The 57,671-nt window shown below is 66.8% G+C and carries 41 protein-coding genes and 1 pseudogene (2 of these 42 cut by a window edge); 28 read left to right on the top strand and 14 right to left on the bottom strand.

The features are described from left to right. The 5 genes and pseudogenes from WS92_RS25435 to WS92_RS25420 all read right to left on the bottom strand — a co-directional run. Positions 1–767, bottom strand: partial view of a mechanosensitive ion channel family protein gene (locus WS92_RS25435; protein WP_006025381.1) — the 5' portion only. 61 nt of this gene lie to the left of the window's left edge; the window shows 767 of its 828 coding nt (coding positions 1–767); the start codon lies at positions 765–767; the stop codon falls past the left edge of the window. A 107-nt stretch (positions 768–874) separates the two neighbouring features. Next, positions 875–1,298: pseudogene (locus tag WS92_RS33335) on the bottom strand (class II glutamine amidotransferase); the annotation flags it as partial. A 44-nt stretch (positions 1,299–1,342) separates the two neighbouring features. Next, complete coding sequence (locus WS92_RS25430; RefSeq protein WP_015600992.1) at positions 1,343–2,773, bottom strand: mannose-1-phosphate guanylyltransferase/mannose-6-phosphate isomerase; 1,431 nt, start codon at positions 2,771–2,773, stop codon at positions 1,343–1,345. A gap of 101 nt (positions 2,774–2,874) precedes the next feature. After that, entirely contained in the window at positions 2,875–4,905 is a 2,031-nt protein-coding gene (locus WS92_RS25425) for a capsular polysaccharide export protein, LipB/KpsS family (RefSeq protein WP_006025384.1), read from the bottom strand. Further along, complete coding sequence (locus WS92_RS25420) at positions 4,906–6,057, bottom strand: glycosyltransferase family 4 protein (protein WP_059930950.1); 1,152 nt, start codon at positions 6,055–6,057, stop codon at positions 4,906–4,908. 195 nt (positions 6,058–6,252) lie between these two features. Between WS92_RS25420 and WS92_RS25415 the strand changes: the two genes are divergently transcribed. From WS92_RS25415 to WS92_RS25385, 7 genes are all read left to right on the top strand, one after another. Then, positions 6,253–7,446, top strand: a complete 1,194-nt coding sequence (locus WS92_RS25415; RefSeq protein ID WP_015601843.1) for a polysaccharide biosynthesis/export family protein — start codon at positions 6,253–6,255, stop codon at positions 7,444–7,446. A gap of 154 nt (positions 7,447–7,600) precedes the next feature. After that, positions 7,601–9,904, top strand: coding sequence for an FkbM family methyltransferase (locus tag WS92_RS25410; RefSeq protein WP_059930948.1), 2,304 nt, complete (start codon positions 7,601–7,603; stop codon positions 9,902–9,904). Further along, the gene (locus WS92_RS25405) at positions 9,901–11,142 is read left to right on the top strand and encodes a glycosyltransferase family protein (protein WP_059930946.1); all 1,242 of its coding nucleotides are present in this window, start codon (positions 9,901–9,903) and stop codon (positions 11,140–11,142) included. The genes WS92_RS25410 and WS92_RS25405 overlap by 4 nt, the downstream gene beginning before the upstream one ends. A 110-nt stretch (positions 11,143–11,252) precedes the next feature. Next, a complete protein-coding gene (locus WS92_RS25400; protein ID WP_242425365.1) occupies positions 11,253–12,902 on the top strand; it encodes a glycosyltransferase family 4 protein in 1,650 nt (549 codons plus the stop codon). Positions 12,903–12,981: 79 nt separating this feature from the next. After that, the gene (gene gmd / locus WS92_RS25395; protein WP_059930942.1) at positions 12,982–14,019 is read left to right on the top strand and encodes a GDP-mannose 4,6-dehydratase; all 1,038 of its coding nucleotides are present in this window, start codon (positions 12,982–12,984) and stop codon (positions 14,017–14,019) included. A gap of 3 nt (positions 14,020–14,022) precedes the next feature. Continuing rightward, positions 14,023–14,916, top strand: coding sequence for a GDP-mannose 4,6-dehydratase (locus tag WS92_RS25390; protein WP_059930940.1), 894 nt, complete (start codon positions 14,023–14,025; stop codon positions 14,914–14,916). Then, positions 14,913–16,031: a glycosyltransferase family 4 protein gene (locus WS92_RS25385; protein WP_059930938.1), complete on the top strand. Its 1,119-nt coding sequence runs from the start codon at positions 14,913–14,915 to the stop codon at positions 16,029–16,031. Before WS92_RS25390 ends, WS92_RS25385 begins: the two co-directional genes overlap by 4 nt. A gap of 1 nt (position 16,032) precedes the next feature. Here WS92_RS25385 and WS92_RS25380 read toward each other — a convergent pair whose 3' ends face one another. The 4 genes from WS92_RS25380 to WS92_RS25365 are packed head-to-tail and all read right to left on the bottom strand — an operon-like array spanning position 16,033 to position 19,929. Then, entirely contained in the window at positions 16,033–17,328 is a 1,296-nt protein-coding gene (locus tag WS92_RS25380; protein ID WP_082743619.1) for a glycosyltransferase family 4 protein, read from the bottom strand. A 25-nt stretch (positions 17,329–17,353) separates the two neighbouring features. After that, on the bottom strand, positions 17,354–18,007 hold the full coding sequence (locus WS92_RS25375) for an ABC transporter ATP-binding protein (RefSeq protein ID WP_006025394.1): 654 nt from the start codon (positions 18,005–18,007) through the stop codon (positions 17,354–17,356). Continuing rightward, positions 18,004–18,798 carry an ABC transporter permease gene (locus WS92_RS25370; RefSeq protein WP_006025395.1) on the bottom strand — a complete coding sequence of 265 codons (795 nt, stop codon included), beginning with the start codon at positions 18,796–18,798 and terminating at the stop codon, positions 18,004–18,006. The genes WS92_RS25375 and WS92_RS25370 overlap by 4 nt, the downstream gene beginning before the upstream one ends. Before the next feature lie 12 nt (positions 18,799–18,810). Next, the gene (locus WS92_RS25365) at positions 18,811–19,929 is read right to left on the bottom strand and encodes a KpsE/RkpR family capsule polysaccharide export protein (protein WP_006025396.1); all 1,119 of its coding nucleotides are present in this window, start codon (positions 19,927–19,929) and stop codon (positions 18,811–18,813) included. A gap of 520 nt (positions 19,930–20,449) precedes the next feature. Here WS92_RS25365 and WS92_RS25360 point away from each other — a divergent pair. Genes WS92_RS25360 through WS92_RS25330 form a run of 7 tightly spaced genes read left to right on the top strand, consistent with a single transcriptional unit; the run spans position 20,450 to position 34,674 of the window. Beyond that, complete coding sequence (locus WS92_RS25360; protein ID WP_043282303.1) at positions 20,450–21,655, top strand: capsule biosynthesis protein; 1,206 nt, start codon at positions 20,450–20,452, stop codon at positions 21,653–21,655. Then, on the top strand, positions 21,648–22,433 hold the full coding sequence (locus WS92_RS25355; protein WP_059930937.1) for an SDR family NAD(P)-dependent oxidoreductase: 786 nt from the start codon (positions 21,648–21,650) through the stop codon (positions 22,431–22,433). Before WS92_RS25360 ends, WS92_RS25355 begins: the two co-directional genes overlap by 8 nt. Before the next feature lies 1 nt (position 22,434). Next, positions 22,435–23,976 carry an LTA synthase family protein gene (locus WS92_RS25350; protein WP_061083883.1) on the top strand — a complete coding sequence of 514 codons (1,542 nt, stop codon included), beginning with the start codon at positions 22,435–22,437 and terminating at the stop codon, positions 23,974–23,976. After that, on the top strand, positions 23,973–31,658 hold the full coding sequence (locus WS92_RS25345) for a type I polyketide synthase (protein ID WP_059930935.1): 7,686 nt from the start codon (positions 23,973–23,975) through the stop codon (positions 31,656–31,658). The genes WS92_RS25350 and WS92_RS25345 overlap by 4 nt, the downstream gene beginning before the upstream one ends. After that, positions 31,655–32,569 carry a UDP-3-O-acyl N-acetylglycosamine deacetylase gene (locus tag WS92_RS25340; protein WP_059930933.1) on the top strand — a complete coding sequence of 305 codons (915 nt, stop codon included), beginning with the start codon at positions 31,655–31,657 and terminating at the stop codon, positions 32,567–32,569. Before WS92_RS25345 ends, WS92_RS25340 begins: the two co-directional genes overlap by 4 nt. Positions 32,570–32,608: 39 nt before the next feature. After that, positions 32,609–33,931 carry an aminotransferase class I/II-fold pyridoxal phosphate-dependent enzyme gene (locus WS92_RS25335; RefSeq protein WP_059930931.1) on the top strand — a complete coding sequence of 441 codons (1,323 nt, stop codon included), beginning with the start codon at positions 32,609–32,611 and terminating at the stop codon, positions 33,929–33,931. A gap of 8 nt (positions 33,932–33,939) precedes the next feature. After that, positions 33,940–34,674, top strand: coding sequence for a GNAT family N-acetyltransferase (locus tag WS92_RS25330; protein ID WP_059930929.1), 735 nt, complete (start codon positions 33,940–33,942; stop codon positions 34,672–34,674). A 54-nt stretch (positions 34,675–34,728) separates the two neighbouring features. Here the strand turns inward: WS92_RS25330 and WS92_RS25325 are convergent, their stop codons facing one another. Then, positions 34,729–36,381, bottom strand: a complete 1,653-nt coding sequence (locus WS92_RS25325) for a hypothetical protein (protein WP_059931130.1) — start codon at positions 36,379–36,381, stop codon at positions 34,729–34,731. Between the two features lie 300 nt (positions 36,382–36,681). On the opposite strand from WS92_RS25325, the gene WS92_RS25320 reads away from it, so the two are divergent. Beyond that, positions 36,682–38,724, top strand: a complete 2,043-nt coding sequence (locus WS92_RS25320; RefSeq protein ID WP_059930927.1) for a hypothetical protein — start codon at positions 36,682–36,684, stop codon at positions 38,722–38,724. 15 nt (positions 38,725–38,739) lie between these two features. Here the strand turns inward: WS92_RS25320 and WS92_RS25315 are convergent, their stop codons facing one another. From WS92_RS25315 to WS92_RS25305, 3 genes are all read right to left on the bottom strand, one after another. Next, the gene (locus tag WS92_RS25315) at positions 38,740–39,921 is read right to left on the bottom strand and encodes a sialidase family protein (RefSeq protein WP_043282309.1); all 1,182 of its coding nucleotides are present in this window, start codon (positions 39,919–39,921) and stop codon (positions 38,740–38,742) included. Between the two features lie 45 nt (positions 39,922–39,966). Next, complete coding sequence (locus WS92_RS25310; RefSeq protein WP_059930925.1) at positions 39,967–41,178, bottom strand: hypothetical protein; 1,212 nt, start codon at positions 41,176–41,178, stop codon at positions 39,967–39,969. Positions 41,179–41,356: 178 nt separating this feature from the next. After that, positions 41,357–41,929 (bottom strand): phosphatase PAP2 family protein, encoded by a 573-nt coding sequence (locus WS92_RS25305; RefSeq protein ID WP_059930923.1) that lies wholly within the window; start codon positions 41,927–41,929, stop codon positions 41,357–41,359. 905 nt (positions 41,930–42,834) lie between these two features. Between WS92_RS25305 and WS92_RS25295 the strand changes: the two genes are divergently transcribed. The 13 genes from WS92_RS25295 (at position 42,835) to WS92_RS25235 (ending at position 56,720) form a co-directional block, all read left to right on the top strand. After that, complete coding sequence (locus WS92_RS25295; RefSeq protein ID WP_059930921.1) at positions 42,835–43,767, top strand: helix-turn-helix domain-containing protein; 933 nt, start codon at positions 42,835–42,837, stop codon at positions 43,765–43,767. A 234-nt stretch (positions 43,768–44,001) separates the two neighbouring features. Beyond that, positions 44,002–45,069 (top strand): sugar transferase, encoded by a 1,068-nt coding sequence (locus tag WS92_RS25290; RefSeq protein WP_009913452.1) that lies wholly within the window; start codon positions 44,002–44,004, stop codon positions 45,067–45,069. 63 nt (positions 45,070–45,132) lie between these two features. Further along, positions 45,133–46,335, top strand: coding sequence for a polysaccharide biosynthesis/export family protein (locus WS92_RS25285; protein WP_009913450.1), 1,203 nt, complete (start codon positions 45,133–45,135; stop codon positions 46,333–46,335). Then, the gene (locus tag WS92_RS25280) at positions 46,332–46,766 is read left to right on the top strand and encodes a low molecular weight protein-tyrosine-phosphatase (protein ID WP_059930919.1); all 435 of its coding nucleotides are present in this window, start codon (positions 46,332–46,334) and stop codon (positions 46,764–46,766) included. The genes WS92_RS25285 and WS92_RS25280 overlap by 4 nt, the downstream gene beginning before the upstream one ends. Before the next feature lie 42 nt (positions 46,767–46,808). Next, positions 46,809–49,049, top strand: coding sequence for a polysaccharide biosynthesis tyrosine autokinase (locus WS92_RS25275; protein ID WP_059930917.1), 2,241 nt, complete (start codon positions 46,809–46,811; stop codon positions 49,047–49,049). A gap of 90 nt (positions 49,050–49,139) precedes the next feature. Continuing rightward, positions 49,140–50,384 (top strand): lipopolysaccharide biosynthesis protein, encoded by a 1,245-nt coding sequence (locus tag WS92_RS25270; protein ID WP_059930915.1) that lies wholly within the window; start codon positions 49,140–49,142, stop codon positions 50,382–50,384. 32 nt (positions 50,385–50,416) lie between these two features. After that, entirely contained in the window at positions 50,417–51,613 is a 1,197-nt protein-coding gene (locus tag WS92_RS25265; RefSeq protein ID WP_059930913.1) for a capsular polysaccharide export protein, LipB/KpsS family, read from the top strand. 1 nt (position 51,614) lies between these two features. Then, positions 51,615–52,145, top strand: a complete 531-nt coding sequence (locus tag WS92_RS25260) for a serine O-acetyltransferase (RefSeq protein ID WP_015601554.1) — start codon at positions 51,615–51,617, stop codon at positions 52,143–52,145. Next, positions 52,142–53,086, top strand: a complete 945-nt coding sequence (locus WS92_RS25255; protein ID WP_059930911.1) for a glycosyltransferase — start codon at positions 52,142–52,144, stop codon at positions 53,084–53,086. The genes WS92_RS25260 and WS92_RS25255 overlap by 4 nt, the downstream gene beginning before the upstream one ends. Beyond that, positions 53,083–54,270, top strand: a complete 1,188-nt coding sequence (locus tag WS92_RS25250; protein ID WP_059930909.1) for a glycosyltransferase — start codon at positions 53,083–53,085, stop codon at positions 54,268–54,270. Before WS92_RS25255 ends, WS92_RS25250 begins: the two co-directional genes overlap by 4 nt. A gap of 82 nt (positions 54,271–54,352) precedes the next feature. Beyond that, a complete protein-coding gene (kdsA, locus tag WS92_RS25245) occupies positions 54,353–55,198 on the top strand; it encodes a 3-deoxy-8-phosphooctulonate synthase (RefSeq protein WP_059930907.1) in 846 nt (281 codons plus the stop codon). Next, complete coding sequence (locus WS92_RS25240) at positions 55,195–55,746, top strand: KdsC family phosphatase (RefSeq protein WP_015601800.1); 552 nt, start codon at positions 55,195–55,197, stop codon at positions 55,744–55,746. The genes kdsA and WS92_RS25240 overlap by 4 nt, the downstream gene beginning before the upstream one ends. Before the next feature lie 38 nt (positions 55,747–55,784). Next, entirely contained in the window at positions 55,785–56,720 is a 936-nt protein-coding gene (locus WS92_RS25235) for a KpsF/GutQ family sugar-phosphate isomerase (protein ID WP_059930905.1), read from the top strand. A gap of 182 nt (positions 56,721–56,902) precedes the next feature. Here WS92_RS25235 and galU read toward each other — a convergent pair whose 3' ends face one another. Continuing rightward, a protein-coding gene (gene galU / locus WS92_RS25230; protein ID WP_015600755.1) for a UTP--glucose-1-phosphate uridylyltransferase GalU crosses the window boundary here: on the bottom strand, positions 56,903–57,671 show its 3' portion. Its footprint extends 116 nt past the window's final position; the window shows 769 of its 885 coding nt (coding positions 117–885); the start codon falls outside the window, past its right edge — the gene reads right to left on this strand; its stop codon occupies positions 56,903–56,905.

Here is a 57,671-nt window from a genome sequence, read left to right as displayed (position 1 = left end):
CCGGCTTCGCGGAACGTGTCGAGAATCGCGCGATTGGTGTCGCAATACACTTGCCAGTAGTTCTCGGGCTGCGTCGACGGCCGCACGAACAGCAGCGGGCCCTCCGGCGTGAACGACAGCACGCCGACGTCGGGCGCCGGATGCTTGACGACGTTCGGAATCAGCTCGAGCGCCGCCTTCAGCCGCTTGATCGCATCGGCCGCGTCGACGCCGTTCGCGATCTTCGCCGTCAGATCGACGCGGCGCGTCGGCGTCGCGCTGTAGTTCGCGATGTTGTCGGAGAAGATCTTGTTGTTGCCGACGAGCGTGACGACGTTGTCGGCCGTGACGATCGTCGTGCCGAAGAGGCCCAGCTCCTTGACGGTGCCCGTCACGCCGCCCGCCGAGATCACGTCGCCGACCTTGAACGGCCGCAGCACCTGCATGAACACGCCGGCCGCGAAGTGCGCGAGCAGGCCGCCCCACGCGGTGCCGACGGCGAGGCCGAGGCCCGCGAGCAGCGCGGCGAACGAAGTCGTCTGCACGCCGAATACCTGCAGGATCGCGAGGATCAGCAGTACCGTGAGCAAGACGCTCACGACGGATTCCAGATAGTGCGACAGCGTCGAGTCGACTTTTCCGCTCCTGCGGATGAGCTTGCCCATCAGGTTCGTGACGATCCGGATCGCCCAGCGTCCGATGATCCAGAGCGCGATCGACGCGATGACCTGCAGGCCGAAGTCGATGCCGCGAGTGACGATGAAGGTTTGCACGGAAGCGAGATCCACGATGAGGTCTCCAAATGAATTGAACGGAGGCGGCCGTGAAGCCACGCGAAAGGGTTTTTTTATAACCGACTCGCGGCGATGGAGCAACCTTCGCCGCGCGCGGCGGGCTAGGTGATCGCGGTGCTTTCGGGGATGATTTCCCACGCGTCATGCAGGTCGACGAGCGGCTCGGACAGCACGAGGAACGCGTCGTCGCCGATCGCGCGGATGCGCGGGTCGTGAGGATGGCGCTCGTGCAGATGGCGAAACGACGTGCTGTGAAAGAGCGAGCGCGAGATGGAACATCACTTCGGAGTCCGTCGATCCTTCGATCGACGCGAAGAGCGCGGGATCGATGCGCATCATCAGGTCGCGCCGCAGCGTGTGATAGCGGCGGATCAGTCCGTTGTGAGCGAATAGCCAGCGGCCGCGGCGAAACGGATGGCAGTTGGTTTCCTGCACGGGCGTGCCGGTTGCCGAGCGAACGTGCGCGACGAACAGCGGCGAGCGGATCGCGCGCGCCGCGCGCAACGTGGAACGATCCGCAGGCGCGTGCGGATCGTCGTCGTGCGGCCTTTCCGTTGCGGCTCGTCGCGTCAGGTCGCGGACGTGCGTCCGTACGTGTCCTCGAAGCGGACGATGTCGTCTTCGCCGAGATACGAGCCGGACTGGACCTCGATCAGCTCGAGCGCAATCTTGCCGGGATTCTTCAGCCGGTGCGTTGCGCCGAGCGGAATGTAGGTCGACTGATTTTCGGTCAGGATGATTTCCTTGCCGTCGTTCGTGACGAGCGCGGTGCCCTTCACGACGATCCAGTGCTCGGCGCGATGATGGTGCATCTGCAGGCTCAGTTGCGCGCCCGGATTGACGACGATGCGCTTCACCTGGAAGCGCTCGCCTTGATCGATGCCTTCGTACGCGCCCCACGGCCGGATCACGCGGCGGTGCGTGACGGATTCGCGGCGGCCCGACGCGTTCAGCCATTCGACGACCTTCTTCACGTCCTGCGCGCGGTCGCGATGCGCGACGAGCACGGCGTCCGCGGTCTCGACGATCACGATGTTGTCGATGCCGATTGCGGCGACCATCCGGTGCTCGGCGCGGATATACGAGTTCTCGACCGTGTCGGTGTACACGTCGCCGATCAGCGCGTTGCGCTGCGCGTCGGTGGCCGCGATGTCGGCGAGCGCGCTCCACGAGCCGATGTCGTTCCAGCCGAGGTTCACGGCGGCAACGACGGCCGCGCGCTCCGTCTTCTCCATCACCGCGTAGTCGATCGACACGTTCGGGCTCGCGCCGAACGCTTCGGGGTCGAGCCGCAGGAAATCGCAGTCGCGCTTCGCCGCGTCGAGCGCGAGCCCGGCCTGGCGCGCGATGTCGGGCGCGTGGCGGCGCAGCTCGTCGAGATAGGTCGACGCCTTCAGCATGAACATCCCGCTGTTCCAGTAATAGCCGCCGTCCGCGACGAAGCGCCCGGCCGTCGGCGCGTCCGGCTTCTCGACGAACGCGTCGACGCGATAGACGTGCGCGCCGCCCGCGAGCGCCTCGCCGCGGCGAATGTAGCCGTAGCCCGTGTGCGCTTGCGTCGGCGTGACGCCGAACGTGACGAGATGCGCGTCGGACGCGACGCTTGCCGCCGTCTTCACGACATCGACGAACGCGGCTTCGTTGTCGATCACGTGATCGGACGGCAGCACGAGCAGCAGCGCATCGGGCGATTCGCGCAGCGCGAGGAGGGCGGCGATCGCGATCGCGGGCGCGGTGTTGCGGCCCATCGGCTCGAGCACGATCGACGACGGCGTGATGCCGACCTGGCGCAACTGCTCGGCGACGAGGAAGCGCTGCTCGTTGTTCGTGACGACGATCGGCGCGCTGACGCCCTCGACATCGCGCACGCGCAACGCGGTCTGCTGGACGAGCGTGTTGTCGCTCGTGAGCTTCAGATACTGTTTCGGATAGCCTCCGCGCGACATCGGCCAGAGGCGCGTGCCACTGCCGCCGCACAGGATCACTGGATAAATGTTCATGAATGACCTCGATTTGCAAAGCTGGGCTGGCTCGTTGCGCAAAAACCAGCGGGTTTCGATTCCGTCGATGCGCCGATTCGCTGCTGCGTGCCGGCCGATTTTCAACCGTCCGGGCGATCCTGTCGAACCGCGATCCGCTGCGTGATTCGCCATCCGGCATGCGATAGTACATTACGCGTCCAACGAACCGCCTTCAGAAAAGGCCGCGCGCGATTGCCGCGCACGCGCCCGAGCGGCCGCGCGGCCGGCGCCGCGAGCCGCTCGACGACGGCCTCCGGCGTCGTGAACATGCGCAGACGCCAATCCCAGTACAGCGGGTAGCGCAGCAGCGCGCCCGCCGTCAGCATGTCGAGCGTCAGCGCGCGCTCGCGCCACGGCAGCGGCGCGAGCGCGTCGCGCGTCAGGCCCCATCCCGCATAGAACGGCAATCCGTACGTGTAGACGGTCTTGCCGCGCAACAACGCGTCGAAGCCCGCCAGCGACGAAAGTGTATGAACTTCGTCGGCCGCCTCGATCAGCGACAGCAGATCGGACTCGGCGTCGACGACGTCGGCGAGCCGCAGCGCGTCGACGAGACCGTCGCGATTGCCCGACAGCACGTCCGGATGCGGCTTGTAGACGATGAACGCATCGGGGCGGCGCGCGCGGACTTCGCGCAGCAGCGCGTCGGCCGTGCCGAGCGCGCGGGTGCCGAGGCGGATCGACGCGTCGTCGGCGACCTGCCCGGGCACGAGCGCGACCGGCCGTCCCGCGGGCCGCGTCCACGCCGGCGCGCGGCGGCCGAGGTTGTACTTCGTGATACCGGCGCGTACGATGCGCTCGCGCAGCGCGGCCGCGCGCGCGAGCTCGGCGCCGGTGAAATCGGCTTCGTTGAAAAGCACCGTCAGATCGCTCGGCCGGCTCGCGTCGAAATAGAGCCCGCGCCGGTCGATCGCCTGGCTATACGGCGCGTTCATGTCGGAGCCGAGTCCGAGCGAATGGATGAAGCCGTCCTCGATGCGCACGTGCGCGACGCCGGGAGCGAGACCCTCCGCGCTGCGCGCGCCCCAGAACGCCGCGCATTCGTTCGCGCGCACGGCCGCGGGCGCATGCGCCCAGCGCAGCCGGCCCCCGCCTGCCGCGAGGAACGGCGTCGCGAACGGCCGTTTCCAGCGCTGGAAACGCACGCCGGCGACCCGCTCGAGATCCTTGAACCGCTCCGCGACCGCATGCTGCAGCTCGATGCCGTCGAGCGCGGCGGACAGGCTGCCCGGCGCGTGCGTCGCGGGATCGAGGTAGTGCGCGATGCGCACGAACACGGCATCGAACAGCGCGGCGAGCGTCGGGCGCGCGTCGCGGCCGGGCAGCGTGTGGCGATCGTCGGTGAGGCCCCAGCCCGCATAGTACGGTGTCCCGAATACGTGCGTGCGCACGCCGGCGAGGAGCGCGCTCATGCCTTCGGACGCGTCGACGACATACACGTGATCGACGTGCCGCAGCAGGTCGGCGAGCGAATACGGCGGCGCGAGGCGGTGCACGCCGTCCGGCAGCGCGTTCGAATCCGCGGACAGCCAGCGCCCCGTCGCGGCGTCGCCGCTTCGGATCATCCAGAACGCCGCATCCGGATGCGCGGCGCGCGCCGCTTGCATCATCGCTTCGAAATCGTTCGAACGGTCGCGCGCGCGCGCGTGCACGTTCGCCGAGGTTGCACGCCGCTCGTCGATCAGCAGCACGCGCGTGCGGCGCGCGGAAATATCGACCGCGATGGGCGCGCGTGCGGCGCGTCCGCACAGATGCAGCGCGTCGGCGAGCAGTACGCGCCGCATCAGCGCGGCGGTTTCGGGGCCGCTGCCGGCGCACGGATGGGCGGCGAGCGCATCGGCGATCGCGTCGGCGAACGCCTGGGGGCCGCTCGCATCGGCCGGCACGCAGAACCACGAGCGCAGCGGCGCGCCGCGCGCATCGGGCGCAGCGATCGGTCCGGGCCATGCGGCGCGCGCGCGGATGCCGGCGATGCGCGCGATGCGCAGCGCGGCGCGCCCGCTCCAATGATCGATCCACAGACGATCCGAGCGGCGCGCGATCCAGCTCGCGAGCCGCGCGCCGCGCGTGATGCCGCGCAAGTCGAACCGGGGGGCGGTGGGCGCGGCCATCTAACCGAGCGATGCAATGAAGCGGTCGACGATATCGAAATGCGCCGCCCAGGTCGGCGCGCGAAAGCCGGCGATGCGATCGAGTTGCGCGCGTCGCTCGGGGCTGCCCGCGCGCGCATACGCTTCGATGCGGGCGAGCCATCCGGGGCCGTCGAGCGGATCGAGATAATCGGGAATGCCGGCCGCGATTTCGCGGAACACGTCGAGCTCGCTCGCGAGCACGGGCACGTTCGACGCGAGCGCTTCGACGAGCGGCATGCCGTAGCCTTCGACGAACGACGGAAAGATCAGCGCGCGCGCGTGCTGCAGCCACGCATGTAGTTGGTCATCCGAACAATCGGATTGCTCGATCACCGCGCCGCGCAGGCTTGCGCAGCGCTCGAGCATGTCGATGACGTTTTCGCATTCCCAGCCGCGCCGGCCGATCACGACGAGTTTCGGCGCGGCGTCGCCGAGGTGTTCGACGAGCCTGCGCCACACGTGCAGCATGAACCAGTGATTCTTGCGCGGCTCGATCGTGCCGAGCATCACGAAGTACGGCGACGCGAGCGGCGCGGCCTGCGCGGGCTGCGGCCCGGTGCCGCCCGCGAGCGGCGCGACGATGGCGGGCGGCAGCGCGAGCGCCGCGCGCTTCGCTTCCTGCGCGAGCGAGTCGAGCGTCGCCTGCGAATTCGCGATGAGGCCGTCGGCGTGACGAAGGGCTGTGTGGATGCGCTTGCGGTGGACGTCGTCGACGCCCGGGCGGCTGTATTCCGCGTGCGTCAACGGAATCAGGTCGTGCACCATGCATACCGCGCGGCCGCTTCTTCGCCGCATCGACTGGTAATAGCGCGGATATTCCATTCCGGTGTGGCTCGTGTGCAGCAGCGTCGAGCCGGCGGGCGCCGGCCGCAGCCGGTTGACGGTCCACGTGCGGGCGAGCAGGTTCGCGATGTAGCGCCGGTCCGGGCGCTGCGCGAGCAGCATCGCAAACGTTCGCTGCGAGTCGGTTTCGCTCAGAACGGCGGAGAAGCCGTACTCGCTCAGCATGCCGCGCGCGCGGGCGCCGTACCGCTCGACGTACGCGAGGCCGACGCGATCGACCCCCGTCGGAAGCAGCCCCTTGTAGCACCGGCTTATCAGGCGTGTGACGTCCAGGTAAATATGTGTCACGGGGATGCAATCTTTCGATGAGAATACGAATCGCTTGAATGACCTTTACGCGCGCGATCGGACGGCTGTGCGCGCACGGCGGGTCTCTTTCCGGAATGCGTTTGCAATAGGCGACAATTGATGCTGAAATATTCTATTGCATCTCCGAAAGTGCGACAATTTTCGCCTCCGTCTACGTCTGGGGCCCAACGATACATGTCACGTTTGTCTTGCGGTGCTTCTTATATCGCGCTTGCAGTCAGCGCAGCCTTGCTCGCAGGCTGTTCGAGCATCGCCAGCTCGGGCCCCAGCCGCTCTCAGATCGATCGGGCGCCGAGCCACTCGCAGGACGAAGCCCAGGTCCGGGCGAATCTTCCCGCCATCCAGGTGGTCGACGTGACCGACGGCGTTGCGCGCCAGCTCTACGTCGAGCGCCGCCACGGCGATTTTTCCGAGCTGCTCGGCAACGATGCGCGCTTCCAGCAGCAGCTCGGCGTCGGCGACACGATCGAGGTGTCGATCTGGGAAGCGCCGCCCGCGACGCTGTTCGGCGTCGCGCAGACGAGCGACACGAAGGCGGGCGCGACCAACGCGAAGGTCACTGTGCTGCCCGACCAGGTGATCGACGGCGACGGGACGATCAACGTTCCGTTCGCCGGCCAGATCAAGGCCGTGGGCCATACGCCGGCCGAACTGCAGCGCATCATCGCGGCGCGCCTGAAGAACATCGCGCACGACCCGCAGGTGCTCGTGAAGTTGTCGCGCAATGCAACTTCTTACGTGACGATCGTCGGCGACGTCGCGAGGAGCGACCGGATGCCGCTGTCCGCGCGCGGCGAGCGGCTGCTCGACGCGCTCGCGACGGCAGGCGGCGTGCGCCAGCCGGTCGACAAGATGACGATTCAGGTGACGCGCGGCAACGTCGTCGCGTCGCTGCCGCTCGAATCGGTGATTCGCGATCCGCGGCAGAACGTGCCGCTGCGCGCCGGGGACGTCGTGACGGCGCTGTTCCAGCCGTACAGCTTCACGGCGCTCGGCGCGACCGGGAAGAACGAGGAAATCAATTTCGAGGCGCAGGGCATCACGCTCGCGCAGGCGCTCGCACGGGCGGGCGGGCTGCAGGATTCGCGCTCCGACGCGATGGGGGTCTTCATCTTCCGGCTCGAGGACGCGAACGCGCTCCAGTGGCCGAATAAGCCGGTGCGCACGACGGCCGACGGCAAGGTGCCCGTCGTCTACCGGGTGAACCTGCGCGACCCGAGTTCTTTTTTTGTCGCCCAGAGTTTCATGATGGACAACAAGGACTTGCTTTACGTGTCGAACGCACCGATCGCCGAGTTGCAGAAGTTCCTGAATCTCGTGTTCTCGGTCGCGTATCCTGTCGTGACGGGCGTCCAGACCTTCAAGTAAGTGCGTGACGCGCGCGCCGCGGCGGTTCGAATGCGCGCAGCCTCGGCGCGTCCGTCGCGATGACCGGCGCTCGGTCCGGGCGGCGAGCCAGCCCGGCCGTCATGATCAGCATCTATCCAGGGCAGAGAGCAGCACGCTTCGAGTTCATGGTCCGATGATTACTTCTTACGCACAAAATTTCGAGGACGTGATGTTGTGGCGCGCGCTCGCGCATGTCGAGCACGGCTTCTACATCGATATCGGCGCGCAGGATCCGCGCATCGATTCCGTCAGCCTCCTTTTCTACGAGCACGGCTGGCGCGGCATTCACGTCGAGCCCGCGCCGCGCTATGCCGATGCGCTGCGGCAGCGTCGGCCGGACGAGACCGTGATCCAGGCGGCCGTCGCGAACCAGAACGACGTTTTACGGTTTTATGAAATACCGGGAACCGGTATTTCGACCGCAGACCCGAACCTCGCCGCCCAGCATCGCGAACGCGGCTTCGAGCCGCGCGAAATCGTCGTGCCGTGCACGACGCTCGAATCGATCTTCGAACTGGGCGCGGGCCGCGACATCCATTGGCTGAAGATCGACGTCGAAGGATTCGAGCGGCAGGTGCTCGAGAGCTGGAACGGCGCGAGCGCCCGCCCGTGGATCGTCGTCGTCGAAAGCACGTGGCCGATGACGCAGATCGAGCGTCATCGCGAATGGGAATCGGCGCTCGTCGGGCTTGGGTATTGCGCGGTCTATTTTGACGGCCTAAATAGATACTATGTTTCGGAGCAGCACGGTGAGCTCAAGCAGGCGTTTCATGCGCCGCCGAACGTGTTCGACGATTTCGCGCTGAGCGGCGAATCGAATGCGCCATTTCACCGCCAAATCGTCGAGCGCGATCAGGCGGCGCTCGATGCGGCCAAGGCCGAATTGCAGCAGATCGACGAGGACAGCCGGGCGCGCATTCGCGCGCTGAACGACGAACTCGAGTCGGCCGCCGCGCGCAGCGCCGAACAGGCGCGCGCTGCGCTGGAACAGAGGGTGGCGGACGAACAGGCATTCCGTCAGCAGGAGCAGCAATGGGCGGCTCGCGACCGGGAGCGATCGTACGAGCATGCCTTACTCCGGACAAAATTGGAGGATACGCTCAAGAGTTCGGTGCTGCGCGAGCAGGATGCGCGGCGGCAATTGCTCGATGCGTCCGCGAAGGCCGACGCGGCACTTGCGGCGCAGGCGAGCGCGCATGCGGAGCGTGAGCGCGAATGGCAGGCGGCGCGCGTCGAGCACGAGCGCCGTTTCGCGGATGCGATGCAGACTGCGCAGAGCGAGATTCGCGCACATTCGGAAGCGCTGCGGCAACGCGACGCGCAAACCGAGGACAAGCTTGCGCAGCAAGCGCTTTCGCTGCGTAAGGAAGCGGAGGCGGAGCGGGCGCGGCTCGCGGCGGTTCACGGCGTGGAGCTTGCCGAGTTGCGCCGCGCGCAGCGCGAGGAGCGCGACGGACATCGCGAACGCGAGCGGCTGCTGTTGCAGCAGATCGAGGCGGCTGCTCTCGACGCGCAGGCGCGCGGCGAGAAACTCGCGACGCTCGTGACGCAGCACGCAGTCTTCGTGCGCGATCTGGAGCGCGAAAAAACAACATTGGTTCAACACTACGAGAATTTGCTGCGAGAATCCGACGGGCAGCGGATTCGTCGCGAGCAGCAGGCGGCAAGCGATTTATCTTTCTTGCAGTCGCGGCTCGAGCGGCGCAATGGCGAATACGACGAGCTGAGCTCGAAGTACGAGGCCGAAGCCGAAGCCCATGCGCGTCACGCTCATGCGCTCGCCGAGCGGAACGCGGAGTACCTGTGGGAAGGATATCGCCTCGGGCGCGCGGAGAAGGCGCGGGGCTGGTTTGCGAGAGCGTTTTCGTTCGCGGGCCACGGCCCGAAGCTCGACGTGCGCTATTTCGCGCCGTCGACCGAAGCGAAGCGCGACGCGGCTTCAGCGAAACATCGTGTGGATCGCATGAAAATGTTGAAAATCAATTTCCAGCCGGAATTCGTCGTTCGGGAAGACGGAAAGTACAACCTCGACGATTTTCTTTCGCTGCACGACAGGAATTTCGTGCGCGCCGCGTATCTCGCGCTATTGAACCGCGAGCCGGACGAATACGGCGAGCGGCATTATCTGAGCCGCGTCCGGGCGGGCGTGAGCAAGATCCAGATCCTGTCGGACATCCAGAAATCGAAAGAGGCCCGCAAGCGCGGCGCGAAGATCGCTCACCTGAAGGGCGCGATGTTCGTGAACAAGCTGTTCGGCATTCCCGTGATCGGCGGCCTGGTTCAGGGCACCTGTTTCTTTTTCAGCGTGAATCGTCACCTGAAGGATCTCCGGGCGCTCGAAAATCATTTGATCCGGATGGGAGAGGAGATGCAGCAGCACTATCAGGGCTACGTGGAGTCGTCGATCAAATCGCAAGGCACGGGGAGCGGCAAATGAAGATCCTGACGCTCAGCACGTATCCCGTCGGAACGCCCGCGCACGGCGGCCAGCACCGGGTGGCGAACATCGTGCGTGTCCTTCGCGCTGCCGGACATCAGGTGCAATCTGCAGGCGTACTTGGAAGTGAGCAGTACGCGTCGGAGCCGACTTTTTGTGATTTCCCCGGATACGAGAAGTTGCAGAAATACGTTCAGGACCCGGGATTGCTGGAGGATTTTGCGATCGGGCGTCTCTATGTGCAAGATGACGATGCATATCAGTCGCTCGCAAACAAGATCGACTCGAATCCGGACGTGATTCTGATCGAGAACCCCTGGCTATTTGATTTCGCAAAGCGCTTCGTGAGCCAAAGGAAACTGCGCGAGACTCGATTGATATATAGCTCGGAGAACATCGAGCACGAGCTACGTTATGAAATTATCGTCCAATACCTGATGTCGGTTGAGCGCGCAACGACAGCGCGTGATCTGATTCTCGAAACCGAACTGAAGGTTCTTCGTGAGGCGCATGGTGTCTGTGCAGTATCGCAGGAGGATCTCGAATGGATGCAGCGGCATACGCAGGCGAAGTGCATTCTCGCGCAGAACGGCGTCGCGCGCCGCACGACGACGGACGAGGGGCTCGAGCAGGCGAACCGGATCACACAGCACCGCAAGATTGTGCTGTTCTGTGCATCGGCCCATCCGCCGAATATGACCGGTTTCTTCGAGATGTTTGGCGAGGGTGTTGGCTGTATCGCGCCGGATGAGTTACTTGTGCTCGTCGGGAGTGCCGGACCAGCGATCATGTCGGATCCGCGTTTTCACAGGATTGCTGGCCTTGGGCGTGCAACTGTATCAGTTGGCGTTGTGTCGGAAGAGTGCCTGCAGGGTCTCCTCACACTTGCGCACGCAATCATCCTGCCGATCACGCACGGCGGCGGCACCAATCTGAAGACGGCCGAGGCGTTGTGGGCGGGCAAGAACATCGTGGCGACGCCGGTCGCGATGCGCGGCTTCGATGCGTTCACGAAGGCGCGCGGCGTGTCGATCGCCGACGACAGCCGCGGCTTCGTCGCCGCGCTGCGCGAATCGATGGCGGCGCCGCCGCTGCGGCTCACGCACGACGAGCAGGCCGCGCGCGCATCGGTGCTGTGGGACGAGACGCTGCGCGCGCTCGTCGACTACGTCGCGAGCCTCGCGCCGTGCGCGTCGTCCGCGCCGAAGCCGCAGCGCGAATTGCAAAGCCAGACCTGAAGCACGCAGCCCGTACCGATACGCCATGACGTCGCCTGTTCGCGGGCGGCGGCATCCGGTAGTGAACCCAAGGATCACGCATGTCGCAACAGAATGCCCCACTGATTTGGATGAACGTCACGACCAGTGCGAACTGGAACCGCCCGCCCGTCGGCATCGTCCGCGTCGAGCAGGCGCTGTGCAAGGAGCTCGAGGCGATGTACGGCAAGCGTCGCTTCAGGAAGTGCGTGTGGCGCGAGGGGCAATTCATCGAGTGGACGGAGCCCGCCGCCGGGCGTTCGGCCGAGATCGACGACGTCGTCGACATGATGCTGCCGCGCACCGAATCGTTCGATCTGTCGCGCCGCTTCCTGTATCGCGCGCTCGACCTGTTCGGCAAGCAGTCGCACGCACGCGGCGGCGCGCAGAGCGTCCGGCTCGATGTGCCGGTGGGCGACCAGCAGTATCGCCTCACGCCCGCCGCTGGCGACATTCTCGTGTCGATCGGTCTCGATTGGGACCAACCTTATCCATCAGAGTTCTACAACTTGCGCAAGAAGAAGGGCATCCACGTGATCACGTGCTGCTATGACCTGATTCCGGTGCTGTTTCCGCAATACTGCGTCGGCGACGTGTCGAGCCGCTTCAAGGAGTACTTCAATTTTCTCGCGTGGGGCTCGGCCGCGGTGCTGTGCATCTCCGAGCAGACGAAGAAGGACTACCTCGAGCTCTGCAACCGGATCGGCTCGCCGATCCGGCCGTCGCACGTGATTCCGCTCGGCGACAACGTGCCGACGGGCGACGGCGACGTCGGGCCGCAGGTGCAGGACGTGCTGAGAAAGCCGTTCATCCTGTTCGTGTCGACGATCGAGCGCCGCAAGAATCACGAGATCCTCTACCGCGCGTATCACCGGCTGTGCTGGGAAGGCCACGGCCACAAGCTGCCGAAGCTCGTGTTCGTCGGGATGCCGGGCTGGGGCGTCGGCGATTTGCTGAAGGACATCGAGCTCGATCCGCTGACGCGCGATCTGATCGTGCAGCTCAATCACGTGACCGATCACGAACTGATGCAGTTGTACAAGCACGCGCTCTTCTGCGCCTATCCGTCGCTGTACGAGGGCTGGGGGCTGCCTGTCGGCGAGGCGCTCGCGATGGGCAAGGCGGTGCTGAGCTCCGATCAGGGATCGCTGCCCGAGGTGGGCGGCGATCTCGTTCGCTATCTGCCCGCATGGGACGTGCAGGCGTGGGCTGACGCGATGCTCGAATGGTGCTCGACGCCCGCGAAGATCCACGAGGTCGAGCAGCGCGTGAAGAAGGCGTATCGCGTGCGCACGTGGACGGGCACGGCCGAGGTCGTGAAGCAGGTGATCGACGGCATCGCGGCGGCGGGCGCGGACGCGCGCACCGTCATCTATCCGGGCTACGACTGCAGCACGCAGATCGGCGTGCACGCCGGCCCGGGCCTGAAGGGCACGGGCAACGACGGATTCCTGATGTTCGGCCCGCACCGCGCGATGACGGCCGGCAACTATACGGTGAAGGTATTCGGCACGCCGGACGAGCAGCAGGACGCGAATCTGTCGTTCGACTTCGTCGCGAACGAAGGCAGGCAGTGCCTCTGGCGCGGCGACGCGCGCGTGCCGCGCGCGCCGGGCGATGCCGAGTCGCTCGTCGTCGAGTTCGACATCGACGTGAAACAGCACCTGGACGACTTCGAGGTGCGCTGCATCGATCACGGCACGCAGATGCAACTGACGAGAATGGAAATAACGAAGCGGTAGCGGTATCGAGCGCGTCGGCCCGGCGAGTGCTTCGTCCGGCCGCGCCGGGCATGATGGACACCAATCTAGTGAGTCAACAATGAGCGTTACTGCAATTATCACCGGCATTACCGGCCAGGACGGGGCTTATCTCGCTCAACTCCTGCTCGACAAGGGCTACGTGGTCTACGGCACCTATCGCCGCACGAGCTCGGTCAACTTCTGGCGCATCGAAGAGCTCGGCATCGGCGCTCATCCGAATCTCCATCTCGTCGAATACGATCTGACCGATCTGAGCGCGAGCATCCGCCTGTTGCAGACCACGGGCGCGACGGAAGTTTACAATCTTGCCGCGCAAAGCTTCGTCGGCGTGTCGTTCGACCAGCCCGTCACCACCGCGGAGATCACCGGCATCGGCCCGCTGAACCTGCTCGAGGCGATCCGGACCGTGAATCCGGCGATCCGCTTCTATCAGGCGAGCACGTCGGAGATGTTCGGCAAGGTGCAGGCGATCCCGCAGACGGAGACGACGCCGTTCCATCCGCGCAGCCCGTATGGCGTCGCGAAGCTCTATGCGCACTGGATCACGATCAACTACCGCGAGAGCTATGACATCTTCGGCTGCAGCGGGATTCTGTTCAATCACGAATCGCCGCTGCGCGGCCGCGAATTCGTCACGCGCAAGATCACCGACAGCATCGCGAAGATTCGCCTCGGCAAGCTCGACGTGCTCGAGCTCGGCAATCTCGACGCGAAGCGCGACTGGGGCTTTGCGAAGGAATACGTGGAAGGGATGTGGCGGATGCTGCAGGCCGACAAGCCCGACACGTACGTGCTCGCGACGAACCGGACCGAGAAGGTGCGGGATTTCGTCGACATGGCGGCGCGCGCGGCGGGCTTCAGGCTTGCATGGGAAGGCCGCGAAGAAAACGAAGTCGGGATCGACCAGGTCTCGGGCAAGACGATCGTGAAGATCAATCCGAAGTTCTATCGCCCCGCCGAAGTGGATCTGCTGATCGGCGATCCGCAGAAGGCGCGCGAAGCGCTCGGCTGGGCGCCCGCCACGACGCTGGAGCGGTTGTGCCAGATGATGGTCGAGGCCGACATCCGGCGCAATGAAGCAGGTTTTTCTTTCTGATTTATGGCAAAAGTTCTGATTACCGGGATCGGCGGTTTCACCGGGCGGTATCTCGCCCGGCGGCTGACGCAGAGCGGGCATGACGTGTGCGGCCTCGTCCATCGGGCGGGTGTCGGGCTCGAATGGCGCACGCACGTCGCGGATCTGCTCGATCGCGGCCAGCTCGCGGACGTCTTCGAGCGCGAACGGCCCGATGCGGTCGTGCATCTGGCCGCGATCGCATTCGTCGCGCACGATGACGTGAGCGCGATCTACCAGACCAACGTCGTCGGTACGCGGAACCTGCTCGATGCGCTGGCGTCGTCGTCTCATACGCCGCGCTCGGTGCTGCTCGCGAGCAGCGCCAACGTCTACGGCAACACCGATCGCGAATGGATCGACGAATCGGTGCCGCCCGCGCCCGCGAACGATTACGCGGTCAGCAAGCTGTCGATGGAGTTCGTCGCGAGGCTCTGGCGCGAACGGTTGCCGATCGTCGTCGTGCGGCCGTTCAATTACACGGGCGTCGGTCAGGCGGCGAACTTCCTGCTGCCGAAGATCGTGTCGCACTTTCGCTCGCGTGCGTCCGTGCTCGAACTCGGCAATCTCGACGTGATCCGCGATTTTTCGGACGTGCGCGCCGTCGCCGCCGCCTATGAGAAGCTCATCGGCGGCGCGTTCGCCGGCGAGACGTTCAACGTATGCTCGGGCGTCGGCTATTCGCTGCACGACGTGCTCGCGATGGCCGAGGAGCTGACGGGCTACCGGCCTGAAATCCGTGTCAATCCGAACTTCGTGCGCGCGAACGAAGTTCGCAAGCTGATCGGCAACAGCACGAAGCTGCGCGACGCGATCGGCGAGCCGCTGGCGGTCGGGTTGCGCGATACGCTCGCATGGATGCTGGAGCGCGCCTCTTGAAGCTGATCCTCGCGGTGGACGCGATCGTGCCGCCGCTGACCGGAATCGGGCGCTATGCGTGGGAGCTCGCGAAGCATTATTCGACGCCGGACAGCGGGCTTGAGTCGATTCGCTATTTCTTCGCGGGCCAGTGGATCGGCGATCCGCGGGTCTTGCTCGACGGTCCGCCACGCGGGCGCGCCGCGCGCCGCAAAGGCTGGTGGCCGCGCGTGTCGGCCGGCTTGCGGCAGTGGCGCGAGCAGCGCGCGGTCCGCGGGCACGTGTTTCATTCTCCCAATTATTTTTTGCCGGACTGGGTCGAAGGCGGCATCGTCACCGTGCACGATCTGTCGATCTTCAAGTATCCGGAGACGCATCCGGTCGAGCGCATCCGCCACTTCGAGCGCGGCTTCGCGTCGACGCTCGCGCGCGCCGCGCACATCATCACGGATTCCGAAGCGATCCGGCACGAGGTGGCCGACAGCTTCGGCTGGCCGCTCGAGAAGATCACGTCGGTGCGTCTCGGCGTGCCGCCGGAGTTCGGGCGCCGCGAGCGCGCGACGCTTGCCGAGCCGCTCGCGCAATACGGGCTCGCGCCCGGCGCCTATACGCTGTGCGTGTCGACGCTCGAGCCGCGCAAGCGGATTGACGCGTTGCTCGCCGCCTATGCGGCGTTGCCGGCGGCGCTGCGCGCGCGCTACCCGCTCGTGCTCGTCGGCAGCGAGGGCTGGTTAAGCGATGCATTGCGGCAGGACATCGCGCGCGGCGAACGGCAAGGGTGGCTGCGCTATCTCGGCTTCGTGCCGGAGGCGGCGCTGCCGCTGCTGTACGCGGGCGCGCACGCGTTCTTCTTTCCGTCGCTCTACGAAGGATTCGGCCTGCCCGTGCTCGAGGCGCTCGCGAGCGGCGTGCCGACGCTGACGTCGCGCTGCTCGTCGCTGCCGGAAGTCGCGGGCGGCGCGGCATGGCTCGTCGAGCCGGGCGATCATGAAGCGTTGCGAGCCGGCATCGAGCACGTGATGTGCGACGAACCTTGGCGGGCGGCCGCGATCGACCGGGGGCTCGAGATCGCGAGCGAAACGACGTGGGCGCGGTGCGCGCGCCGAACGCTCGACGTGTGCCGCCGCGTCGCGTGAATCAGGCGGCTTCGGCGAGCGCCGCAACGAGCGCTTTCAGTTGATCGGCGCTCGCCGACCACGTGATCGGCTCGATCCCGCCGCTCGTCGGCGCGGCGCCGGCCGCTAGCTGCGCGAGCCACGCCGACAGTTCGCGCGCGAGCGCGCCGCCGTCCGCCGCGCGGAAGTACGTCGCATGGTTTCCCGCCACTTCCCTGAACACGTCGAGGTCGCGCAGGAACAGCGGCTTGCCGTGCCGCGCCGCCTCGACGATCGGCAGCCCGAAGCCTTCGGCCTCGGACGCCATCACGAGGCCGTCCGCCTGTGCGTATAGTGCCTCGAGGCGCGCATCGTCCGCGTCGTGCAGCCAGATGAGCCGCCGGCCGTTTTGCGCGTGCCGCTGCAGGCGCTGCACGACGGGCTCGACATGCCAGCCGGGCGCGCCGACGACGACGAGCGTGACCTCGGCGCCGTCGCGCCACAGCGCATCGAGCGCATCGAGCACCTGTGCGTGCCCCTTGCGCGGCTCGATCGTGCCGACCATCAGCAGCAGCGGGTGCGCCGCGTCACGGCACGGGTCCGCCTGCGCCGGCATCGACGCCGGCGCGGCGTGTGCGTGGCCGAGCGTTTCCGCGCCGAGATCGAACGAGCGGATCGCGATGTCCGCGTTCGTCAAGCCGAAGCGGCGCCGCATCAGCCAGTCGGTCTCGCGCGCGACGGTGCGGGAAATGCACCAGAGCTCGTCCGCGTGCACGGCGAGCGTCGACAGCCAATGCCGGAACGAGCGCCGCGCGCGCGGCGTGAACCAGCGCGGATGCTGGAACGGCAGCAAGTCGTAGACGACGAACGCGCAGCGCACGCCTTGCCGCTTCCACGCGAGCAGGTCGCGCTGCCGCCGCGGGACGATGCGGCTCGTCAGGTCGAGGCCGATGAATACGTCGCCGGCGCGAACGCGCACGGCTTCGCCCGGCGGGGCCGATGCGGCGTGCTGTGGCTCGCCCGCATCGGGCGGGAGAAAGTGGTCCGCATAACGATAGGGCGTCTTGCGCGTCGCGCGGATCGGGCGCACGTCGAAGCCATCGGGCGGCGAGGCCAGCAATTGCGCGAGGAGCGAGCGGACGACGCGCTGAATGCCCGTGCCGGCGTCGTGCGCGGCGATGATCGACACGTCGACGAGCAGTTGTCGCCGCTGGGCGCCGGGCGAGCGCGGCGCGCCGCTGCCGCATGCGCTGACCGCGCGCCGCGCCGCGCGCGCGAAGCCGGGCGCGCCCCAGATCGCGGCGGACTGCAGGACGGCGGCTTTCAGCGCCCGGCTCAAGCTTCGGACGCCGGCACGGCGCGCGTCATGCGGTGCTCTCTTGATAGAACGCGTACGCATCATCGACCGAGTCGAACGAATGCAGCTTGCCTTCGATCAGCACGGATGCGCGGTCGCAATGCTGCTGGATGTAGCTCGCGTCGTGGCTCACGATGATGAGCGAGCGATCCTTGCGCCGCTCGAACAGCTCGTGGTGGCATTTCGCGTGAAAGCGGCTGTCGCCGACGGCGACGATCTCGTCGATCAGGAAGCAGTCGAATTCGATCGCCATCGAGATCGCGAACGCGAGACGCGCGCGCATCCCGGCCGAGTAGCTCTTGACCGGCTCGCGCAAGTAGTAGCCGAGCTCCGAGAATTCCTGCACGAACGGCTCGGCCGCCTTCGGGTCGGCGCCGTAGACGCGGCAGATGAAGCGCAGGTTGTCCATGCCGGTCAGGCTGCCCTGGAATGCGCCGCCGAACGCGAGCGGCCAGGATACCTGCATGCCGCGGCGGATGCGGCCCGACGTCGGCAGCTCGGCGCCGCTGATCATCCGGATCAGCGTCGACTTGCCGGCGCCGTTGCGCCCGAGGATGCCGACCTTCTCGCCTTGCTTCACGTTCAGGTCGATCTGGTTCAGCACGCGGCGCATGCCTTGCCGCGTGTGATAGTCCTTGCAGACGCGCTCGAGCTCGATCATTCCGGCTCCACCTTGCGGCCTGCGTCGCGCACGAAATACAGGCCGATCAGCAGCAGGATCAAATCGCTGAACACCATGTAGCGGATGCTGTAGTGCGGCGTGACGAGCGAGCCGAAGTAGCCGCCGCGCAGCATTTCGGTGCCGTGCACCATCGGCAGCAGCAGGACCGCGTTCTGGAATTTTTCGGGCAGCCATGCCACCATGAAAAGCGAGCCCGACAGTGGGAACAGAAGATACGCAACCGTGTGCCAGATCCGCTCGACCGATTCGCTGCGCTCGGACAGCGCGCCGATAACGAGCGCGAGGCCGGATCCGAATGCGGCGAGATGCAGCCATGCGCCGAGGACCATCATCATGTTTTCGGGCGGATGCATCATGCCGGCGACAATGAAGAAGATCGTCAGGAACGTAAACGACATCGTCGCGCCGGAAATTTCGAGCAACAGGCGCGCAAAGAAGAAGTCGACCACGCGCACATTGCGGTGATAAAGGAGCGCTTGGTTGGGCTGAATTGCGAGCGCGCAGCGGTTCGCGCAATTGCGCCACAGCAACACGGGGGAGTAGCCGGTCACCGCAAACTCCGTTATCGGCAAGTTGGAGCCGTGTGTTGCTTTCGTTATCGTCCACAGCGCGAGCACGCCGAGCGTGAACATCATCGGTTCGAAGAAAATCCACAGAAAGCCGATGTTGTGGCGGCCGAAGCGCGTCAGGATCTCGCGCATCAGCAGCGCGCCGACGACGCGCGCCTGGATCGCGAGCGAGCGGGCGAGCGGGGTGTCGTGATGTGCCATCGCCGGCCGGTCTCAGTCGTGGTGCTCGCGCACGCCGGCGAGCAGGAGGCTCAGGATGCCCCATGCGATCATGCCGAGCGCAAATACCTCGAAGATCGATTTGAGCCGCTTCGGCTCGATCGCGACGTCCGGCTTGTTCGGCTGGACGAGGCGCTCCAGATAGAGCTGCTGGCGCTGCGCCTCGGCGCGCGCGGTTTCCATTGCCGCGAGGGCGGACGCGAGCTGCTTGTCGGCGAACTGCGAATCCAGTTGCAGCCGCGCGTAGCTTGCCGCCTTGTTCGACAGCGAGTTCTTTCCGCCCGCGACGCCGCCCGTCGCTTCCTTGATCTGCTTCTCGAGCTCCGAGATGCTGTTCTTCAGGACCGAAATTTGCGGGTTCTGCGGCGAGATCACCTGCAGTTGCCGGAGTTGCGTCTGCGCGGAGAAGAGTTGCGACTGCAGGCTCGTCACCTGCTGCAATTGCAGCGCGGACTGCTTTTCCGGATCGAACACGGCGTTCGAATTCCGGTACGCGGCGAGCACCGCCGCCGCTTCCTTCGCCTTCGAGGCGGCTTCGTCGACCTGCCGCTGCGCGAAGCTTACAGTGTCCTTCGCGGCGCGTTCGTTCATCCGGTTGACGAGCTGCTCGCCCAGGCCGAGCAGCTCGATGTTGATCTTCAGCGCGTCGTCCGCCGTGTAGCCGCGCACCTGCAGCGTCGCGATCCCCGACGACGACTCGAGATTCACGTTCACGATCCGCTTGCCGTAGTACTTCCACAACGATTCGAAGCTGCCGTCGAGCGTCGCGTTGAAGTGGCTGATGACGTCGCCGCGCTTCGAGTACGCGTCGAGCACGTAGTTGTCGCGGTTCAGCGCGGCGAGCGCGTCGCGCGACTGGATGTAGTCGATGACGGGATACGTATCGTCCTGTCCGCGGCCGAACCCCGTGCCCTGCAGCAGCGCGCCGACGACGCTCGGCTGCGCCGCGCGCTGCGCGCTGCGCACGACGAAGCGCGATTCGGACACGTAGATGTCGGAGGCGATGAGGCCGTAGTAGAGGGTCGCGATGAGGGTGGGGGCGGCCACCGTCAGGACGAAGAGCTTGTTGAGTCCCTTGAGTCGCCCGATGAGGTTCGTCCGCTTTCCGGTCATCGGAGCTGAGGCGCTGCCAGATACGTTTTCCAACTTCCTTCCATCCAAGCTGATTGGCTCTCGGCGTTCTGTCAAAAGACTTACGTCATTCGCCTTTCGACGCAAGAGCGATTTCGATCAAGTGACGCGGTTGCGCAACGTTCGCGTGCGCGCGAGGGCATGTTTCGCCCATTCGAGTGCACGTTGCAGCATTGAACCGCGTACAGATGACTTCCGGCAAGCTCGTTTTCGCTGCCGCCCGGGCTTGCGGGAAGCGGGTGGCCAAGGGGGCGGCTGATTATAGCCAGCGAGGGTGAAATGCGCCATCTCCGCGCGCTCTACGTCAGATTTGCGCAATAGCGCGCCGCCGGCTTGGTGCCTTCTGTTTTGCTTTTTTTGGCGGGATGCTATATTCACCGCTCCCAAGAAGAGAGCGGCCGAACCGCCTGCCGCAATATTTCAATATTCATAAAGGGTTCGTTCGAGGGGGCGAAAATGTTCACCCTTGGGCGCCTCAATTTCGCCGGTTGACATTTTTTCGATGCCTCGCTCATTTCTTGTGCTGCAAGGCACGGCTTCATCGTTTTTCAGCCGATTGTCCGAAGCATTGTCGACGCGGGGTCACGCGGTGCGCCGGGTCAATTTCTGCGGCGGCGATCGCCTGTATGGCGGGGCGACCGCGGCCTGGGACTATCGGGACGCGCTCGACGCGCTGCCCGAGTGGTACTTGCAAGCAGTCCGAACGGAGGGAGTGACGGATGTAGTCATGTTCGGCGACTGTCGTGAAATCCATCGGCACATGCATCCGGTCGCGCATGCCTGCGGGCTGCGCACGCACGTGTTCGAGGAGGGCTACGTCCGCCCGCACTGGCTGACGCTCGAGAGGCACGGCGTCAACGGGCGGTCGCTGCTGTCGCGCGATCCGGCCTGGTATCTCGAGCAGCGCGGCGTCACGCCGCCGAGCCAGCCGGGACGGCCGACCGGTTACAACCTTTACGAGCGCGCGTTCCACGATATCCGGTATCGTAGTGCGAATGCGCTTTACGCAAGCCGCTTTCCGCATTACAGCAGCCATCGTCCGCGGAACGGCTTCGTCGAATATGCGGGACTCGCCGTGCGCGCGCTCCAGCAGAGCCGCCATCACGGCGAGGCGGAGAAGGTGGTGCGGGCGTTGCTCGAATCGAAATGCGCCTATTATTTTTTTCCGCTGCAACTGGGTTCGGACGCGCAGATCGTCGTCCATTCGCCGTTCGACGGCATCCGGGACGCGATCGAGCGGGTGATGCGCTCGTTTGCGCGGCATGCGCGTTCCGATGCCGTGCTCGTCATCAAGAACCATCCGCTCGACACGGGATTGATCGATTATCGGCGCTTCGCTTACAAGTTGGCGGCCGAGCTCGGCCTCGCGAAGCGCCTGCGCTTCATCGACGCGGGCCATTTGCCGACGCTGCTCGAGCATGCGGCGGGCGTCGTCGTCGTCAACAGCACGGTGGGGCTGTCGGCGCTGCATCATGGCCGCCCGCTGATCGCGCTCGGCAGCGCGGTATACGTGATGCCGGGGCTGACGTGGCAAGGCAGCCTCGATGATTTCTGGACGCAGGCCGGACCGCCCGACATGACTCTGTACCAAGCGTTTCTCGACTACGTGATGCATCACACCCAGATCAACGGCGATTTCTACACGCGCACCGGCATCGAGATGGCGACGGCGGGCGCGCTCGAACGGCTCGAGGCGGCGCGTGACTAGCGCCGCGCCGCATCACGTCGTCATCACGGGCGCGAGCGCGGGGCTCGGCCGCGCGCTCGCGCTCGCGTATGCGGCGCCGGGCGTCGTGCTCGGGCTCGTCGGGCGCGATGCGGCGCGGCTCGACGCGTGCGCGCAGGCGTGCCGCGCGCGCGGGGCCGAGGTCGTCGTCGGGCAGTTCGACGTGCGCGACGCCGAGCGCGCGCAGGCGTGGCTCTGGGCGTTCGACGATGCGCATCCGATTGATTTGCTGATCGCGAACGCGGGCATCGCGAGCACGCTCTCGTCCGCATCCGACTGGGAAGGGCTCGAGCGCACGGCGAGAGTCGTCGACACCAATTTCTACGGCGCGCTGCAGGCGGCGCTGCCCGTGATCGAGCGGATGCGGCCGCGCGGCCGCGGGCGCATCGCGATGGTGAGCTCGCTCGCCGCGCTGCGCGGCATGGCGATCTCGCCCGCCTATTGCGCGAGCAAGGCGGCGATCAAGGCCTATGCCGATTCGGTTCGCCCGTTGCTGGCGCGCGACGGCGTCGGGATGTCGGTGATCCTGCCGGGCTTCGTGAAGACCGCGATGAGCGACGTGTTTCCAGGCGACAAGCCGTTCCTGTGGTCCGCCGACAGGGCGGCCGCCCACATCCGCGCGAAGCTCGCGGCCGGGCGCGCGGAGATCGCGTTTCCGGCGCCGCTCGCGTTCGGCATGCGCCTGCTGACGCTCCTGCCCGCCGCGCTCGCGGACGCGATTCTCGGCAGGCTGTCGTATCTGCCGCGCGAGGAGCGCTAGCGTGAGCGGCGGGCTCGCGCTCATCTTCGCGATCGCGGCCGCGCTGTCGTTCGCCCTCGATGCGCTCGCGGCGCCGCGCGCGCCGTGGCGCCGGCCGATGGCGGCCGCCGCGCTGCACGCGCTCGCGTTCGCGTTCGTCGCGAGCTGCGTGCTGCTCGTGACGGCGCGCGTGCTGTTCTCGACGTTCGTCGCCGTCGCGCTCGTCGGCCTGATGGCCGTCGTCAACAACGCGAAGCACGAATCGCTGCGCGAGCCGTTCGTGTTCACGGATCTGAGCCTCTTCAGCCAGTTGTTCTCGCATCCGCGTCTGTATCTGCCGTTCCTGAGCGCGGGCAAGGTCGCCGCGATCGCGGCTGGCGTCGCGCTGCTCGCGGCCGGCTACGCGGCCGAGACGCCGCTCGCGCCGCGGCCGTTCGCCGTGACGGCCGCGGCGATCGTCGCGTGCTTCGCCTGCGGCTGCGCGCTCGCGAGGCGCCTCTCGCGCACGCTCACGCTCGACGCGAGCGTCGACCAGCGGCGCCACGGGTTCTTCGCGACGTTCGTCGCCTATCTGCTGAACGGGCTGCGGCCCGCGACGCTGCGCGCGTTCGAGCGCGCGGCGGCGGCGAGCCCGTTCGCAACCGGCCGGGCCGCCGCGTTTCCCGACGTGATCGTGATCCAGAGCGAATCGTTCTTCGATGCGCGGCGCGCGGTGACGGGCATCGAGCCGTCGCTCTTCGCGCATTTCGATCGCGCGCGACGCGAGTCGACGTTTTACGGCGAGCTTGCGGTGCCCGCGTGGGGTGCCAACACGATGCGCACGGAATTCGCGATGCTGACGGGGCTGGCGTCCGAGCGGCTCGGCTATGCGCGCTTCTACCCTTACGCGTTCCTGCGCCGCGCGTGCGATTCGCTCGCCGGCTGGTTCCGGCGCGGCGGCTACCGGACGGTCGCGATCCATCCTTACCATGCGGATTTCTTCGGCCGCGACCGCGTGTTCCCGCTGATGCATTTCGAGCGTTTCCTCGACATCCGCCATTTCGCCGACGCGCCGCGCGCGGGCCCGTACGTCGCCGATGCGGCGGTCGCGGAGGCGCTGATCGCCGAGCTCGACGCGCCGCGCGCGAAGCCGCTCTTCGCGTTCACGATGACGATGGAGAACCACGGCCCGCTGCATCTGGAGGCGGTCGAGCCGGGCGAGTCGCGCGTGCGCCACGCGCTCGGTGACGGCGGCGAATGGCGCGATTTGACGGTTTACTTGCGCCATGTCGCAAATGCGGATGCAATGATCGGGCGACTGCTCGAGCATCTGCGCACTCGGCGGCGCGACACGGTCGTGTGTTTCTACGGCGACCACGTCCCGGCGCTGCCGCACGTTTTCGGCAGGCTGGGCGTCGCGCCCGAGCGCAGCGACTACTTTATCTGGCGGAATTTCGGCGCGCCGGACGGCCATCGGCGAGATGCGCGCGTCGAAGAGCTCGGTTTGATCCTGCTTCGCGCGATCGAAGCGGAGGAGGCGGGCAGCCCCGCGGCGAATGCATCGGAAAAAACGACACAACGATGAATGTAAAGATTGCAATTGTTGGGATGGCGTGTCGCTTTCCCGGTGGCGTGGAGAATCCGGACGCGTTCTGGAGGCTGCTGTGCGACGAGCGCGACGCGGTCACCGAGGTGCCCGTCGAGCGCTTCGGCACGGACTTCCATCAGCATCCGTCGAAGCGCGAGCCGGGTAAAAGCTACACGTTCGCCGCGGGCGTGCTGGACAATGTTGCCGGCTTCGACGCGGCGTTCTTCGGCATTTCGCCGCGCGAGGCGACGCAGATGGACCCGCAGCAGCGCCTGCTGCTCGAACTCGCATGGGAAGCGTTCGAGGATGCGGGCGTGCGGCCCGCCGACATGCGCGGGCGCAACTGCGGCGTGTACGTGGGCGTCGCGAGCCCGGACTACGGCAATCGCAGCATGGACGACCTGAACTCGGTCGATCCGTATTCGGCGACGGGCAACACGCTCAGCATCGCATCGAATCGCGTGTCCTATCTGTTCGACCTGCGCGGGCCGAGCATGTCGGTCGACACCGCGTGCTCGTCGTCGCTCGTCGCGCTGCATCAGGCGATCCGGGCGCTGCAGGCGGGCGAAGCGGAGCTCGCGCTCGCGGGCGGCGTGAACCTGCTCGCGCATCCGTTCGGCTTCGTCAGCTTCTCGAAGGCGTCGATGCTGTCGCCGCGCGGCCGCTGCCGCGCGTTCGACGCGACGGGCGACGGCTACGTGCGCGCCGAAGGCGGTGCGTTCGTGCTGCTCAAGCCGCTCGAGCGCGCACTCGCCGACGGCGACACGATCCATGCGGTGATCGCCGGCTCCGGCGTGAACTCGGACGGCTATTCGCCGGGCGGCATCAGCGTGCCCGGCGCCGCGACGCAGGCCGCGCTGCTGCGCGACGTGTACGCGCGCGCGGGTGTCGATCCGCTGTCGCTCGCGTATCTCGAAGCGCACGGCACGGGCACCGCGGTCGGCGATCCGATCGAGGCGCGCGCGCTGATCGAAGTCGCGGGCGCGCGGCGCCCCGAGCACGATCCGCTGCTGATCGGCTCGGTGAAGACCAACATCGGCCATCTCGAAACCGCATCCGGGATGGCGGGCCTCGTCAAGGCCGTGTGCTGCCTGAAGCACCGCGCGGTGCCGCGCTCGCTGCATTTCGAGACGCCGAACCCCAACATCGATTTCGCGGGCGGGCGGCTGCGCGTCGTCGATCGCCTGACGCCGCTCGACGCGCGCGGCGCGCCGCTTGCGATCGGCGTCAATTCGTTCGGCTTCGGCGGGACGAACGCGCACGTCGTGTTGATCGAGGCGCCCGCGGCGGCCGGTGGCGACGATGCGGCCGCGCGGAGCGCGCGCGGGGCGGCGGCCGACATCGACGCCGAAGACGCGCCGCCGCCGCTCGTGCTCACCGCGCGCGCGCCGCAGGCGCTCGCGGCGCTGGCCGCGCGCTACCTGCAGCGCGTCGACGACGGCTGCGCATGGCATGCGCTCGCCGCCAACGCGGTGCGGCGCAGGCAAGGGTTCGAGGAGCGCGCGGTGGTCGCGCCAGCGAACGTCGCCGAAGGTCGTGCGGCGCTCGCCGCGCTCGCGCAGGTCGGCGCGGCGGCGCCCGCGTGCGTCGCGCGCGCGCATGCGGCCGAGCCCGATGCGCGCGTCGCGCTTCTTTTTTCCGGCAACGGCTCGCAATGGGCGGGAATGGGGCGGCAACTGTACGCGGAAGATGCGGTGTTTCGCGCCGCGCTCGGCGAAATCGACGCATTGTGGTGCGCGGACGGCAGCGCGTCGCTCGTCGACGTGATGTGCGCGGGGGCGAGCGCGGAATGGCTCGCCGCGACCGAGCACGCGCAGCCGATGCTGTTCGCGATCCAGGTGGGGATCGTGCGTGTGCTCGACGCGCGCGGCGTGTACTTCGACCGGGTCGCGGGCCACAGCGTCGGCGAGATCGCCGCCGCGTGGGCGGCGGATGCGCTGTCGCTCGCGGACGCGGTGCGCGTGATCAAGATTCGCAGCCGCGCGCAGGCGCTGACCCGCGGCAGTGGGCGCATGGCCGCGGCGGGCGTCGGCGCCGCCGCCGCGCGCGCGCTGATCGCGCAGCTCGCGCTCGACGCGAGCGTCGAGATCGCCGGCGTGAACAGTCCGCAATCGGTGACGCTCGCGGGCCCGCTCGATGCGCTGCAGGCGATCGAGGCGGCGTTGCGCGCGAACGGCCAGTTCTTCCAGTTGCTCGATCTCGATTACGCGTTCCACAGCAAGCAGATGGAGCGGATCGAGCCCGTCGTGCTCGAGCAGCTCGCGGACCTCGCGCCGCGCGCGGGCACGGGCGCGTTCGTCTCGACGGTCACGGGCGAGCGCTTTCCGGGCGACGCACTCGGCGCGCATTACTGGTGGCGCAATATCCGCGAGCCGGTGCGCTTCGGCGACGCCATTGCGTCCATCGCGGCCGAAGGCATTCGTCTGTTCATCGAAATATCGCCGCACTCGATCCTGCGCACGTACGTGAAGCAGACGCTGAGCGCGATGAAGCTGTCCGGCACGACGCTGCCGACGCTCAAGCGCCAGCAGGACGGCGCGCAGATGCTGCGCCAGACGATCGCCGCGGCGCTCGCGCACGGCGCGCGGATCGATCCCGACCGCTTCGCGCCCGATACGCCGCGCGTCGCGCTGCCGACCTATCCGTGGCAGCGCGAGCGCTACTGGCTCGATCCGAGCCCCGAAGGCTACGGCCTCGTCAATCGCCGCCGCGCGCATCCGCTGCTCGGCTACCGGCTGCACGAGCACGCGTTCGCGTGGGAGAACCAGCTCGATCCAGTGCGCGTGCCGATGCTCGCCGATCACGTCGTCGACGGCGGCGTCACGTTTCCCGGCGCGGGCTACGTCGAGATGGCGCTCGCCGCCGCGTGCGCGTTCTTCGGCACGTCGGATTGCGCGGTCGAGAATCTCGAGATTCGCACGCCCGTCGTGTTTCAGTCGCAGCAGGCAAAGCTGTTCCGCTTCATGATCGAGCCGCGCACCGCGTCGTTCAGGATCGAGACGCGCGAGCGGATGTCCGATGCGCCGTGGGTCGAGAACGTCGTCGGCCGGCTGCTCGAGAGCGGCAATACGCTCGCCGCGTCGAGCGCCGCGTCGCCCGAGACGCTCGCGCGCCTCGATGCGCAGCCCGCGTCGAGCGCCGACGCGCTGTACGACGGCGCAGCCGCGCTCGGCCTCGCATACGGCCCCGCGTTCCGCTGGGTGCGCGCGCTGCGGATCGCGGGCGACGCGGCGCTCGCCGACGTCGCCGCGCCGCCCGCGTGCGGCGACGCCGCCGAGCTCGCCGCGTACCTGCTGCATCCGGCGCTGATGGACAGCGGCTTCCATCCGCTTTTCGCGCTGCTCGCGCAAAGCGGCGGCCGCGACGCGCGTGCGCGGCGCGCGGCGTACGTGCCGGTCCGGATCGGCCGCATCGATTTCCTGCGCGGCGACGTCGTCGCGCGCGTGCTTGCGCGCATCGAGCGGCGCAATCCGCATTCGATCGTCGCGTCGTTCGATTTTCTCGACGCGAGCGGCGCGATCGTCGCGCGTCTCGCCGCATGCCGGTTTCGCCGCGTCGATCTCGTCGGCCGCCGGCTGAATCCGCCTGCGCGCTTCGTCTACGCGCTCGACGCGAAGCCGCTGCCTTCGGCGTTCGACGCAAGCGGGCTGCCCGCGCCGGCGCGGCTCGTCGAGAGTGCGGCCGCGACGCTTGCGTCGCGCGAGGATCTCGGGCGCCGCACGAGCCATCTGACCGAGATGCTGCCGCTCTTCGACGTGCTCGCGAGCGCCTATGCGCTGCGCGCGCTCGATGCGATCGACGCGTTCCGGCAGCCCGTGCCGCTCGCCGACGAGCGCGCGGGGCTCGTCGCGCGTCTGGCGTCGATGCTCGTCGAGGACGGGCTCGCGCAATGGGCGGGCACGCGTCTTGCGCGCAACGATGCCGCGTGCGCGTCGCTGCCCGCGCTCGACGAGCTGTGGCGCGGCTTGCTTGCCGAATCGCCCGCGCACGTCGCGGAGCTGACGCTGCTCGCGCACTGCGGCGCGGCGCTGCCCGCCGTGTTGCGCGGCGAGATGGCCGCCGCGCAGGTGCTGTCGCCGACGGGCGGCAGTCTCGTCGATCACTTCCATGACGCGTCGCCGACGTGGAGCCACGCGCATGCGCTGATCGCGGCGTGCGTCGGGCAGGCGCTCGCCGCCTGGCGCGAGCCGCGCCGGCTGCGCGTGCTCGAGATTGGCGCGCCGGATCGCGACGTGCTGAGTCCTGTCGGCGGCGCGCCGTGCGCCGCGCGCTGCGACCATACGATCGCCGGCACGCCGCAGCAGCTCGCGGGCTTCGACGCGGCCGCGCATCCGTCGGTGCGGACGATCGCGCTGCAAACGGGCGAAAGCGTCGCGCTCGCGGCCGAAGACCGCACCCCTTACGACGTCGTGCTGATCGATCGCGCGCTCGCCGCGCAGCAGGACCCGCTCGCATTCCTGAGCGTCGTGTTCGAGCGGCTCGCGCCGGGCGGTCTCGTCGTGCTCGTGGAGGCGCGCGGCAGCCGCTTCTCGGACATCGTGTTTTCGCTCGCGGCGGGCGGCGGCGCGGGCGGCGCGCCAGCCGCCCCAGCCGCGCCGCTCGCGCCCGCGGAAATCCAGTCGCTGCTCGCGCACGCGGGCTTTCGCGACGTTGCGCGCCATCTCGAGCAATCGCTCGATCTCGAGGGTGCGCCGACGTTCATGCTCGCGCGCAAGCCCGCGGCGAAGGCGGGCGACGCGCGCGAGGCGCTCGACGGCGGCGTGTGGGACAGCCTCGACACCGCCGCGTATGCGCAGCGCTGGCTCGTCGCGACGGGCGACGACGGCGATGCGAGCGCGGCGCTCGCCGGCGCGCTCGCGAGCACCGGCTGCTATGCGGAGGCCGTGTCGCTGCAGCGAATGGCCGAGATCGTCGCGCTCGCGTCGCCCGCGCAGCCGCATCATCTGGTGTTCGTCGCGCCCGACGCGCCGCCCGCCGGCGATGCGGACATCGACGGCGCGGCGATGATGCGCGCGCAGCATGCGGGCGTCGTCGCGCTCGCGCGGCTCGTGCGCGAGCTCGGCGTGGTCGACGCGACGGCGCGCGTGCGGCTGTCGATCGTCACGCGCGGCGGCGCGCCGTTCGCGCTCGAGGCGCCGCTCGATCCGACGCACGCGGGCCTCTGGGGGCTCGGCCGCGTGCTCGCGAACGAGCATCCCGAATTGTCGTGCCGGCTGATCGACGTGCATCCCGACTGCGACGCGCCGCTCGACGCGCTCGTGCGCGAGCTGCTCGCCGACGACGCGGAGGAAGAGGTGCTGCTCGCGCCGCGCGGGCGCCTCGTGCCGCGCATGCTGGGCGCCGCGCAGATCGATGCGCGCGCGGCCGACGCGATCGGCGAGCGGCCGCCGGCGGCGCTCGCGTTCGACGTGCCGGGGTCGCTGCGCAATCTCGAATGGTTCGCGCAGCCCGCGCGCGAGCTCGAGCCCGACGAAGTCGAGATCGAGCCCGTCGCGACCGGCCTGAACTTCCGCGACGTGATGTATGCGATGGGACTGCTGTCCGACGAGGCGGTCGAAACGGGCTTCGCCGGCGCGACGATCGGCATGGAGCTCGCGGGGCGCGTCGTGCGCGTGGGCCGCGACGTCGACGGCTTCGCGGCCGGCGACGCGGTGCTCGGCTTCGCGAGCGCGTCGTTCGCGACGCGCGTCGTGACGCGCGCGGCCGCTATCGCGCACAAGCCGTCGCGGCTGTCGTTCGAGGAAGCGGCGACGATTCCGACCACGTTCTTCACCGCTTACTACGCGCTCGCGGAGCTCGCGCGGCTGCGCCGCGGCGAGCGCGTGCTCGTGCACGGCGCGGCGGGCGGCGTCGGCATCGCGGCCGTCCAGCTCGCGCGCCACTTCGGCGCCGAAGTGTTCGCGACCGCGGGCAGCGGCGAGAAGCGCGAGTTCGTGCGGCTCATCGGCGCCGACCACGTGCTCGATTCGCGCAGCCTGTCGTTCGCCGACGAGATCCTCGCGCTGACGGGCGGCGAAGGCGTCGACATCGTGCTCAACTCGCTCGCGGGCGAGGCGATGGTGCGCGGCATCGACACGCTGCGCCCGTTCGGCCGCTTCCTCGAGCTCGGCAAGCGCGACTTCTACGAGAACAGCTACATCGGCCTGCGGCCGTTTCGCAACAACATCAGCTACTTCGGCATCGACGCCGACCAGTTGATGGGCGCGCGCGCCGATCTGACCGCGCGCCTGTTCGGCGACGTGATCGCGCTCTTCACCGAAGGCACATTGCATCCGCTGCCGTATCGCGCGTTTCCTGCCGCGCGCGTCGAGGACGCGTTCCGCTACATGCAGCAGGCGCGGCAGATCGGCAAGGTGCTCGTCACGTATCCGGCAGGCACGCCCGCGCCGACGCGCGGCGTCGCGCCCGCGCAGGCGCCGTCGCTGCGGCTCGATCCGCATGCCGCGTATCTCGTCGTCGGCGGCACGGGCGGGCTCGGCTTCGCGAGCGCGCGCTGGATGGTGTCGCGCGGCGCGCGGCATCTGACGCTCGCGAGCCGCGGCGGGGCGCTCGCCGAACCGCTGCGCGACGAAGCCGAGCGGTGGCGCAGCGAGCTCGGCGTCGCGACGCACGTCGTCGCGTGCGATGCGACCGATGCGGCGGCGCTCGCGCGCACGATCGGCGAGATCGACGCGCGCGGCACGCCGCTGAAGGGCGTGCTGCATTCGGCGATGCACATCGACGACGGCCTCGTGCGCAATCTCGACGACGAACGTTTCGCCGCGGTGCTCGCGCCGAAGGTCGCGGGCGCGTGGAACCTGCATCGCGCGACGCGCGAGCGCGCGCTCGACTTCTTCGTCGTCTATTCGTCGGCGACGACCTATCTCGGCAATCCGGGGCAGGCGAGCTACGTCGCCGCGAACAGCTTCGTCGAGGCGCTCGTCGAAGAGCGCCGCGAGGCGGGCCTGCCGGGCACGTTCATGGCGTGGGGGCCGCTCGAGGACGTCGGCTTTCTCGCGCGCAACGCCGATACGCGCGAGGCGCTGCAGACGCGGATCGGCGGCGTGTCGATCACCTCGGACGAGGCGCTCGCCGCGCTCGAGCGCGTGCTGATCGCGGGCGACGCGGGCGAGGCCGTCGTGCGGCTCGACTGGCACGCGGTGTCGCGCGGGATGCCCGCGGCCGACGCGCGCCGCTACGCGCTCCTGCGCGCGCGCGGCGCGAACGAGCCCGCGCGCGACGGCGGCACGCGGTTGCGCGCGCAAGTGGCGGCGCTCGCGCGCGACGAGGCGGTCGGCGTCGTCGAAGAGAATCTGCGCACGCAGATCGCGCACATCCTGCATTTGTCGCCCGAGCGGATCGAGCTCGACAAGTCGGTGCTCGAGATGGGCATGGATTCGCTGATGGGCATGGAGCTCGGGATGGCGGTCGAGGAGACGTTCGAGGTCAAGCTGTCGGTGATGGCGATCGCGGACGGCGCAACCGTGCGTTCGCTCGCCGGGCGGATCGTCGACATGATCTCGGGCGCGGCGGCCGGGCAGCCGGGCGCGGGCGAAGGCGACGACGCGCGGCGCGCGACGGTCGCCGCGATCGCCGCGCAGCATGCGTTCGACGGCGACGCGCGCCGGGCGCTGAACGTCGGCGACGACAAGCCCGCCGACGCCGCGCCGGCCGCGCCGAAGACGCTGGTGACCGCATGAGCGCGCCGGCCGGCTGGCACGCGCGCGAAGGCACGCTCGCGCGCGAGCTCGCGCTGTCGGGGCACGGGCTGCACACCGGGCGGCGCGTGCGCGTGCGGATCGTGCCCGCCGACGGCGGCGCGCGCACGCGCGGCGTCGTGTTCCGGCGCATGCGGGACGGCCGCGTGCTCGCGACGCTCGCGGCCGGCCCGGCGCTGCGCCGCGCGCAGCCGCTATGCACGATGCTGCGCAACGCGGACGGCATCGGCGTGCGCACGGTCGAGCATCTGCTCGCGTCGCTGCTCGCGTGCGAGATCGATCACGCGACGGTCGAGCTCGATGCGGAGGAAGTGCCGATCCTCGACGGCAGCGCGCGGCCGTGGGTCGACGCGCTGCGCGCGTGCGGCCGCGCGGCGCTGCCGGCGCCGAAGCGCTTCATCCGCGTGCTGAAGCCTGTCGTCGTGACGGATGGTGGCGGCGACGCGCGCCGCGAGATGCGCGTCGAGCCCGCCGCGCGCTACGAGCTCAGCGTGCGCAACGATCTGAAAGGCTTCGGCGACATGCACTGGAGCGGCGTGCTGACGCCCGACGTGTTCGCCGCCGAGATCGCGCCGTCGCGCTCGTATGGGCGCGTCAAATGGGCGATTCCCGCGATCGTGGCCGGCTACCTGCGCGGCGTGCCGATCCTGCGCGGCGCGCGGCCGTCGTGCACCGCGTCGATCGTCGGCTCGCGCGTCGTCGGCGGCCTGCGGCAGCCGGACGAGTTCGTCCGCCATCGCGTGCTCGACCTGATCGGCGATCTCGCGCTCGCGGGCGCGCCGCTGCTCGGCCGCGTGTCGGCGTTCCGGCCGAGCCACGAGATGAACTTCCGGCTCGTCGAGGCGCTGCTGTCGACGGCCGGCGCCTGGGAATGGGCCGAGTTCGTCGCGTAATATGTGAGCTTCATTGACGAAAACGGGCGAATTGTTCAGATGGGATTGGGTGATCACCTGCGCCAGCAACTCGCGGCGAAAGCACTGAAACGGCAACTGGACCGCGTGTCCGACGACGGCGCCGCGCGCCGCGCGCCGCCTTCCGCCTCCCTCCACGCGACGGGCGATCCGCGCAGTTGGTTCGAGGCGATGCCGCAATACCAGCAGGTCAAGATCATCCGCGAGATGGGCGAGAAGCTGCGCGTCGAATCGCCGTTCTTCCGCGTGCACGAGGGCGTCGCCGGCGCGACGACGCACATCGGCGGCCGCGAATACCTGAACTACGCGAACTACAACTACCTGGGACTCGCGGGCGACCCCGTCGTGTCGGCGCGCGCGAAGGACGCGATCGACCGCTACGGCACGTCCGCGTCGGCGAGCCGGATGGTCGCGGGCGAGCGGCCCGTGCAGCGCGAGCTCGAACGCGGCCTCGCGTCGTTCTACGAGACCGACGACTGCGTCGTGTTCGTGAGCGGCCATGCGACGAACGTGACCGTGATCGGCTCGCTGTTCGGCCCGGGCGACCTCGTCGTGCACGACGCGCTCGCGCACAACAGCATCGTGCAGGGCGCGCAGTTGAGCGGCGCGAAGCGGCTGAGCTTCGCGCACAACGACTGGCGCGCGCTCGACGCGCTGCTCGCGCGCGTGCGGCGCGAATACCGGCACGTGCTCGTCGCGATCGAGGGGCTCTACAGCATGGACGGCGATTTGCCGGACCTCGCGCGCTTCGTCGAGATCAAGCGGCGCTATGGCGCGTTCCTGATGGTCGACGAGGCGCATTCGCTCGGCGTGCTCGGCGCGCACGGCAAGGGCATCCGCGAGCACTGCGGCGTGCCGTCGGCCGACGTCGATCTGTGGATGGGCACGCTGAGCAAGGTGCTCGCCGGGTGCGGCGGCTTCATCGCCGGCTGCCAGCCGCTCATCGACATCCTGCGCCATCTCGCGCCGGGCTTCCTGTACAGCGTCGGGCTGTCGCCCGTGCTCGCGGCCGCGTCGCTCGCCGCGCTCGAGCGCCTGCAGGCCGAGCCGCAGCGGATCGCGACGTTGCGCGAGCGCGGGCTGCAGTTCCTCACGCAGGCGCGCGAAGCCGGCCTCAACACGGGCACGAGCGAAGGCTACGCGGTCGTGCCCGTCATCACCGGCAGCTCGCTGAAGGCCGCGCAATGGGCGAATGCGCTCTTCGACGAAGGCATCAACGTGCAGCCGATCTTCTATCCGGCCGTCGAAGAGAAAGCCGCGCGACTGCGCTTTTTCATCTGCTCGACGCACGAGCCCGAGCAGATCGAGCGCACGATCGCGGCGCTCGTGCGGCTCGCGCGCTGAGCGCGGCGATGGAGATTCCGCCTGCCGACGGCGAGCGCCGCGCTTCGAGCGAAGCCGCGCCGCGCTCGTCGCCGTGGCGTTTCCGTGCGGCCGCGGCGAGCGACGCGCATGCGTGCGCGCCGCTCGTGTTCGAATCGGGCGTGCGCGAATTCGGCTACTTCCTCGGCGAGCCGCCCGCGCGATGCATCGCGTTTCTCGCATTCGCGTTCGCGTCCAAGCACGGGCGCTTTTCGTGGCGGCGCCATCGTGTCGCGGTCGGCGACGGCGGTGCGGTGAGCGCGGTGCTCGCCGCGCACGACGGGCGCGCGAGCGCGTTCGACGATCTGCACGTCGCATGGATGCTGCTGCGATTCTTCGGCCCGGCGCGCACGATCCGGATGCTCTTGCGCGGGCTCGTGCTCGAAAGCGAGCTGCCCGCGCCGAAGCGCTCGCAAACGCTGATCGCGCATTGCGCGACCGATGCGCGCGTGCGCGGCTGCGGCGCGTTCAGCGCGCTGTTTGAAGATGCGGTGCGCGGCGGTCTCTTTCGCGCGGAACCGGGCAGGGAAGTCGTGCTCGACGTGCTGACGAGCAACGTGCGCGCCCGCACGCTCTACGAGCGTCTCGGCTTCGTCGAGATGCCGCGCTCGCGGCCGAGGTCCGCGCGCCTGCCGGGCGAGCTCGCGTCGGTGCGGATGCGCTTCGGCGGTGCGGCGCGGCGAAGCGTCGCCTCAGGCGCGTGGCATGCGCTGAAGCCTGAATGAAGAAGCCAGTAACCGGCGGCAAGCGGCGGGTATGCGGCGCGCGGACTTCGCCGATCACTTCAGATTCCAGCAGCTCCCGTTGAAATACGCATCGACAGGCACGTTCTGCGCGGCCGTCGCCGCGTTGCAGAGATTGCCGCCCGTCGTGAAGCTCGCCGTGCCCTTCGTCGGAATCAGCTTCAGCGTGCGGCCGTTCCATGTCGGCCTGATCGCGCTGATCTTCACGTTGCCGGTCAGCATCACGACGGGCGCCGTGTGCACGTCGATCGTCGCGGCGCTCGCGACCGTCGCGGGCGCGGTATCGATGCCGAGGTTCGACGACACGACGCTGTCGCCCGTCGGCGCGCCGGAGATCGGCGTTCCCGAGCCGCTGAAGTCGTTGCCGCTGACGAGCCCGCCCGCGTTGTTGCCGGCAAGCACGATGCCGTGCTGCGGCGCCGCCTTGAAGAGCCCGCCGCAACTGCCGCCGAGTTCGGAATTGCGCACCGCGTACGCGCTCACGTTCGGGCCGTAGACGATGTTCGCCGCCGCGCCGCCGCCGCGGCCGTTGCCGCAGAAGCGGCTCGCGTCGAACGTGACGAACGTGCCCGCCTTGACGTTCGCGCCGTTCGACGCGCCGTTGTAGTTGCGCAGCCCGTTGAAATGGATCTCCGACACGAGCCCGCCGCCCGTGTTCCTGATCAGGATGTTGTCCGACTGCGCGGATGCGGTCCAGCACGCGCTGCATTCGAGCCCTTCGACGCGCGCGCTCGGCGCGCGCGTATCGATCTCCAGCGCGTTGACCGCGTTCGTGTCGCCGACGTACGTGTTGTTCAGGCTCGCCCATGCGACCCACTGATTCGCGCCGGGGGCGATCTGCGTGCCGATCTTCGTCATTTGCATGTCGGATTCGGTGACGAGTAGGCCGCCCGCATCGAGCACCTGCATCGCGGCGTCGCCGGGATGTGAAGGGTCGCCGATGACGGTCGTATTCGAGATGCGCGCGTCGACTGTTCCGCCGTACGTCGTGAGTGCACCGATCCGAATTCCTATGCTTCCCGCACTATGGATGCTGCTGATGATTGCCTGATCGACGAGGGCTTGATTGCCGTTCAGGTCGATGCCGATGAATGGTCCCTGGATATTGACATCTGCGATCACGGGGGCGTTCACGTTTCTAACCGCGATCGTCGCACCTCGCGTATTTTGACCTGATGCAGATGCGTTGATATAGAGATCACGGATCGCTGCGCCATTGCCGGCAAGCAAGATCATCGGGTCCAGGTTCACGACGCCCGCCGACAAGTTCGCGGTTTGCCCATGCGTGCCGGCGAGCGTAACGTTATCCAGCACGCTGACAGTACCTGTAATTACGCAATGTGTGTTCGACAACGGCAGATTCACGACGGCAGGGGCGACGCTCGCTGCATATGCGAGCGCATGGTTGAGCGCTGCTGTGTCATCGTTCGATCCGTTGCACAACATGCCAAAGTCGGCGCCGTTTACGATATCCGCCAGTTTTGCCGAAAATGCCCGGGGTATGCTGCCCGTGCCTTTCTGCTGAAAGTACATCTCGCCCGCCGCGTGGGGCGACGGCTGGTCGACCACGGCGTGCGCTCCGTAGGATGCCGGATTGTTCGGGAGCACCGGAGCCAAGGGGGCGGACTGTGCTTCCGCGAACGTGGGAGACATGCTGATCGACATCAGAATGATGAGAATAATTTTCATCACCATCTGCTCCTGAGACATGGATACAATCGCGGTGCCGAGAGATTGCGGCCGATAGCGGCATTTTATGATGATATGGCGGCTATATTTCGTCAGGTTGTCCGTGCGTGCTCCGGATCGGAACCTGGACACATGACAGTCGCTTTCGCATGAGCAGTACAACATACGGTCCATCGCTAAGTGGACGCAATGCGCTCGAAGGACGGAGCGCATTGGACAAATGACGCGCTTTTCTTTTGTGTCAGAATCCCGCTCTATTCAGTCAAGCACGCGCGGCAATAATTATGAGGATTTCCTGCGATGAAGGGGAAGAGTAAGGTATTTGCCGGCCGTGTCATTTTCGATCATGTGCAGAAGACGGCTGGGCAAGCAGTCAACGCATGGTTGAGCAAGATGCTTGGACCGGGATGTGTGACGCCGAACCTGATCGGAAGCCATCGGGACTTGATTCGGCGCTACGGTGGCGAGTACTCCGTCATTTCGGCGCATATCGATTTCCAGGGAACAGGGCTCGACCCGCGGTATCAATATTTGACATGCTTGCGGGAGCCAATCGATCGTGCGATTTCCTGGCTCTTCTTTTTGCTGAACAACCACGATGCAAACATGCTACCGGGCCTTTGGGAGCAGGCGGAGCGTTTCGTCGCGGGGCTGGGTGAGCCGTGCGACGATTTCTGCGCCGAGATCGAGCGCTCGTTTGATCCAAGCTTCATCAAAGATATCAGGAATCCGTACGTCGAACACTTCTCTGCCATAACCGGCACGATGTCGCGTACCGACGATGAGAAAATTGCTGCGGCGCTTTCGAGCGTCGAGCAATATGACGTGTATGGGTTTTATGAGGACTTGCCAGCTTTTTTGTCGGATGTTTCCACATTGATCGGTTTGCCCGCACCACGTCATATCGAAAAAGTCAACGCGACACGCGCGCGGCCGGGAATCGGGCAAATCACGCCGATGCAGCGCAAGCAACTCGAAATGTTGAATGCACTCGATATCGAGTTCTACAGCCTGTTGCGCTCACGTTGGCAGCGGGAGCGCGCGAACCGTACCGTTGTTGCCGCCCCCGACGTCGCACGTTGGCTGCCATATGAGCCTGCGACGAACCGCGCGTTTTCGACACCTGAATTCTCGCTGGTGTCGGCGACGCTCGAAGGCGGCGATACATACTTGCATGGACAGATCATGCGTTTTAATGTCGTGTTCTCAATCAACATCGATGTCGCCGAACTGGGAGTCGGAATTGAGATCACGGACGGAGACGGGCGAATCGCTTTCGGTTGCAGCAATTCATTTTTGAAACGGCCACTTGTGGATTTGAAACGCGGAACATACTGTGCGCGTTATTACCTCGGTGCAGATCTTCCAGAAGGACAGTACGTAGCCGGCTTCGCATTCTGCGACAATCGCGATAGGCGTAACAATGAACTGGCATATCATAAGAAGCTCATTTCATTCAATGTCGTGATGCCGCGCGTGATGCCGAGTGTCGGTTATATGAGCTTGCCGGCGGATTTCGATTGTCATCGGACAGGTGACGCGGTGTCGGCAGAGATCCACGATGCCGCGGGCTGCTTATATTCTGATGCAGTGGCAGATCAGTTGGCAGCCGGCGAAACATTTGAACTGCCCGTGCAGTTGACGAACGCGTCGACGCAAACCTGGGTCAGCTCGATGCTCAATCCGATTTATCTTTCGTATCGCTGGTTCGACTATGCCGGTTGCGTTGTTGCGTCCGATCCAAAGCGGATGCCGCTGCCCGTGAGTTTTGTCGCGCCGGGCGAGACATTGACCCTGCCGATGAGTGTTGCCGTACCGGACGTTCGGGGCCGCTATCGGCTCGTCGCGACACTGATGTTCGATGATAAAGGCTGGTTCGACGAATATGGATTTACTCCACTGTCCCTCGAACTCACAGTGACGGACGCAAATGCCCCAAGGATTTATCGAGGCGCGGATGTTCGTTTGCACACACAGGTCGGTCATCGTCAAATGGGTGCAATGACGAGCAGCGGACAGGAGGGGTTTCTTCTGTTTGGCCCTTACGTGTCGCTCCCGGCGGGCTATTACGTCGTGAGTATCGAGGGTTGCTGCGAATTCCCGGCCGGCAGTTGGATGGATATCGTGTGTGATCGTGGTACGCACGTGCTGATGCGCCATGACGTGATGCCTGGCGAGAAGGGCGGTTCAATTGCTCACTTTGACTTCGAGCTTGCGTCCTCGGCGAATGACTTGGAAATTCGCGTTTGGGTATCCGCAAGCGCGAAAGTGCGCATCGATATGCTAAGGATCGAGCGACTTATGGGGCAGCATGAGGCGGATCTCATGACAGCAGTCGGTTGACATTTCCCCAATCCGCTAGTGCTCGTGCTGCGAGCGAGCCGAGTTCCTCGCGCTTTGACGCGCGTGCCTGAAATCGCGCACCCGCACGAACGTCACGTAGTTCGAATCGTGCTGGCTGTGCGCGCCGCCTTCGCCGTCGTCGAACGCCATGCGCACGACCGCGATGATGTCGTCGCCGTCGAATTGCCAATCCGCGTACTGGAAGCCGTGCCGTTGCGAATCCGCGCTTTGCAGCAGCGTGCGTTCGACGCTCCAGTGGCGCAGGTCGGGCGACGACGTCAGCGCGAGCGTGTTTCTCACGCGCTCCAGATTCGCGCTGCCGTCGGCGTTCGGCACTGCGTTCGCGAGCGACCAGTAGCGGCCCGAGCGGGCGTCGAAGCGGATCGTGAACTTCTTGCCGCCGCCGGGAAAGTCGATGAAATCGTGTGCCGGATCGAACGACAGCGACCGGCCGTCCGCCAGCATGTGAACGAGCGCGACCTTTTCCGGCCCGTGCTTCGTGTTCACGCGCAGCACGACGGCCGGCTCGCGAGCGTCCGTCGCCACGACGCTGCCTTCTTCCCACGTCAGGAAATTGTTGTCGAGCCACGCATGGTCGGACGGCAGCGGCTTCGTCGCGCGCCAGTTGCGCGTGTCGAGCAGATCGCCGTCGACGGGCGCGGACATCACGAGCGAGCGCAGGTCGCCGCCTTCGATCACTTCGAACGCGCGCCACACGCGGCCGCGCTCGACGAGCACCGGCACGGGCGCCGTGATGTAGCGGCCGCTCACGTCGAAGCGGCCGGTCAGCGCGTCGTTGGGCGTCGTCCACGTCGCGCCGCCGTCGGTCGAGCGGCGGATCACCGGCGTGCCCATCGAGCGATCGGTGCCCATCAGGTAGAGCGCGCCGTCGACGACGAAGAGCGACGACCAGTATTGGCCGGTCACGACGCTCAGCTTTTCCCAGGTCTGCCCCTTGTCGTGCGACGCGAACACGCGCACTTCGTCGGGCAGCGCGGCCGGGCCGAACATGTCGTGCGACGCGACGTAGGTGCCGTCAGGCAGGATCGCGAGCGACGGCGAGCCGAGGAACACGCGCGTCGCCGCCGCGCTGTGCGCGACGATATTGCCGGGCGGCGCGGCGGGCGGCACTTGCGCGGCCGACGATGCAACGACACACGCGCAGAACAGGCAGGCCAGCCTCCAGCGGGTTGTCATCATCGATATTCTCCTTTGCGTAGCGGCGCGTGTGCGCGGCAAAGGCTAAGGTCCCGATGCGCCGGCCGCGCTCAGCCAGCCGGTACCGGTACCAGGCCGTTCACGGCGCTCGGGCAAGCGCTCGGCGTGCCCGGCGACGACGACGAACATCAGCAGCGTGAGCCATAGCATGCCGTATAGCGCGTGAAACTTGAAGAGGAGGAGCGGCAGCAGATACAGCAGCAGGCGCCGGCGGCCGCGCCGCCGGAACAGCATGAACAACGTGCCGAAGAACGCGGCAACGCCGGCGATGCCGGTCGCGAACAGCAGATACACGTAGAACGAACTGTCGCGCACCTGGTAGCCGCGCAAGTGCGTCTTGCCGACGTTGTTCCGTTCGTCCCAGAAGAGGCCGCTGCCGAACACGCCTGTGAGCGCGTCCCGCTCGCGCAGCTCGCGCAGCACGAGCGTGCGGCTGCCCACTGCGTCGTAGTCGGCGGATTGATTCACGCGCTTGTCGTACACGCCGTACATCGCCGGCGCGATCGCGAGCGCGACCGCGGCGATCACGAGCTTGATCCGGATCGACGTGCGTCCCGCGAGGAAGTGCACGCCGCCGAGCAGCGCGCAGATGACGATCGCCGCGATCGAGAACGACAGCAGCGCGGTTGCGAACGCGACGATCGCAGCCGCCGTCGCGCGCCGCTTCGCGAGCAGCAGGACGGCGCCCGCGGGCACGACTGTCATTGCGTAGAACGACGGTTCCGAATACAGGCCGAGCGCACGGATCGAGATGAGACTGTCGCTCAGCGCCTTCGTCGCATAGAGCGCTTCCGAATCGCTCTCGCGGATGTAGCTGTCGAAATCGATGAAATGGCCGAAGGCGAGGTAGAAGCCGAGCTGCACGACGAAGAACGCCGCGTGCATGTAGATCAGCGTTTCGCACGTCCGCTCGAGCGAGCGCATCGACAGCACGCCGCTTGCGAACATCCAGAATGCGAGCGCGACGTAGGTTTCGATCAGCACGAACTTGACGAAGAAGTTCGCGTAGAAATCGCCGAACGCCGACACGATGAATGCGATGCTCACGCAAAGCGTCCAGTATGCGGCGATCGCGGGCAGACGTTGCTGGCGCGCGAACAGCGTCGGCGCGCGCAACAGCGCGAGGAGGGCGAGCAGCGCGTAGGCCGCGAAGGTCGCGCGCACGCTGAACGCGTTCAGCGAGAAGAAGCAGGCGCTGGCGGCGAAGAGCAGGGTGGGAACGCTCGCGCGTCGCATGAAGACTCCGTGGTTCGTCGGTCGTGCGCGGTGGCGTTTCAACGCGACGCCGCCGCATGTGCCTATCCGCCCGGCGTGGTGCCTGGAAGTATAGCGACGCGTGTGTCGTCGCATGGGGGCGTGTCCGATTCGGGCGGGATTTTGGCGGTTGGCGACTTGCTGTGGCGGCAACCGACGCTCACCACGGGAATGAGCGGCACAGGAACGGCGAATACAGTTCGATTGCAGCCTGAATCGGCGCGTGCCGGCCATAGGCGATCGCCAGCACCGCGAGCAGCGACGCGCAAGCGTAAGGCCACAGGCGTCGCGACATCACGGGCGCGGCTTTCCAGCGCACGAACGACAGCGTGACGAGTGTGCCGAGCGCCCAGCCGGCGATGACCTCGGACACCGTATGCGCTTCATCGAACACGCGCGCGGTGCCGATCAGCGCGGCGAGCGCGAGGCCCGCCGCCAACGCCGCGTTCGAGCGCAGCCATGGCAGGCCGAGCAGCAGCGCCATCGGCCACACCGCCGATGCGAGCATCGTGTGCCCGCTGACGACGCGAAAGTCGATCGCGCGAATCTGCACGCCGCAACCCGCGTAGAGAATCTTCGTCAACCCGACGACGAGCATGCCGGCCGCGAGCAGCGCGAGCCACGCCACCGCATAGCGCCGCTCGGGCGACGAGTGGACGAGCCATGCGCAGCAGGCGGCGCAAAGAGGAAGGGTCAAGGCGGCATCGCCGAGATCGCTGATGGCAGGCCACATCGCTTGTATTCACCTGAGAAAAACGCCGTATTGTAAGGCGGCAGTGCGAATGATCGCAGTTTCGCGGCGCGCGAGTGCGCCATTGCGTCATTTGTCCGATCGGGGCGAATCGCGCTAATTCGCGCATATCCCGTATCGCCACGTGAAAATGGGAAATTTCCGAAGCGCGGCGATCGCGCATTGTGCATGGTGCGATATAGACGTCGGTCAACCATTATCGAAAGACGTTAGATCGATATCGGAAAAATATGCAATATCCGAATCGCGCTTCGGTAATATAAGTTCAATTCCAAATGTAAAAAGACATGCGGGTCGGCGGCGAATTCGATAAAGTCGTCGCGGCAGCGACGCGCGCTTCGACGGTCCCGGCGCGCGACGCCTTCCTATTCCTCTGAAGAGACACGGCTGCGCAGCGCGCCGGCGCAAGGTCGCGCGATGCCGATGCGGCGGATTCCGCCATTCCGATTCGCATGCCGAATGCGCTCGCGGGCAGGTGCAATGGGGCAACCGACGCATCTGTCCTTATCCGCCGTCCTTATCGGACGCGCCACCCGCCAGCGGTGATTCGGTAGCCGAAAGGTCGTCCGAATTCGACAAGCCCATGCGTGCTTTTGGGTGCAACGCGTGCACCAATTCGAATTGGTGCGTCGGATAAATGATGGAATCGATGTCCTGCTTCAATCCGACAACATGGCGTCGTAATCGGACAGAAAGATTGTTGCAGCGATTTGAAGGAATATGATGCGCCGCAGAATAGACATTGCTGAATGAGTGAAAGGGCCGGCGGCATGGAATGCGCGTTCAACATTGGTCGGATGGGAGCACACGTGAGTCGTGGTGCAGCTTTCGGAGGCGTGTGCTACCGAAAAGGGATCGCTGTCGTCTTGTTTGAAGGCTTTTCGTTGATGCAGGCCGGACGCATGGCGGAGATCTTCAATCTTGCCAATCGCTTCCGGCACGCGGGCGAGGATTCCGGCGGCGGCTACGAGATGCTCCTGTTGTCGGCGAAGGGCGGCGCGGTGTATTCGTCGTCCGGCATTCCCGTCTGGACCCAGCCGCTGCACGAGCGCGTGGTGGAGAGCGTGCATGCGATCTTTGCGATAGGCGAGCTGGGCGCGTCCGATCGTGACGACGAGAAGGTGTCCGAATGGTTGCGCTGCGCACGCGCCCATGTTCGCGCCTCGGGCGGCACGAGGCGCCTGATGGGGCTCGCGGCGCTCGACGGCGGCGATGCGGCGGCGGACGACCTGTCGATCGACGCGATGCTCTCGGGCGCCGCATCCGCCGAGAAGGTTCGCCCGACGGCGGCGGAGCGTGCGGCGTTCTCGGCCGCGCTGGCGATCATCCGGCACGATTGCGGTGACAGCGCCGCACACGAGGTTGCCGAACGTTTGTGCCCGGCGCTGAGCGCACTGCCCGCCGAATCGACATTCGCCGCGCGCGAGGCGCGGGCGAGCAAGCTGATTCGCGCTTCGGTCCAGCAACTGCGCGAGAACAGCGCCAACCGGATTTCGATCGCCGATACCGCGCATGCGGCGGCGATGAGCGAGCGCAATTTCCTGCGCCGCTTCAAGCAGGAAATCGGCGTGACGCCGTCCGAATTCGTACAGAAAGTCCGGCTCGAGCATGCGTGCCACATGCTCGTGCATACCGATCTGCCGGTCGACAAGATTGCGCGGCGCACAGGTCTCGGCAGCGGTGACCGCCTCGCGAAGCTGTTTCGCCAGCATCTGTCGATGTCGCCGACCGAGTACCGCGCGGTCGAGCGCAGCCGAGGCTCGGACGCGGATCTCGCGTGCGGCGGCTTCGTTTCGCGGCTGAGCGGATCGATTTCATGACAAGCGGCGCGCCGCGTCCGTCGTTTCACCCTTAACTGCCGTTTAGCCACGCCCGCGTGCGAAGCCGTGGGCGCCGTTCGATCGTCGTTGAGCGACGACGGTCGAACATCAGCCGATTCGGACTCCGATGCATAGATGAGGTGGAGAGAGAAGAAGCCGAACGCGTGAAGTGTGTCCGGCATGAATGTAGAAGTGCGAAGCAAATTATTGACGAATCGCAATCGAGGTTCACTTATGCCAGCGATATTTCCCAGAGTCGTCGACATTGCGGTGATCGTGTTCGGCGCGTTCCTTCCGATTCTGATCGAGGCATCGGGCGGCCCGCATGCCGAGATCTTCGACGGCACGCTGGTGGCGTTCGCCGCCGCGCTGTCGTTGTCGGTCTTCCCCGCGTGCGGAATCTACGAGACGTCCAGGCGGCGCTCGCCCGTGCACCTGATCAGCCGCACCGCGCTTGCGTGGCTCGTCGTGCAGGGCGGCACCGTCGTGCTGCTGTACGTGCTGCATCGCGCGCAGATCCTGTCGAGCGCGTGGTTCGTCTACTGGACCGTGACGACCGGCATCGGGCTCTTGATCTTCCGTGCTGTCACGCTCGCGATCTTCGGCCTCGTCGAGCGCGCGAGCCGGCAAGTGAAGGCCGCGACGCTCGATCAGGTGGGCCATGTCGCGCAACGCATGCGCACGTCGGGCATCGCGAAGCGGATCGTCAAGCGCGCGTTCGACGTTGCCGCCGCGTCGTGCCTGATCGCCGTGCTGTCGCCCGCGCTCGCCGTCATCGCGTTCCTCGTGAGGCGCGACGGCGGGCCGGCCGTGTTCGGACACGTGCGCATCGGCCGCGACGGCCGCCCGTTCAAATGCCTGAAGTTCCGCTCGATGGTGATGAACGCCGATGCCGTGCTGAAGGCGCTGCTCGAGCGCGATCCGCAGGCGCGCGCGGAATGGGAGCGCGAATTCAAGTTGAAGAACGACGTGCGGATCACGCCGATCGGCCGCTTCCTGCGTCGAAGCAGTCTCGACGAGCTGCCGCAGTTGATGAACGTCGTGAGGGGCGAGATGAGCCTCGTCGGGCCGCGGCCGATCGTCGAGGCGGAACTCGCGCGCTACGGCGACGACGTTCGCTACTACCTCGCCGCGAAGCCCGGCATGACCGGCCTGTGGCAAGTGAGCGGCCGCAACGACACCAGTTACGCGACACGGGTTTCGCTCGACGTGTCGTACGTGAAGGATTGGTCGCTTCGTCGCGATCTGACCATCCTGTTGAAGACGGTCAACGTCGTCCTGCGCGGATCGGGCGCGTATTGAGCGCCCCCGCACGTCGGTCGGCGGCCGGAACAGGCCAGAATTAGAAAATGGATAGAGGTGTAGATGGGTAGTCTGGGGGAAGCAGGCGGCGTCGTGCCGCCGAAACGCACGTGCGGCGCGCGCGTGCGTTGGTTGACGATGTGGGTGCCGATGTGCGCGGCATTCGCGACATTGAGCGCGTGCGGCGTCGCGCCCGGCATGCGGATGAAGCAGCCGGCGAACGTGCCGGTGTCGAGCGCGGTAGCGGGCGCGGCGGCCGAAGCCGGCCGCGAGTCGCGCGGCGAGCAGTTGCCGGTTCCGATCACGGACATCGACCTGAATCTGATCCGGACGCAGCGCGACGCGCAGCGGATGCCGCGCCGTGCGTCCGATTCCGGATTGCCGGCGTCTGCCTATACGGTCGGGCGCGGCGACGTGCTGCAGATCACGGTCTGGGATCATCCCGAACTCGCGGCGGCGCTCGGCACGCAGCAGCAGACGGCGGCGCGCGCGGCCGATGCGCCGGCGGGCTTCGTCGTCGATCAGGACGGCACGCTCCAGTATCCGTATGTCGGGCGCATCGCGGTCGCGGGCCTGAAGCCCGAGCAGGTTCAGGCGCGGCTCGCGCGCAAGCTCGCGGAGACGTTCCGCGATCCGCAGGTGACGGTGCGCATCGCGTCGTTCCGCGCGAAGCAGGTCTATATCGAGGGCGAAGTGCATACGCCCGGCTCGCAGGCGCTCAACGACATTCCGATGACGCTGTACGACGCGGTGAGTCGCGCGGGCGGCTTCTCGGCGAGCGCGGACCAGAGCCGCGTGACGCTCGTGCGCGACGGCGCCGAGCAGCGGATCGATCTGTCGGGCGCGGCACAAGGGATCAGTCCGTCGCGGATCGTGCTCAAGGACGGCGACCTGCTGCGCATCCCGCCGCGCGACGAAAGCGGCGTGTTCGTGATGGGCGAGGTCAACAAGCCCGTCACCGCGCTGCCGATGCGCAACGGCCGCCTGACGCTGAGCGATGCGCTGTCGCAGGCGGGCAGCCTGAACGCGGCGACGGCCGACGCCGCGCAACTGTACGTGATCCGCGGCTCGCTCGACGCGAAGCCGCACGTCTATCGGCTCGACGCGAGCTCGCCCGTCGCGATGGTGCTCGCGAACCAGTTCGAGCTGGAGCCGAAGGACATCGTCTATGTCGACGGCAACGGGCTCGTGCGGTTCAGCCGCGTGCTCAGCCTGTTGCTGCCGGCCGTCAATGCCGGCCTGACCGCGGCGGTCGTGACCAAATGATCGACTCGATTCTCGTCGTCTGCGAGGGCAATCTCTGCCGCAGCCCGATGGCGGCCGCGCTTTTCGAGGCGGCGCTGCCGGGACGCGCGGTGGCGTCGGCGGGCTTCAACGCGCTCGTCGGGCTGCCGGCCGCGCCGTTCGCGCAGGACGTGATGCGCGAGCGCGGCATCGATCTGTCCGCGCATCGCGCGCAGCAGCTCGGGCGCGCGCAGTGCGCGTCGGCGGGCCTGATTCTCGTGATGGACCGCGCTCAGCGGCGGCTCGTCGAGGAACGGTATCCGCTCGCGCGCGGCAAGGTGTTCCGCATCGGCGAGCACGAGAATTTCGACGTCCACGATCCCTATCGCCAACCGCGCTTCGTATTCGAGCGGTCCGCGCGGCTCCTCGAGCTCGGCGTGAACGGCTGGCTGTCGCGGCTGCGGCTCGTGTGAGCGCGCGCGACACGTAGAACCGAATCTCCAAGACCCCCAACCATGAATCCCAATCCAACCGGCGCGTCGACGCCTGCCGACAGCGAAGGCGACACCGATTTCATCGCCGTTCTCGACATCCTGATCGAAGGCCGCTGGCTGATCGCCTCGATCGCGCTCGGCTGTTTCATCGTCGGCGTCGCGTATGCGGTGCTCAGCAAGCCCGTCTATCAGGCCGACATCCTGATCCAGGTCGAGGACAGCCCCGATACGTCCGCCGCGAAGAGCCTGCTCGGCGACGTGTCATCGCTCTTCGACGTGAAATCGTCCGCGGCCGCCGAAACGCAGATTCTCGCGTCGCGGCTCGTCGTGTCGCGCGCCGTCGACAATCTGAAACTCTTCATCGACGCGAAGCCGAAGCGCTTCCCGGTGATCGGCAATTGGCTCGCGCGCCGCAGCGACGGGCTCTCGAATCCGGGCTTCGCGGGCTTCGGCGGCTACGCGTGGGGACAGGAGCGCATCGACGTCGCGACATTCGACGTGCCGCGCCCGATGGAAGGCGACACGTTCGAGCTGACGATGCTCGATGCGCGTCGCTACCGGCTCGACGGCGGCGATCTCGATCGCAGTGCGGAGGGCGTCGTCGGCAGGCTCGAACGCATTCCGGCGAAGGGCGGGGCGATCGCGTTGCGCGTCGATGCGATCGCCGCGCGGCCTGGCGCGACGTTTGTGCTCGTGCGCAATTCCCGTTTGCGAACGATCGAGGATCTGCAGGACAACCTCGACGTGCAGGAGCGCGTCAAGCAGTCCGACGTCGTCGTCGCGAGCCTGCGCGACACCGACCCCGACCTCGTCAGCAGCGCGCTCAATGAAATCGGGCGGCAATACGTCGCGCAGAACATCCAGCGCAAATCGGCGGAAGCCGCGCAATCGCTCGAGTTCCTGAATGGACAGTTGCCGGCGCTCAAGCAGCAGTTGACCGATTCCGAATCGAGACTCACGAAAGTGCGCGACGAGCACGGCACCGTCGATCTGACCGAAGAGGCGAAGCTCGTGCTCGCGCAATCGGCCGATGCGAAGACGCGCTTGCTCGAACTGCAGCAAAAACGGCAGGAGCTGATGTCGCGCTTCACGCCGAAGCATCCGGGCGTGATCGCGATCGATCAGCAGATCGCCGCGCTCGACGGCTATCGCGGCACGGCCGAGCAGCAGATCAAGCGGCTGCCGGATCTGCAGCAGCAGCTCGTGCGGCTGATGCTCGACGTGAAGGTCAATACCGATCTCTACACGGCGCTGCTGAACAACACGCAGCAACTGCAGCTCGTGCGCGCGGGCAAAGTCGGCAACGTGCGGCTCGTCGATACGGCGGCGGTGCCGGAAGTGCCCGTCAGGCCGAAGAAGGCGCTCGTCGCGCTCGCGTCGCTGCTGCTCGGCGTGCTTGCAGGCTGCGGCACGGCGGTCGGCCGCTCGATGCTGTTCCACGGCATCTCCGATCCGAACGAGATCGAGCGGCGTCTCGGCTTGAACGTCTATGCGACCGTGCCGCGCAGCGACGAGCAGCGGGCGCTGACCGAGCGCGCGAAGCGCAAGGAGCGCGCGCTGTCGCTGCTGTCCGTCGCGCATCCGGACGAACCGGCCGTCGAGAGCCTGCGCAGCCTGCGCACCGCGCTGCAGTTCGCGATGCTCGACGCGAAGAACAACGTCGTCGTGATCGCGGGTCCCGCGCCGGGGGTCGGCAAATCGTTCGTGTCGGCGAATCTCGCCGCGGTGCTGACGATGGCGGGCAAGCGCGTGCTGCTGATCGACGGCGACATTCGCAAAGGACATCTGAACGACTATCTCGGCTTCGCGCGCGGCAAGGGCTTCTCCGAGCTGATCGCTGGCTCGGCGCACCCGGACGACGTGCTGCATCGCGACGTGATCGACGGACTCGATTTCATCTCGACGGGCACGATGCCGAAAAACCCCGCGGAACTGCTGCTCAACGCGCGCGTGCCGGAGTTGATCGACGCGTTCTCGAAGCGCTACGACGTCGTCGTGATCGATTCGCCGCCGGTGCTCGCGGTGGCCGACACGGGCATCCTCGCCGCGACGGCGGGCACCGCGTTCCTCGTCGCGCTCGCGGGCTCGACGAAGCTCGGCGAGATTTCCGAATCCGCGAAGCGGCTCGCGCAGAACGGCGTGCGTCTGAGCGGCGTCGTGTTCAACGGGATCAATCCGCGGCTCGGGCAGTACGGTTACGGCTCGAAGTACGGTGGCTATCGCTACGTCGCATACGAATACGGAGCGAAGCGCGATGCATGACGAGGACACGCGGGATGGCGGACGCGGCGCCGGCCGCCCGCTTGCGCCGGCAGGCGAGCGGCGCGCGGGCGCGAACGCGGGAGCGCGACGATGATTCGCGTCCGCGATTCGATCGTGTCGCTGTGCGGCGTCGTCGCCGGGCAGATCGCGCTCTTCGGCTGCATTTCGCTGATCGGGCGCTTCCAGGGCCCGGAGGCGCTCGGCCACTTCAACTATCTGCTCGCGTTGGCGACGTTCGCCGGCACGCTGCTCGCGTGCCGCTACGAGCTGGCATGCGTGAGCGACAGTCCGGCCGATTCGTTCCACGCGTTCGTCAATGTGACGGCGCTCGGCACGGCCGTGGTCGCGGCGGGCTGTGCGGCGATCTCCGTCGCGGGTCGCGCGGACCTGTACGTCGTCGCCGCATACGGGTTCGCGGTGTTCGTCCAGCTCGCGGCGGGCGGCTATCTGAACAGTCTGAGGCGCTACGGCTGGATTGCCGCGAGCCGGATCGCCGTCAACGGATCGTTTCTCGTCTGCCTGCTCGCCGAGGCATTCGCGCCGAAGTTCGGCGCGCAGTTCGGACCGGTCGATACGTTCGACGCCTACACGACAGTCACGGTGTCGGTCGCGCTGCTGATGCTGATCGCGGTCGCGCTGCACGGCGGGCGGCGCGGCTATTCGTTCGCGGTGACGCGCGCGTTCTTCGTCGAGCACAGCCGGTTCGCGAAGTACATCCTGCCGTCGACGCTGTGCGGCTCGGTGCTGACCTATGCGCTGGCGATCGTGATTCCGCATTGGTTCGATGCGCAGAGCGCCGGCTATTTCGCGGCCGCGTATCGGCTCGGCTTCTTTCCCGTGTCGCTGATCGCACAGAGTCTGGGCGGCGTATTCCGGCGCGACGCGATGGCCGCGATGGCGAGAGACGATGCGCACGCGATGGTGCCGAAGGTGTTCGGCACGTATGCGCGCTCGCTCGCGCTGCTCGCGGCGGGCTATGCGGCGGGCGGCGCGCTGCTGTTCGGCCCGCTCGTCTCGCTTTTCTTCGGCGCGCGCTGGAGCGGCGCGATCGCGTTCTTCCAGTGCATGATCCCGCTCTTCGCATTCCAGATGATTTATGTGCCGCTGTCGCAGATCTTTCTCGCGGCGCGCGCGCAGCGCATCGATTTCCTGTTTCAGCTCGGCGCCGGCGCCGTGCTCGCCGGCGCGCTGTGCGCGGCGAAGCTCGCGGGGCTGTCGGTGCTCGCGAGCGTGCGCCTGTTTTCGTTCTCGGGCGCCGTGCTGATGATCGCCGGCATCGCGCTGACATTCAGCGTGATGAACGGCAGCGTGTCGCGTCGGCGCGCCGATGCATGACGTTTCTTCCATTTCTTCGTTGAGCGCAGATCATGATTGTCGTCGTCGTCGATTCGATGGAGCGTTACTACTTTGCCGCGCGGCTCGTGAAGGCAGTCAGGAAGGAGTTCGACTTTCTGTTCGCGACGAGCGAGCCGATCGCGCACCTGATGGCGCTGAGCGCGGGTTTTCGATCGGTCTATCTGCGGCGCGGCGCGAGCGCATCCGCCGCGCATGATGCGGCGGATGCGATTCGCTCCGATGCGTCGATCGAGGTGCTGAACGGGCAGATGACAGGCGAGCTTGCACGCGCCGATGCGGCCGCGATCTTCGCCGCGATGTGCGGCGTGTTCCGCCGTCATTTCGTCTCGCAGTGCCTGATGTGGAACGGCCAGCAGCTCGTTTGCCGGGCGGTCGCGCACGCGTGCGCGGCGCACGGGGTCCCGACGAAATTCGTCGAGATCTCGAACCTGCCGGACAAGCTGTTCGTCGACCGGCTCGGCGTCAACGCGCTGTCGTCGATCAGCCGCAATCCGGCCGTCATCGACGGCTTGCCGATGCCGACCGAGGACGAGCATCGCCGCTGGCTCGCGCGCTACGAGCAGTACAAGGCGAGGCCGCTGCCGCAGTCGCGCACGTCGTGGATGCGCAAGGCGGTGTCGGCCGTCAACTATGCGCTGAAGCTCGCTACGCTGGGCGTGGCGCGCAAACGTTTGAACACGGTGCGCGCGACGAATGGCGCGAGTGCGCCGACGCAGGCGAAAGCGCTGACGGTGAAGGAGCTGACGGCGCTGCGCTACGTGTTCCTGCCGCTGCAGGTGTCGGGCGATACGCAGATCAAGCTGCATTCGGACGTCGACAACCTGAAGGCGATCCATCTCGCGTTCGAGCACGCGGCGAACGAGAGCGCGGACCTGATCGTCAAGCTGCATCCGGCCGAGTGCGACACGGCCGTGATCGACGAGGTGGTGCGGATGCAGCGGGTCTATCACTTCGACCTCGTCACGTCGCCGACCACCGATCTGATCAAGCACGCGCATTCGGTCGTCACGATCAATTCGACGGTCGGCCTGGAGGCGCTGCTGTACGGCAAGCCGGTCATGTCGCTCGGCCGCTGCTTCTACAAGGAGTTCGATCGCGCGAGGCTGCTCAAGTACATTCATGCGTTTCTGATCGACGGCATCGATTACTTCGGCAAGGAGGACATCGCGCCGCGCGCCGCGAGAAACGTATTTTCGATGAAGCACTGACATGCGCACGACGCTGAAACGGACAATCGACGCGATCGCCGAGGATTGCAGGCGCAACGCGTTCTTCAAGACGCGCTGCGTCGTCGTGTTCTTCCGGATCGCGAACTATCTCGCGTGCCGCAGCAAGCTGACGCTCGCGCTCGGCGCGCCGGTGATCGCGCTCTACATCGTCGTCTGCGACTGGATCATGGGCATCGAGATTCCGGTCAAGACGAGAATCGGCAAGGGCCTCACGCTGTATCACGGCACGGGGCTCGTCATCAACGGCTATTGCGAGATCGGCGAGCGCTGCGTGGTGCGGCACGGCGTGACGATCGGCAACACGCTGCGGCCGGACGGCACCTATAGCGGCGTGCCGTCCGTCGGCGACGACGTCGAGTTCGGCGCGCACAGCGTCGCGCTCGGCGAGATTCGGATCGGCCATCGCGCGCGCATCGGCGCAGGCGCCGTGCTGCTGCGGGACGTGCCGGACGGCGGCGTCGCGGTGGGCGTGCCGGCGCGCGTGCTGGACAAGGAGAAAAGCGCTGCATGAAAGTATTCATCCTCCATCCGGGGAAGGCGAATTACCCGGAAATCGCCGCATACCGCGATTTTCTCGGCCAGCGCGGCTTCGACGTCCATGATGGCGACGCGAGCGCGTATGCGAGGCTCGACGGCCGAAGCGACTGCATCCTGTGGTGCATCATGGGTTTTTATCGATCGCTGCCGCCTGCGCGGTTCGTGATTCACGACTACCGGTCGCTGTCGGTCGGCAGGCTCGCGGCGATCAAGGACACGATCAAGCGCGCGCTGAACGCGAAGCCGGATCTGCGGATCTTCCAGAACGAGCGGATGCGCGACGCGATGGCGTTCCGTGACGGGACACCGTCGCTGCTGCTGCCGATGGGCGTGCCGGACTGGATCTTCGAGATCGCGAACGAATCGGCGGGCGAAGGTCCGGCCGGCCGGTTCTGCTATATCGGAGAGATGAGCCGCGAGCGAGGCTTCCACAAGGTGCTGGCCGCGTATCGCGCCGCGCCGCGCACGATGCGCGACACGCTCGTGCTCGTCGGGCAGCCGGAGCCGGAAATTCACGACGCGTTCCGGCATGTCGACGGCATCACATTCGTCGGGCGCGTGCCGCAGCGCGACGCGCTCAGGATCGTGCTGCGCTCCGACTATGCGGTCTGCTATTTCCCGTACCACCGCCCGCACTGCTTTCAGACGCCGACGAAGCTGCTCGAATACGCGGCGCTCGGCAAGAAGATCGTCTGCAACGACGCGCCGTCGAATGTCGACGCTGTGAAGGCGCTCGGCATCCGCTCGCACGTCACGGGCGCGTCGATATTCGACGAGCTGCTGCCGCTCGCGCAACTGCGCGCGGAAAGTAACGATCCCGCGCGGCTGAGGCGTCTCGGATGGACGGCCGTGATCGCGCAATCGGGCGTGCTCGCCCGTCTCGAGGCGGTTTCGTCGATGCGAGGTGCGCGATGACGATCGATGGCGTCGGCATGCGGGGGCGCGATGCACGGTCGGAGGGCGATTCGCAGGTCTACGCAAAGACCAACGCAAAGGCCGACGGCCATGCGCGAATGAAGATCGTGCAGATCCTCGAATCGAGCGCGACGGGAACGTTATCGATGGCATGCCTGATCGCGAACCGTCTTGCGCGCGACGGACACGACGTGCACGTCATTCATTCGCTTCGGCCCGACACACCCGCGGACTTTCACGCGCTGTTCGATGCGACGGTCAAGCTGCGCCACATCCAGATGAAGGGCGTGCCGCTGCTGCCGATGTTGCTCGAATTGCGACGCACGTTGATCGGCATCGGGCCGGACATCGTGCATCTGCATTCGTCGTTTGCGGGATTCCTCGGAAGAATCGCGTCGCTGTTCGCGTTGCGCGATGCGGCGTTCTTCTACAGCCCGCACTGCATCTCGTTCATGCGCCGCGACATTTCGGCGCTCAAGCGTTCGGCGTTCGTCGCGCTCGAACGGATCGCGTGCGTGAAGCGGTGTCTCTACGTCGCATGCTCGGATAGCGAGCGCGACGCGGTGCGCGCGCATTTGCGGCAGCCGGTGGTCGTGGTCGAGAACGCGGTCGGCGCGATGCCCGCGCCCGCCGCCGACGAGCAGGAAGACGCGCGCGAGCCGATGTTTCGGATCGTGACGGTCGGCGGCATTCGCGTGCAGAAGAATCCGCAGCTCTTTGCCGAGATCGCGTGCCGCCTGCGCGGCTCGCGCATGCGCTTCACGTGGATTGGCGACGGCGATGCCGCGCTCAAGGCGCAATTGCGCGAAGCCGGCGTCGAGGTCGCCGGCTGGCTTGGCCGCACCGAAGTCGTCGCGCGATTGCGGCGCATGGACGTATATTTGTCGACGTCGTCGTGGGAGGGCATGCCCGTGTCGGTCATCGAGGCGATGCTGCTCGGCTTGCCCGTCGTCGCGTCGGCGTGCGCGGGAAACGTCGACGTCATCCGGCACCTGCAAACTGGCGCGATATTTCGCGGCGCGGACGACGCGGTCGAGCTGCTCGCGTCGATCGACCGCGATGCCGTGCTGCGCGCGCGGCTCGCGAGCGCGGCGAGAAGGGAAGCCCGCGAGCGCTTCGGCGAAGAACGTTTTTTCCGGCAACTGGCGCGGGTCTATGCGTCGCGGCTCGCGCGCCCATCATGAGGATTCGCCGTCCCGAGCGCGAGCCCGCCGCATGGAATCGGTGCGCGGCGCGCACGGGACGGTCCATTTGGAGATTTGACCTATGAACGTAGCAATCAGCCCCGGCGTCACGGCCGGCAACGGCCTGCCTTTCGTGCTGTTCGGCGGAGTCAACGTGCTCGAGAGTCTCGACTTCACGCTCGACGTGTGCAGCGAATACGTCGCGGTGACGCGCAAGCTCGGCATTCCGTTCGTGTTCAAGGCGTCGTTCGACAAGGCGAACCGCTCGTCGATTCATTCGTACCGCGGCGTCGGGCTCGACGAAGGCCTGAAGATCTTCGCCGAGGTGAAGGCGCGCTTCGGCGTGCCGGTGATCACCGACGTGCACGAGATCGAACAGGCGGCGCCCGTCGCCGAAGTCGCCGATGTGCTGCAGGTGCCCGCGTTCCTCGCGCGCCAGACCGATCTCGTCGTCGCGATCGCGACGACGGGCAAGCCGGTGAACGTGAAGAAGCCGCAGTTCATGAGCCCGACGCAATTGAAGCACGTGGTGTCGAAATGCCGCGAGGTCGGCAACGATCGCGTGATTCTGTGCGAGCGCGGCAGCTCGTTCGGTTACGACAATCTCGTCGTCGACATGCTCGGCTTCCGGCAGATGGCCGAGACGACGGGCGGCTGCCCGGTGATCTTCGACGTCACGCACAGCCTGCAATGCCGCGATCCGCTCGGCGATGCGTCGGGTGGCCGGCGCCGGCAAGTGCTCGATCTCGCGCGAGCGGGTGTCGCGGTCGGCATCGCCGGGCTCTTTCTCGAAGCGCATCCCGATCCCGACCGCGCGCGCTGCGACGGGCCGAGCGCGCTGCCGTTGCATCTGCTCGAAGGCTTCCTGTCGCAGATGAAGGCGATCGACGATCTCGTCAAGCGCATGCCGGCGCTCGATATCCGATGAGCGCGTCCGCCTATCGCGGCGCGATTCGGCTCGTGCTGTTCGACGTCGACGGCGTGCTGACCGACGGCCGGCTGCATGTGACGGGCGACGGCGAGTTCATCAAGAGCTTCCATGCGAAGGACGGCATTGCGGTTGCGCTGCTGCGCGCGCACGGCATTCGCAGCGGCATTCTGTCGGGGCGCCACAGCGAGGCGCTCGCCTGGCGCGCGCGGCAGCTCGGCTTCGACGTGTTCGTGTCGGGCTGCGACGACAAGCGCGCCGGCTACGCGCGCATCAAGTCGGAAGAGACGCTCGCCGACGATGCGATCGCGTACGTCGGCGACGACGTGAATGATCTGCCCGTGATCGATTCGGTCGGCGTCTCGTATGCGCCCGTCGACGCGCACGCGCTCGTCAAGCGGCGCGTCGATTACGTCGTGTCGCGCGGGGGCGGCGAGGGCGTGGCGCGCGAAGTCGCCGAGCACGTGCTGTTGCGCTCGGGGCTGTCGCTCGACGACGCGTATCGGCCGCTGCTCGATCAATGGGCTCGGCATGCCGCTGCCCAATGACATCCCAACACATCTTCATCGCCGTGGACGGCTCCCAGATGAACCATCACAACTATCTCGATTCCGCACGGCAAGTCTTCGACATCGAATCGCGCGCGCTCGCGGGTCTTTCCGCGCGCGTCGACGAATCGTTCGGCGACGCGGTCGACGCGATCCTGCGCTCGAGCGGCCGTGTGGTCGTCTGCGGCATGGGCAAATCCGGGATCATCGGACGAAAGATTGCGGCGACGCTTGCGAGCACCGGAACGCCGAGCTTTTTCATGCATCCGGGCGAGGCATATCACGGCGATCTCGGCATGGTGACGTCGGCCGACACGTTTCTCGCGATCTCGTACTCGGGCGAGACCGACGAAGTGATCAAGCTGATTCCGTTTCTGAAGAGCAACCGGAATTATCTCGTCGCGTTGACGGGCAATGCGCGATCGACGCTCGCGCAGGCGGCGCACAGTCATCTCGACGCCGGCGTCGAGCAGGAAGCGTGTCCGCTTCAGCTCGCGCCGACGTCGTCGACCACCGCAGCGCTCGCGATGGGCGATGCGCTCGCCGTCACGCTGATGAAGGCACGCGGCTTTCGCCCGGAGAACTTCGCGCGCTTCCATCCGGGCGGCTCGCTCGGCCGGCGTCTGTTGTCGAAGGTCGACGACGAAATGGCCGCCGACGATCTGCCGTTCGTCGACGAACGCGCGCCGGCGATCGACGTGCTGCAGGCGATGACGCGGGGCCGGCTCGGGCTCGCGATCGTGCGGCGTGAAGCGGGCTTCGGGATCGTTACCGACGGCGACGTCCGCCGCGCAGTCGAGGCGCATGGGGACACGCTGTTCCGGCGCACCGCGTCGGACCTGATGTCGAAGGATCCGGCGATGGTGCCGCTCGGCACGCGCGTAGAAGATGCGTTGCTGATGATGGAGACGCGGCGCATCAACGCGCTGCTCGTATTCGACGGCGGGGACGTCGTCGGGGTGTTCAAGAAGTAGGGGGATGCGGGGCGACGGACGAATCGGTGCGAAGCCGGTTCCTCCATCTCGTCGCGGTTTGTTCGTTGAATGCCGGCGGCGCACGAACCGCGCGCGCGTCGCTTGCGCGGGCAGCCGCGAGCGACGCATGCCGCTAATCGTCACGCATGCATGCGCCGTTCGCGTATGGCGCGCGCGACGTGCTACGCCGCGACGAGTTCCGGGAAACGCTCGCTCAGATACTGCTCGAATTCCGTTGCGACTTCCGGGTGGCGCAGCGCGAACTCGACGGTCGCCTTCAGATAGCCGATCTTGCTGCCGCAATCGAAGCGCCTGCCGTCGTAACGATGCGCGAGCACTTGCTCGTCCTTCAGCAGCGATTGCAGCGCGTCGGTCAATTGCAGTTCTCCGCCGGCGCCGGGCTTGAGCGCGCGCAGATGATCGAAGATGCGCGGTGTGAGCACATAGCGGCCGACGACACCGAAATTCGACGGCGCGGCGGCGGGCTCTGGCTTCTCGACGATGCCCGACAGCTTGAAGAGATCATCCTCCCAGCGCTTGCCGTCGATCACGCCATACGACTTCGAATCTTGCGGCGCGATCTCTTCGACGCCGATGACCGACGTGTGATAGTGATTGAACACGTCGATCATCTGCCGCAGCACGGGCGGGCGGCCGTCGAGCAGGTCGTCCGCGAGGATGACGGCGAACGGGCTGTCGCCGACGAGTTTCTCCGCGCATAGCACCGCATGGCCGAGCCCGAGCGCTTCGGCCTGGCGCACGTAGAAGCAGTCGACGTGACGCGGCTTGATGCCGCGCACGAGCGACAGCAGCTTTTCCTTGCCGCGCGCTTCGAGCTCCGCCTCGATCTCATACGATTTGTCGAAATGATCCTCGATCGCGCGCTTGCTGCGGCCCGTGACGAAGATCATCTCGGTGATGCCCGCGGCGATCGCTTCCTCGACCGCATAT

Source organism: Burkholderia sp. MSMB1588 (genome assembly GCF_001546925.1).
In the GTDB taxonomy this organism is placed as follows: Bacteria; Pseudomonadota; Gammaproteobacteria; order Burkholderiales; family Burkholderiaceae; genus Burkholderia; species Burkholderia humptydooensis.
The sequence above is the reverse complement of the archived record's forward strand: the minus strand, read 5'-3'. Positions and strand labels throughout refer to the sequence as shown.

Bases quoted from the DNA above. Each gene is read 5' to 3' on its own strand.
- WS92_RS25235 (WP_059930905.1), top strand. From the start codon at position 55,785: ATGAACCATCACAACTATCTCGATTCCGCACGGCAAGTCTTCGACATC.
- WS92_RS25265 (WP_059930913.1), top strand. From the start codon at position 50,417: ATGATTGTCGTCGTCGTCGATTCGATGGAGCGTTACTACTTTGCCGCG.
- WS92_RS25270 (WP_059930915.1), top strand. From the start codon at position 49,140: ATGATTCGCGTCCGCGATTCGATCGTGTCGCTGTGCGGCGTCGTCGCC.
- WS92_RS25260 (WP_015601554.1), top strand. From the start codon at position 51,615: ATGCGCACGACGCTGAAACGGACAATCGACGCGATCGCCGAGGATTGC.
- WS92_RS25425 (WP_006025384.1), bottom strand. From the start codon at position 4,905: ATGGCCGCGCCCACCGCCCCCCGGTTCGACTTGCGCGGCATCACGCGC.
- WS92_RS25340 (WP_059930933.1), top strand. From the start codon at position 31,655: ATGAGCGCGCCGGCCGGCTGGCACGCGCGCGAAGGCACGCTCGCGCGC.
- WS92_RS25360 (WP_043282303.1), top strand. From the start codon at position 20,450: ATGCCTCGCTCATTTCTTGTGCTGCAAGGCACGGCTTCATCGTTTTTC.
- WS92_RS25240 (WP_015601800.1), top strand. From the start codon at position 55,195: ATGAGCGCGTCCGCCTATCGCGGCGCGATTCGGCTCGTGCTGTTCGAC.
- WS92_RS25400 (WP_242425365.1), top strand. From the start codon at position 11,253: ATGAACGTCACGACCAGTGCGAACTGGAACCGCCCGCCCGTCGGCATC.
- WS92_RS25250 (WP_059930909.1), top strand. From the start codon at position 53,083: ATGACGATCGATGGCGTCGGCATGCGGGGGCGCGATGCACGGTCGGAG.
- WS92_RS25415 (WP_015601843.1), top strand. From the start codon at position 6,253: ATGTCACGTTTGTCTTGCGGTGCTTCTTATATCGCGCTTGCAGTCAGC.
- WS92_RS25280 (WP_059930919.1), top strand. From the start codon at position 46,332: ATGATCGACTCGATTCTCGTCGTCTGCGAGGGCAATCTCTGCCGCAGC.
- WS92_RS25295 (WP_059930921.1), top strand. From the start codon at position 42,835: ATGCAGGCCGGACGCATGGCGGAGATCTTCAATCTTGCCAATCGCTTC.
- WS92_RS25370 (WP_006025395.1), bottom strand. From the start codon at position 18,798: ATGGCACATCACGACACCCCGCTCGCCCGCTCGCTCGCGATCCAGGCG.
- WS92_RS25255 (WP_059930911.1), top strand. From the start codon at position 52,142: ATGAAAGTATTCATCCTCCATCCGGGGAAGGCGAATTACCCGGAAATC.
- WS92_RS25290 (WP_009913452.1), top strand. From the start codon at position 44,002: ATGCCAGCGATATTTCCCAGAGTCGTCGACATTGCGGTGATCGTGTTC.
- WS92_RS25275 (WP_059930917.1), top strand. From the start codon at position 46,809: ATGAATCCCAATCCAACCGGCGCGTCGACGCCTGCCGACAGCGAAGGC.
- WS92_RS25315 (WP_043282309.1), bottom strand. From the start codon at position 39,921: ATGACAACCCGCTGGAGGCTGGCCTGCCTGTTCTGCGCGTGTGTCGTT.
- WS92_RS25345 (WP_059930935.1), top strand. From the start codon at position 23,973: ATGAATGTAAAGATTGCAATTGTTGGGATGGCGTGTCGCTTTCCCGGT.
- WS92_RS25320 (WP_059930927.1), top strand. From the start codon at position 36,682: ATGAAGGGGAAGAGTAAGGTATTTGCCGGCCGTGTCATTTTCGATCAT.
- WS92_RS25390 (WP_059930940.1), top strand. From the start codon at position 14,023: ATGGCAAAAGTTCTGATTACCGGGATCGGCGGTTTCACCGGGCGGTAT.
- WS92_RS25375 (WP_006025394.1), bottom strand. From the start codon at position 18,007: ATGATCGAGCTCGAGCGCGTCTGCAAGGACTATCACACGCGGCAAGGC.
- WS92_RS25305 (WP_059930923.1), bottom strand. From the start codon at position 41,929: ATGTGGCCTGCCATCAGCGATCTCGGCGATGCCGCCTTGACCCTTCCT.
- WS92_RS25430 (WP_015600992.1), bottom strand. From the start codon at position 2,773: ATGAACATTTATCCAGTGATCCTGTGCGGCGGCAGTGGCACGCGCCTC.
- WS92_RS25330 (WP_059930929.1), top strand. From the start codon at position 33,940: ATGGAGATTCCGCCTGCCGACGGCGAGCGCCGCGCTTCGAGCGAAGCC.
- WS92_RS25310 (WP_059930925.1), bottom strand. From the start codon at position 41,178: ATGCGACGCGCGAGCGTTCCCACCCTGCTCTTCGCCGCCAGCGCCTGC.
- gmd (WP_059930942.1), top strand. From the start codon at position 12,982: ATGAGCGTTACTGCAATTATCACCGGCATTACCGGCCAGGACGGGGCT.
- WS92_RS25285 (WP_009913450.1), top strand. From the start codon at position 45,133: ATGGGTAGTCTGGGGGAAGCAGGCGGCGTCGTGCCGCCGAAACGCACG.
- WS92_RS25365 (WP_006025396.1), bottom strand. From the start codon at position 19,929: ATGACCGGAAAGCGGACGAACCTCATCGGGCGACTCAAGGGACTCAAC.
- WS92_RS25405 (WP_059930946.1), top strand. From the start codon at position 9,901: ATGAAGATCCTGACGCTCAGCACGTATCCCGTCGGAACGCCCGCGCAC.
- WS92_RS25410 (WP_059930948.1), top strand. From the start codon at position 7,601: ATGATTACTTCTTACGCACAAAATTTCGAGGACGTGATGTTGTGGCGC.
- WS92_RS25325 (WP_059931130.1), bottom strand. From the start codon at position 36,381: ATGAAAATTATTCTCATCATTCTGATGTCGATCAGCATGTCTCCCACG.
- kdsA (WP_059930907.1), top strand. From the start codon at position 54,353: ATGAACGTAGCAATCAGCCCCGGCGTCACGGCCGGCAACGGCCTGCCT.
- WS92_RS25335 (WP_059930931.1), top strand. From the start codon at position 32,609: ATGGGATTGGGTGATCACCTGCGCCAGCAACTCGCGGCGAAAGCACTG.